The sequence below is a fragment of the Citrobacter sp. Cf088 genome, assembly GCF_030334295.1.
GTDB lineage: Bacteria > Pseudomonadota > Gammaproteobacteria > Enterobacterales > Enterobacteriaceae > Citrobacter > Citrobacter freundii.
Window position 1 is genome coordinate 223,584 of the sequence record NZ_JAOWEE010000052.1, and the last position, 57,671, is coordinate 281,254.

The following is a 57,671-nucleotide window of genomic DNA, read 5'->3' on the forward strand; positions in this document are numbered from 1 at the left end:
CGAGCGCCCAAAACGTTTAACTTCTTCATCAACCAGCCGCTGGTGCGAAACCTGGCTAAAAAGCACATTGGAATGGTTGATTTACCGCTGTTGTCTGCACCGTCGCTGCAACGCCAACTTGTGGGGCATCGTTCCGCCAATATGACGTTGGAACAGCTCGAATTACTCAGCCTTGAGCAAAAAGCGCGTACGGTGCTGGTGGTGCAGGACCCTTTCACCAGCTATTACGATGCGCAGGTGGTTGCTGACTTTATACGTCTGGTAGAGAAGCTGGGCATGCAGCCGGTACTGCTGCCGTTTTCACCAAACGGCAAGGCGCAGCACATTAAAGGCTTCTTAAACCGTTTTGCCAAAACGGCGAAAAAGACATCCGAGTTTCTTAACCGGGTAGCGAAGCTGAATATTCCGATGGTGGGTGTTGATCCGGCGCTGGTGCTTTGTTATCGCGATGAATACAAGCTGGCGCTGGGCGAACAACGGGGTGATTTCCATGTGTTGCTAGCCAACGAATGGTTATCGAAAGCTGTGGAAGCGCAGCAGCCAGTCGCTGTTGGCGGTGAACCGTGGTACTTCTTTGGCCACTGTACCGAAGTGACTGCTTTGCCAGGCGCGCCTGCGCAGTGGGCGGCTATTTTTGCCCGTTTTGGCGCAAAGCTGGAGAACGTCAGCGTGGGATGCTGTGGTATGGCTGGCACCTACGGCCACGAAGTAAAGAATCACCAAAACTCATTGGGGATCTATGAGCTATCATGGCACCAGGCAATGCAACGATTGCCGCGTAACCGTTGTCTGGCTACCGGATACTCCTGTCGCAGCCAGGTAAAACGCGTTGAAGGTACGGGCGTTCGCCACCCATTACAGGCACTGCTGGAGATTATAGGATGATCTGGAAACGTGAAGTCACACTCGAGGCGCTCAATGCCATGGGTGAAGGAAATATGGTTGGGTTGCTCGATATTCGTTTTGTGCACATTGGTGACGATACGCTGGAAGCTACAATGCCGGTGGACCATCGCACCAAACAACCCTTTGGGTTGCTGCACGGCGGCGCATCCGTGGTGCTGGCGGAAAGTATTGGTTCGGTAGCGGGATACCTGTGCACTCAGGGTGAGCAGAAAGTGGTGGGCCTGGAGATCAACGCCAACCATATCCGTTCTGCGCGGGAAGGGCACGTCAGGGGCGTATGTCGCGCGTTACATACCGGCTCTCGTCACCAGGTTTGGCAAATAGAGATCTTCGATGAGCAGGGACGATTGTGCTGTACGTCGCGTCTGACGACCGCAATTTTGTGATGCATATTGCTTTTGGTCATTATCTGCACAGGGAATGGTGTTATACTGTGCAGGTTTTGAACACAAGCGAGGATGATATGTCTACCCAATTAGACCCTGCCCAACTGGCAATAGAATTTTTACGTCGTGATAAAACCGATCTTTCACCGGCTCAGTACCTGAAAAGGCTGAAACAGCTCGAACTGGAGTTTGCTGATTTACTGGCGCTCTCCTCGATGGAACTGAAAGAAGAGATCTATTTTGCCTGGCGCATGGGCGTTCATTGATTCCGGTATGCTTATCGTAACGAAACCCCGACACGTGTTCGGGGTTATTTTTGCCTTAAATCTTCATTACCACTTCATCTCACCGCTGTTAACCTTCGCACTTAGTTCAAGCGAGCTTGCGTCCGCCAGACCTGGCCATGCTGCCGTCATGGTTTTAATCACATAATCCGATCCTTTCTTGGCCCCTAACGCCTGCTCAAACGACTGCAAATAGTCCTGGGTGAAGCGAATAGCTTTATCGCCGGTAGGGCGTTCGCCAATGTAATGACCCGGGACCACCTGAGTGGGCTGTAAGCTCTGCATTTCGCTCAGTACGTTACGCCATGCACTACGCTGTTCTTCAGATTGTGTATCCGCCGTCCAGACGTGAATACCTGAAGCCACGCCTGTGCCGCCAATAATGGCCCGATTCGCCGGGATCCAGATATACGCTGCATAATCGTTGGAGTGACGCAGTTCCAGCGGTTCGCTATCAACCGTGAACTGCGTTTGCGTCGTCGCCTGCGGAACGGTGAGCGATGTTGGCGCGCCGTCCTTCATTTGCGGGCCCCAGAACTGCAGCTTGGCCTCTTTGGTGGCGCGGATATGGTCTACCACCTGCGGTGTTGCCAGAACTTTTACCTGTGGAAAAGCGTTGACGATGGGTTGCAGACCGAAATAGAAATCCGGATCGCCGGAAGTGATCACGATAGCCTTCAGCGTTTTACCGCTGGCGCGAATCATCTGCACCAGCTGTTCGCCATCTTTGGTGCTGAACTGGGCGTCAAACAGAATCGCCTCTTTGGGACCAGACACCAGCGTCGAAGAGACCGGGAAAATACCCTTCTCCTGCGGATTATAGACGTCCAGCTGTAGCGGTGCGGCGAAAGCTGAAGACGCAAACAGAGGTAACAGCAGGGCCAGAGATTTAACTTTCATACCAGGTAACCTTATGCAGGGAATTGTCTTTTGATAGTTCCCGTATTTTAAGCATATTCGTATCTGTTAGAATTCCCTCATTAGGACATGCTGAGTTTCATAAAACGATCGGATGGGATGCAATGGACAGAGTGATGGCGGCAACGGTATTTAACCATATCTGTGATTTGGGCAGTCTGAGCGCCGCTGCACGTGCATTGGGGCTTTCCCGTCCGATGGTCAGTCGTTACCTCGACGAGATGGAAAAATGGGCAGGCGCAAGGCTTATCCATCGCTCATCGCGTCGCTTGACGATCACGCCAGCGGGTGAAGAGGCATTACTGAAAACGCGTTCTCTGGCGCAACTTTCGCTGGATATTGGTGCCGCCAGTGGCGCGCAAATTCCCTCCGGCACGCTACGTGTGGCCTGCGCCCATTTTACCGCCATGCATATTCTTGCTCCGGTTCTGCCGGCGTTTATGGAGCAATATCCGCAATTACGTATTGAGGTGGAGATCAATAATCAACCGGTAAGCCTTGTGGGGGAACGCATCGATGTGGCGATCCGCATAACGGATAATCCCGAGCCTGGGACCATCGCCCGCCGGTTGGGCGACTGTAAATCGGTACTTTGCGCGTCCGCAGATTATCTGCATCAACATGGCACGCCTGAGACAGTCGACGATCTCACTCGGCACAATTGCCTGTACTACAGCGGTTTTGCCGGACAATCCTGGCACTTTTTGGATGCCCAGGGGCAGTCTGTCTCGGTTGCAATCAAAGGGAATTTAAGTGCAGGGATCTCTTCGCTGCTCTGCGAGTCGGCGGTGGCAGGAATGGGGATCGCGTTGGTGCCAGAGCTGGAGGCGCAGGAAGGGCTGGCGCAGGGAGCGTTAATTCGATTACTGCCAGAACTTCAACCTAAATGCTTGCCAATTTATGGTTTATACCTTTCTCGGGAGCATCAGCCTGCGGGGCTACGTTTGCTGCTGGATGCGCTTAGTGGGGCGGCGCAATGCTAAAAAGGTAGCTAAACGTGCTCATAAAATAGTCAAACCGCAATTTGTGTTAAAAAAAACTTATCGGTGTATGAGATTCTTCTTATCGCCCCTTCAAGAGCTAAGCCATCGTGAGTGCCGGAGATAAGCGCCGGATGGGGCCGGAACCCTTAAGCCTGCCAGCAAGCAGACTTAAGGGTTTTTTGTTGTCTTTATATGTCGCCGCTGCGGGATTGTACGTACTTGTTGCGCGTCTGCAGAACGGAGTTGTCTAAAAATAGCGGTGGTGACATTTAAGTTTAATGAATCATAACCGCTTTATACCGCACAGAGAATGCAGAATAGATTCCTTGGTAACCGTTACTGTGTGAGCTGTTCTGGAAGCCCTGAAACGTTAACAGAGTTTAGCGAATGGTAGAGAATCTTGTTTTCAATTTTAAAAATCAGATCCCGATTCACTATCGGTTCAAACCTGCCTCAAGAGATTGTCGGCATTTGTTGATTGTCATGTCTGGATTTAATATCCCGGATGCTACTATCTATGACTTTATAATGCTTGATCACTGCCATTCTGCAATTCTATGGGTTAAAGATGATTTTGCCGGTCTGCCAGCCTATTACTTGTGTAATAATATGAATTTCGATATCGAGCAGGGTGTTAGTCTGCTCATTCAGGGGGTGATTGATTTTGTAAAACCTACGAACACGACGATTCTCGGTGCTTCCAAAGGTGGGTCGATGTCAATGTATTACGGTATTAAGCTTAATATTCGGAACATCATTACAGCAGTACCTCAGTTTTATATCGGTAGTTATGTTGCAAAAGGATATTGGACGCAGGTCGGACAACAGATGATGGGCACTATCTCACCGGAGAATATCTCCAGGCTGGATAATCTGCTTCGTGATATTATCTATAAGGATAAATGTAAAACTGCGAATATCTATCTTTTCACCTCACCAAATGATAAGCAGTTTCCTGTCGAGATCGTGCCAAATTTAGAACTTCTGCAAGAATATAATTATTTCAATCTTGTGGAAACTAATTCATCTTTTGCAACAGAACACAATCAAATAACACGATATAACTTGAATATTATTTTATCCATAATCTACCAACTTGAAAATAATATAACACCTGCCTATGGGCGAGTGAAAAATGGAAATGGGTGGTAAGTCAGCAGTTAGCTTTTTATCCTTTTACCTTTCACTGCTCTTCGAAACTCACCCCCTGATAACTCCCTGGTTGGGTTTCGCCTGGTAGAGGTAGTTACCTCTGCTATCACAGAAATAGTCATTTTCTATACATCTTTTGATGTTTGACCTGCCTGAACGATTAGATTTCTATAATCCATTATTAATCAATGTATTGAACAAATAATTCCATTCCTGTAAACCCTCGCTGCAGGGTCTATGCTTAGTAAAAGTAACCAAAAAGGGCGGTTAACCCGAATGCCCCTGCTGTTGAGGGGTTGAAGTGATAATCATTATCACTAACATGGTGTTATAGCTTAAAAGCTAGTGACTCGAGGTAACCCTATGGAATTGCATTCAGGAACATTTAATCCGGACGATTTTGCCTGGCGTGGACTGACGTTAACGCCAGCAGCGGCGGCGCATATCCGTGAACTGGTGGCACAGCAACCCGACATGTTGGGCGTACGCCTGGGCGTGAAGCAAACGGGATGCGCGGGATTCGGCTACGTGCTGGATACCGTCCGCGAGGCCCAAAAAGACGATCTGTTGTTTGAAACGGATGGCGCCAGACTGTATGTGCCTTTACAGGCGATGCCGTTCATCGACGGCACAGAAGTCGATTTTGTTCGCGAAGGATTAAATCAGTTATTTAAATTTCATAACCCGAAAGCCCAGAACGAATGCGGCTGTGGCGAAAGTTTTGGGGTATAGGCGGTACTATGTCTCGTAATACTGAAGCAACTGACGATGTCAACACCTGGGCTGGTGGGCACCTTAATTACAAAGAGGGCTTCTTCACCCAACTGCAAACCGATGAGCTGGCGAAAGGGATCAACGAAGAAGTCGTGCGTGCGATTTCGGCAAAACGTAATGAACCCGACTGGATGCTGGAATTCCGCCTGAATGCCTTTCAAGCGTGGCAAACCATGGAAGAGCCGCACTGGCTAAAAGCGCACTACGACAAGCTGAATTATCAGGAGTATAGCTATTATTCCGCACCGTCCTGCGGTAACTGCGATGAAACCTGCGCGTCTGAGCCGGGAGCGGTGCAGCAAACGGGGGCGAATGCGTTTTTAAGTAAAGAGGTCGAGGATGCCTTTGAACAGCTTGGCGTACCGGTCCGTGAAGGCAAAGAGGTGGCGGTTGATGCTATTTTTGACTCGGTATCGGTGGCGACCACCTATCGCGACAAACTGGCGGAACAGGGCATTATTTTCTGTTCGTTCGGTGAGGCGATTCACGATCATCCTGAGCTGGTAAAACAATATCTGGGCACAGTGGTTCCGGGTAATGACAACTTCTTTGCCGCGCTGAATGCAGCGGTGGCATCTGACGGCACGTTTATTTATGTACCGAAAGGCGTGCGTTGCCCCATGGAGCTGTCGACCTATTTCCGTATCAATGCGGAGAAAACCGGGCAGTTTGAACGCACTATTCTGGTCGCGGATGAGGGCAGCTACGTCAGCTATATCGAAGGCTGTTCGGCTCCGGTGCGCGACAGCTACCAGCTGCATGCGGCGGTGGTAGAAGTCATCATCCACAAAAATGCTGAAGTGAAATACTCGACGGTGCAAAACTGGTTCCCCGGGGATGGTAACACCGGCGGCATTTTGAACTTCGTCACCAAGCGCGCTCTGTGCGAAGGTGAAAACAGCAAAATGTCGTGGACGCAGTCGGAAACCGGCTCGGCCATTACCTGGAAATACCCAAGTTGCATTTTGCGTGGCGACAACTCTATCGGCGAATTCTACTCCGTGGCCCTGACCAGTGGTCATCAGCAGGCCGATACAGGCACCAAGATGATCCACATCGGTAAAAACACCAAATCGACCATTATCTCGAAAGGGATCTCCGCCGGACACAGCCAGAACAGCTATCGCGGTTTAGTGAAAATCATGCCGACCGCCACCAACGCCCGCAACTATACCCAATGTGACTCGATGCTGATCGGGGCGGATTGCGGAGCGCACACATTCCCATATGTGGAGTGTCGTAACAACAGCGCCCAGCTCGAGCACGAAGCCACGACGTCGCGCATTGGTGAAGATCAGCTGTTTTACTGCCTGCAGCGCGGTATCAGCGAAGAGGATGCCATTTCGATGATCGTGAATGGTTTCTGTAAAGACGTGTTCTCTGAACTGCCGCTGGAATTTGCCGTGGAAGCGCAAAAACTTCTCGCCATAAGTCTTGAACACAGCGTCGGTTAAAATTTAAGGAAAGCACATGTTAAGCATCAAAGATTTACAGGTCAGTGTGGAAGATAAGGCGATCCTGCGTGGGCTGAGTCTTGAAATTCGCCCCGGAGAAGTGCACGCCATTATGGGGCCAAATGGTTCCGGGAAAAGTACGCTTTCCGCCACCCTGGCCGGACGTGATGACTATGAAGTCACCGGCGGGACGGTAGAATTCAACGGTAAGGATTTACTGGAACTGTCACCGGAAGACCGGGCCGGTGAAGGGATCTTTATGGCATTCCAGTATCCGGTGGAAATCCCCGGCGTCAGTAATCAGTTTTTCCTGCAAACGGCACTGAATGCGGTGCGCACCTACCGTGGCGAAGAGTCACTGGACAGGTTTGACTTCCAGGATCTGATGGAAGAAAAAATTGCGTTGCTGAAGATGCCGGAAGATTTGCTCACGCGTTCGGTCAACGTTGGTTTCTCCGGCGGTGAGAAAAAGCGTAATGACATTTTGCAAATGGCGGTGCTGGAGCCTCAGTTGTGCATTCTGGATGAGTCGGACTCCGGGCTGGATATCGATGCACTGAAAATCGTCGCCGACGGCGTGAACTCGCTACGCAACGGGCAACGCTCATTCATTATCGTCACCCATTATCAACGCATCCTGGACTATATCAAACCCGATTATGTTCATGTTCTCTACCAGGGGCGAATAGTGAAGTCCGGTGATTTTACGCTGGTCAAACAACTGGAGGAGCAAGGTTATGGCTGGCTTAGCGAACAGCAGTAACGTGCTGCAACAGTGGCACCATCTGTTTGAAACGCAAGGTGAGACGCGCTCGCAACATGCCCAGCAGCATCTGCAGCAGATGCTGCGTCTGGGGCTACCAACGCGTAAGCATGAGGACTGGAAATACACGCCGCTGGAGGGGTTAACCAATAGCCAGTTTGTCAGTCATGTCTCTGAGATAACGTCTGCCCAGTGTGAAGCGTTAGCGCCGGCAATTGATGCCATTCGACTGGTATTTATCGACGGGCAATTCTCTCCAACGCTGAGCGACAGAGCGGAAGGTAGTGGTTTTGACATTACCATTGACGATGCGCGCCAGATGCTGCCAGCGGCTATCCAACCGGAAGTGTTTCTGCACCTGACCGAAAGCCTGTCGCGTAGCGTCACTCACATTCAGGTGAAGCGTAACCAGCGCCCAGCGAAACCGCTGCTGCTGCTGCACATTACCCAGGGGCTGGCGGGCGATGAGGTGAACACGGCGCACTATCGCCACCATCTGGAGCTGGCGGAAGGCGCAGAAGCCACCGTTATTGAACACTATGTCAGCCTCAGCGAGCTTCGCCATTTCACCGGCGCACGTTTAACCATGAATGTCGCGGCGAATGCGCACTTGCGCCACATCAAACTGGCGTTTGAGAACTCACAGAGCCACCATTTCGCGCATAATGACATTCAATTGGGGGCGGATGCCACGGCCGCCAGCCACAGTTTTTTACTCGGTGATGCGGTGCTGCGTCATAACACCAGCACCCAGCTTAACGGCGAAAACACCACGCTTCGGCTCAACAGCCTGGCAATGCCGGTGAAAAATGAAGTCTGCGACACCCGCACCTGGCTTGAGCATAACAAAGGATATTGCAACAGCCGCCAGCTGCATAAAACGATCGTCAGCGATAAGGGGCGGGCGGTATTCAATGGCCTGATCAACGTCGCTCAGCACGCTATTAAAACCGATGGCCAGATGACCAACAATAATTTGCTGCTTGGTAAACTGGCGGAAGTGGATACCAAGCCGCAGCTTGAAATCTATGCCGACGACGTGAAATGCAGTCACGGGGCGACGGTAGGGCGGATCGACGACGAGCAGATGTTCTATTTGCGTTCGCGCGGGATCGGCCAGCAAGATGCCCAACAAATGATTCTCTATGCGTTTGCCGCTGAGCTAACGGAAGCCCTGGGCGAGGAAACGCTGAAACAACAGGTACTGGCACGGATCGCCCAACGCTTGCCGGGAGGCGTAGCATGACATTTCCCATTGAAAAAGTGCGGGCCGATTTTCCGGTTCTGACGCGTGAAGTGAATGGTTTACCGTTGGCGTATCTGGACAGCGCCGCGAGCGCGCAAAAGCCGAACCAGGTGATTGATGCCGAAGCCGAGTTCTACCGTCACGGCTATGCGGCGGTCCACCGCGGTATCCATACGCTGAGCGCTCAGGCTACGGAAAAAATGGAGAATGTGCGCAAGCTCGCTTCGCTATTTATTAACGCCCGCACCGCCGAAGAGCTGGTGTTTGTTCGCGGTACGACGGAGGGCATCAACCTGGTGGCGAACAGCTGGGGCAGCAGCAATGTGCGGGCGGGCGATAACATTATCATCAGCGAAATGGAGCACCATGCCAATATTGTGCCCTGGCAGATGCTGTGTGCCCGCGTAGGTGCAGAACTGCGCGTTATCCCGCTCAATGACGATGGTACGTTGCAGCTGGAAACGCTGCCGACGCTGTTTGACGATCGCACGAAGCTGTTGGCGATTACCCACGTATCTAACGTGCTGGGCACGGAAAACCCGTTGGGTGAGATGATCGCGCTGGCGCATCAATACGGTGCGAAAGTGCTGGTGGATGGCGCGCAGGCGGTGATGCATCATCAGGTGGATGTGCAGGCGCTGGATTGCGATTTTTATGTTTTCTCCGGGCATAAACTTTACGGGCCAACCGGTATTGGCATTCTGTATGCCAGAGAGTCGCTGCTGCAGGAGATGCCGCCGTGGGAAGGCGGTGGTTCAATGATTGCGACGGTGAGTTTGAGTCAGGGAACAACGTGGGCCAAAGCGCCCTGGCGGTTTGAAGCCGGAACGCCAAACACCGGCGGCATTATCGGACTCGGCGCGGCTATTGAATATATTTCAGCGCTGGGGCTGACTGAAATCAGCGAATATGAACAGTTCATGATGCGCTATGCGTTGGAACAGCTGGCGGATGTGCCGGATTTAACAATCTACGGACCGGATAACCGTCTGGGTGTGATTGCGTTTAACCTCGGCAAGCATCACGCCTATGACGTCGGGAGTTTTCTTGATAACTATGGCATCGCCGTGCGGACGGGGCATCACTGCGCAATGCCGCTGATGGCCTATTATAACGTTCCCGCTATGTGCCGGGCGTCGATTGCAATGTATAACACCCATGAAGAAGTGGATCGCCTGGTAACGGGCCTCAAGCGTATTCACCATTTACTGGGCTAACAGGGAGGCGTTATGGCTGCGCTACCGGATAAAGAAAAGTTGTTGCGTAATTTTCTGCGTTGCGCTAATTGGGAAGAGAAATACCTGTACATTATTGAACTGGGTCAGCGTTTGCCGGAACTAAACGACGACTTACGCTGCCCGGAAAATAGCATTCAGGGATGCCAAAGCCAGGTATGGATTGTTATGCGTCAGAATGGCGAAGGGATTATTGAATTACAGGGCGACAGTGATGCGGCAATTGTGAAAGGGCTTATTGCCGTGGTATTCATTTTGTATGATCGCATGACGGCCCAGGATATTGTGAATTTTGATGTGCGCCCGTGGTTTGAAAAAATGGCGCTCGCACAGCATCTCACACCGTCTCGTTCACAAGGGCTGGAGGCGATGATTCGGGCTATTCGCGCCAAAGCCGCAACTCTTAGCTAAACTGATAAAACACGTCAACTTTCAGACCGACTTGAAAGCGTTCGTGTAAGGCAACGCAGTGACTCGTAGGCCGGATCGGGCGCTCGCCGCCGTCCGGCAAGAACGCCAGGGGGGTGAGTGAGTATGAAACGCGCGTCTGTTATTACGTTAATGCTAATCGGCGCCTACAGCGCTATTCAGGCCGCATGGGCGGTCGATTATCCTTTGCCCCAGGCGAACAGCCGCCTTGTTGGGCAAAACCAAACCTACACCGTGCAGGAAGGCGATAAAAACCTACAGGCGATAGCCCGTAAGTTTGATACCGCTGCAATGCTGATCCTTGAAGCCAACAATACTATTGCCCCCGTACCTAAACCCGGAACGCTGATCACTATTCCCTCACAATTACTGCTACCGGATGCACCACGCGAAGGCATTATTGTGAATCTGGCGGAATTGCGTCTGTATTACTTCCCGCCGGGAGAGAATATTGTTCAGGTATTCCCGATTGGTATCGGTTTGCAGGGGTTGGAAACGCCGGTAATGGAAACCCGGGTTGGGCAGAAAATCCCGAATCCAACCTGGACCCCTACACCAGGCATCCGTAAACGCTCTCTGGAGCGTGGCATCACATTACCGCCTGTTGTACCTGCTGGACCAAATAACCCGTTAGGACGCTTTGCACTGCGTCTGGCACATGGAAACGGTGAATATCTGATCCATGGCACCAGCGCACCGGACAGCGTGGGCCTGCGAGTGAGTTCTGGGTGTATTCGCATGAACGCGCCGGATATCAAAGCGTTGTTTGCTCAGGTCCGCACAGGCACGCCGGTCAGGGTAATTAATGAGCCGATAAAATATTCGATAGAGCCGAATGGCATGAGGTATGTCGAAGTGCATCGACCGCTGTCGCCGGAAGAGGAACAAAACGTCCAGACCATGCCGTATGTGCTACCAGCCGGCTTTACCCAGTTTAAAGACAATAAAGCGGTGGATAACAGTCTGGTGGAAAGGGCGTTGTATCGTCGTGCAGGTTATCCGGTCACCGTCACTGCCGGGCAAGCATCGGTCGCGAGCAATGGGCCAGAAGTGAAGTCTGCGCAAAATGGTGTGCCGGGAGAAGATGCTGAGGTGCGCGCTACGCAATAACAGGGAAGGGGAATTCAGAGCAAAAAAATGGCGCACAATGTGCGCCATTTTTATTACACAGATACTATTACTTGCGGTATTTAGTAGCTGCGTTGTCCAGACGCTGGTTAGCGCGAGCTGCGTCATCTTTAGCAGCCTGAACGTCGGAACGCATTGCGTTCACGTCGTTGCTCAGCTGGTCAACTTTAGCGTTCAGAGTCTGAACGTCAGAAGACAGCTGATCGATTTTAGCGTTGCTGGAGCAACCTGCCAGCAGAGTAGAACCCAGGATTACCGCGCCCAGTACCAGTTTAGTACGATTCATTATTAATACCCTCTAGATTGAGTTAATCTCCATGTAGCGTTACAAGTATTACACAAAGTTTTTTATGTTGAGAATATTTTTTTGATGGGAATGCACTTATTTTTGATCGTTCGCTCAAAGAAGCATCGAATTGTGCAAAAACGGCTAAAAAACCGAGTGAAAACAGAAAGCTTCCATCGGATTCATCTTAGATAATCACGGATTAGATAGTGAAATCCGATTTGATTTTTTATTAATTGTGGCTATCGATTAAATAAAAAAAGCGCCACCAGGGCGCTTTTTTAAGCAAATTAATTCGCGATGGAATTATTACAGCACGTGAACGGATGCGGTGTTGGTGGTGCCGCTCGGAACCAGTGCACCAGAAACCATAACCACAACGTCACCTTTCTGAGCCAGACCGCTTTCCAGAGCGACTTCTTTACCCAGGCGATAGAAATCATCGGTAGAGCTGATTTCTTTAACCACCTGTGCAACAACGCCTTTGCTCAGCACCAGCTGACGCGCGGTAGTTTCGTTGGTGGTCAGCGCCAGGATGGTAGCATCCGGGAAGTATTTACGTACTGCACGAGCAGATTTACCACCCTGGGTTGCGACGACGATCAGCGGCGCGTCCAGTTTTTCAGCAGTTTCAACCGCGCCACGGCAAACGGCTTCGGTGATGCGCAGTTTGCGGCTGTCGTTGTTGAAGTCCAGACGGCTGGTCATCACACGGTCAGTACGCTCACAGATGGTCGCCATGATGGTAACGGCTTCCAGCGGGTATTTACCTTTTGCTGACTCGCCAGACAGCATTACTGCGTCGGTACCGTCGAGGATGGCGTTCGCTACGTCACCGGCTTCTGCACGGGTCGGACGCGGGTTTTTGATCATGGAATCCAGCATCTGGGTCGCAGTGATAACGACTTTACGTGCGCGGATACATTTTTCGATGATCATTTTCTGCGCGAAAATAACTTCTTCAACCGGGATCTCAACGCCCATATCGCCACGCGCAACCATGATGCCGTCAGACGCTTCGAGGATTTCGTCGAAGTTGTTCAGGCCTTCCTGGTTTTCGATTTTGGAGATGATCTGGATGTTTTCGCCGCCGTGCGCTTTCAGGTGCTCACGGATTTCAACGACGTCAGAACGTTTACGGATAAAGGACGCTGCAACGAAGTCAACGCCTTGCTCGCAACCGAAGATCAGGTCTTGTTTGTCTTTTTCAGCCAGTGCTGGCAGTGCGATGGAAACGCCCGGCAGGTTAACACCTTTGTTTTCGCCCAGGTCGCCGTTGTTCAGCACTTTACAGATAACTTTGTTACCTTCGATGGCGGTAACTTCCATGCCGATCAGACCATCGTCAACCAGAACGGTGTTGCCGACGGACAGATCTTTCGTGAAGCCTTCATAAGTAACAGCAACGATTTCGTTGTTGCCTACGACAGATTTGTCGGTGGTGAAGGTGAAGGTCTGGCCTGCTTTCAGGGAAACGTCGTTACCGCCTTCCAGTTTGATGGTACGGATTTCCGGACCTTTGGTGTCGAGCAGGATTGCTGCTTTCTTGCCGGTTTTGCTCATGACGTTGCGCAAATTCTTGATGCGCTGACCGTGTTCTGCATAGTCGCCGTGAGAGAAGTTCAGACGCATGACGTTCATGCCCGCGTCCAGCATTTTGGTTAACATCTCTTCGGATTCGGTTTTCGGACCGATGGTGCAAACAATTTTCGTCTTTTTCATGACAGTCTTAGTCTTTAAGTTGAGAAGGATATGGAAATCTGGCTCCCGCCGCGCACGGACGGGAAGCTAAACCTGAGTTACGAAAGTTGTGATGCCTCGCTCTAAGGATAGGTGACATCGAAAGAGCGTGCAGAGGAATGTGTGCTTGTGTTTCAGCCCAACGGGATGGTGATTTTTGTAGTCGTTGAGTTTTACAGGTCAATGTGCTGAAACCATTCAAGAGACAATTGGCGCGCATTATACGCTGAAAATTATCAAAAAGGAAAATGGAAACAGCGTTTCAAAACACTTCTGTGCACTTTTACAAAGAATCAGCATTAAATTGTTTCGGGTTGGTTAACAAAACACCGCCCAACTTCAGACGGTGTTGCGCAACAAGAAAAAAATAACGTGTTGCAAACTCAGCATTCAGCCTTAGTCGAGCAGCTTTCGCCCCTCAAGATCGATATGGATGTCCTGCTTATGCGCTTTCCGATACCACAGAACCGCCAGACCGATTACAGACCAGATAACCCCGAGCGTCAGCGCGTGAATGTTCATATTCATACAGACATAACCAATGACGACCATCCCCAGCACAGGAGAAATCACATGAGGGACAAAACGACGATGCTCTTTCATCTTTACGTTGTAGAGCACGAAGACACTCAGGTTCACCATAAAGAATGCGAAAAGCGCACCGAAGTTGACAAGGGTGGATATGGATTCAATTTTCCCGGAAAACAAGTAACTAAGGAATAGTGTCACAGCCCCGGTGAACAGAATTGCATAGTCAGGTGTTTTTCTTTTACTGTGCACATGCGCCAGAAATGTGGGTAACATTTTATCTCGCCCCATAGAGAACAGGACGCGCGATACGGCGGTTTGCGCCGTAATGATATTCCCGACTGCGCAAACGAACGCTACGATGATAGAAAATGCAACTTTAAGCCAGATGCCGCCAACATCGCCTGCAATCGTGAAAAAGGCCTCGTTAGTTTCTGTACCTTCCGCAAAACTGTCGATTTTACCCGTAGCGAATGCGGCAAAGGTCACCACAATAATAAACAGCACGGTGGCCAGGATAAGGGCGAGAAGGGTTGCCTTACTGACTGCTTTCCCGCCGCCTTCGCTTTCTTCACTTAGGGTACTAATGGCATCAAATCCGAGGAAGTTGAGCGCCGCAACAGAGATCGCGGTAGCAATTAAGCCAGGCGTAAACCACTGAGAATCAAAAAAAGGTTTGAAAGAAAATGACACGTGGCTGCTATCAAGCATCAGCAGTCGCAAAATCAGCACCACAAAAATGGCCAGAATACCGAGTTGAATAAAGACTAGCAGTTTGTCGAATTTAGCCGTTTGTTGTATTCCCAAATAATTTATGCCCGTTCCGATAGCCACATAAATTAACGGCCATACCCAAATCGGTATTTGCGGAAGTATTGCATGAACAGCAACACCGCCCAGGACGGCAACCAGCGTAGGGAATAACAGATAATCCAGCAACAAAATCCATCCGGTGAGAAAACCCACAGCGGGGTTGATGCACACGCCTGCATAGGTATAAGCCGACCCGGAGGATGAGATGTGCTTTGATAATGTTGAATAGCTGTGGGCGGTAAAAAACATCGCGATAGCGCCAATAATATACACGAGCGCGACCATGCCATGAGATAAATTATATACGACGCCATAGAGAGAAACCGGCGCGATCGGCACCATAAATACCAGCCCGTACAGCACCAAATCTGTGAGAGATAACTTTTTTATTTTACTCATAGTAAACACCTCAATTCGTGTTAATCAAGGCCTCGTAAAAACTCACGGACAGCAGTGAGGCAAGGCTCGGTATTTTCTTCATGTGGGTTATGGCTGCTGTCAGGAATCGTGACACCCCGACAGTGGGTTATATGGGTAATAAGCGGTTGAACGACCTGTGATGTCGCCTGATCATACTCACCATGAAGGACTAATCCTGGGCATCGAATCTTGTGCAATGAACGGGTGATGTCCCACTGCGCCAGCAAGCCATTCACCGCAAGTTCATTCGCGCCCCATAGCACATGGTAGGCGGTGGGATCGGCGGCAAATTGCGCATCAGAACGCTGAATATGCAGCGGTTCTTTCGCCAGGGAATAAACATGTTTTTTGTAGTAGGCAATAAGTTGTTCAGGCGGATGCTGATAGATTTTTGCCTGCATAATGGCATCGTCTGACATTGCATCAGCGCCAGTCGTGAGTTCTTTAAACAATCGCAGTACTTCGCTTTGCCAAAGTGGGATGCTGGCGGGAGCGCTGGCATATATCACACCACTTAACCCTTCCGGTTGCGTGCAGGCGTGCTCTGCTGCCAGCATACCTCCCCAGGAATGTCCGAGTAATGAATATCGCTGACCAATATTCAGATGACTGATTAATTGGCGAAGTTGCTGAAGATAACGTTCTATTGTCCAGAATGAGGCATCCGCCAGCGGAAAATGCGTCGAACGACCACAGCCATATTGATCGTAAAATATCACCATGCGTCCATCATCAGACAGCTCATGATAATTTAATAGATAATCAAAACCGCCTGATGGACCGCCGTGTAAGATAATTAATGGCATTAATTGAGATGCCGGGTCGCCATAAATACGATAGCTGGTTAATATGCTATCGCAAAACATTTCACCATATTTGTAGTGACTTTGCATATTTTTAACCGATACGGAAGAAAAAGGGCAGGTGATTCAATAATCACCTGCAGATTGGCATTTATTTTTTAATTGCTTGCAGAACGTTACACCAGAATGACTTGTAATGTTCCCATTGCATAAATTGCGGACTTCCCCAGTGCGGTGCGCAATCACTGGCAAAACAGCCGACTTTGCCTTTATTGTACTCACCGAGAACTAATAGTGGGTCGTCATTTATTTTGACCAACGTGATGCTGTTTACCTTGGCACGCAATTTGTTATAACCGAGCAAGGGGGGCCACTGTGTCAGGTCTTGCGTAATGACATGCTGTTCCTCCGTGTTGATTGGGCAGCATCCTTCCGGAATTTCAACGCGATCATCATGCTCCAGCATTTCGACAGGCAAAACTTCGGCCAGCAGGGTGTTTTTATAATTTGCTTTCGCTTCAATGCCGGTGAAGGAAAGGTATCCACCAATCATTAACAGACCGCCGCCATTTGAGACATATTCTTTAATCAGCGCTAACGCATTCGGGATGATATTCATCTGATAAAAAGTTTTGTTTTGCAACAAAAAGGTATTGCTGCCTATATCGCTAATCACGATAGCATCGTATATATCAAGTTCCTCTACCGTCTGCGGGAAGCGGGTTTGTACAATATGCGCTGGCATGTAGTCGATAGTGATATTTTGCTGGCGCAGACAGGATAATAGATAGTCAGCGCCTTCTTCGTATTTACTGGATGTGAAGCTGTCATATCCCTTAGAATGAATCATATGAATATGCCATGACTCACCGATAAATAAAATTTTCATACTGAGATCCTATTATTTGATATTAATAATATCATGCGATTGAGTGCGCATCCGGTGTAGTACCAGCTCATGCTGCGGCATGCTCGATGCGCCTTCTTGTTCAACTGCCAGTGAAGCAAAGGCAGAGGCATACTGAATGGCTGATACAAGGTCTGATTTACGGGCAAGTGAGGCGGCCAGTGCGCCATTAAATGCATCACCCGCGCCCGCAGCATCTTTGACGACGGCACTCCAGGCTGGGATAAACAAAGTACGGTGGCGTTCGCACAGTAATGATCCTTGTGCGCCGAGAGTGATAATGACCTTCTCAACGCCTGATTGCAGAATGATATTTCCTGCTTTTTGGGCATCATCAATATTTAAGATTGTAATACCCGATAAAAATGATGCTTCTGTTTCATTAGGTGTTAAAATATCTATTGATGGTAATAAACGGCTAACATTTTTGGTGTAAGGTGCCGGATTCAAAATAATTGTCTTGTTTGCTAATTTACCCAAGCGAACAAATTCTTCAATAGCATCGATATTAGTCTCCAGTTGCATTAGCAAAACGTTAGCTTCAGATATATGACCCTGCTGTTCATTAATTTCGTGCCTGGTTAGCATCATATTGGCACCAGGATAGATAGCAATGATATTATCACCATCCTGCTCTGAAACATAAATTAATGCACTTCCGGTGGGTGCATCATCAGTCTGATAAGCACAATATGAATTTATACCAGATTGGATAATATGATTGAGGGCAAAAGAGCTAAACTGATCTTTACCTACTTTAAAAATAAAGTGGACGTCGGTGCCAGCATTATTTGCGGCCAATGCCTGATTAGCACCTTTACCTCCTGGATAAAAACCGAACTGGCTTGCGAGGATTGATTCACCGCTTTGCGGAAGCCAGGGGACGGTAGCCGATACATCAATATTAAATGAACCTAAAATACAAACTTTTCCCGACATTTTCGTGCCTTCTCTATGTAATCGAAAATCTTTGTTTGCCGGAGTTGAAATTGTGCCGGAGATATCAATTTTATTTTCTGTTATCAACTTGCTTAATGCCTGGCGGTTAACAATACCACCACCGTAACAACGCAAAAGCATACCTGTTTTCTGAAAATAACAAAGGTCTGAACGAATAGTCTCCTGGCTAACATTAAAAAGAACGGCGAGTTTGCTCACGCTGACACTATGATCTTTGATGAGCAAGTTAAGAATAGATGTACGCCTTTCTTCTTTAAACATTAAAGCCTCCGTGTATTTTGCTGAATTGTATTTATAGTAATGTTGCCATGTGGTGAAATGAATCACAGATCATGCTGTAAACCGGAAGCAAAACCAAATTATTGAGAATAATAAAAAGTGGATTACACGTTCTTTATTTTTATATGTTTACAATTAATGGACGATATCTTGTGAGCGCAGTCATATATTAGTTTTGCAACTTCCTATATCTCATTTAAAAGATGCAGGCTTGCTCGATTCAGTTATAAATTGATATGGGTTGAGACAAAAAAAACAGTGAACAAAAATGTCAGGAGTTTTTCCATCATCGTGGCTGGGATAGAACGGATATTTGTTCAGTGTTCGCGACATATATATCTAAATGTTATATCAAATACTTTTTAATTCATTTTAAAAGGCAATTCCGCTGATTACACTCGTTTGGACATCCATACTGCTAAACAGCCAAAAGCGATAGCAGAAGAACAATAAGCAGCAGCGGATACCCAAACGACATGATTGTCCTGAAAAATATTTCGAAAGTGTTTACGCCAGGCAGGCTTGCCATCACCGCTGTCGATAACGTCAACCTGACGGTTGAACAGGGACAGATTTACGGCATTATTGGTTACAGCGGGGCAGGTAAAAGCACCTTAATTCGTTTGCTCAATGGGCTGGAAAAACCGACTTCCGGCAGCGTGATGATTAACGGCCACGATATCTCTGCCGCCCGTGGGGAATCGTTACGCCAGGCACGACTGAAAATCAGCATGGTGTTTCAACACTTCAATTTGCTGTGGTCACGGACCGTTAGCGAAAATATTGCTTTCTCTATGCAAATCGCTGGCGCGTCCAAAACGTCCATCAAACAGCGGGTTGCTGAACTGATTACGCTGGTTGGGCTGAGCGGTCGTGAAAATGCGTATCCGTCCCAGCTCAGCGGCGGGCAAAAACAGCGTGTAGGAATTGCCCGCGCGCTGGCGAACAATCCGGATGTCCTGCTGTGTGACGAAGCCACCTCGGCGCTGGATCCGCAAACTACCGATCAGATCCTCGATTTACTCCTCGATATTAACCGTCGCTTCAAATTGACCATTGTGCTGATCACTCATGAAATGCACGTGGTACGCAAAATCTGCGATCGCGTGGCGGTAATGGAAAATGGCAAAGTTGTTGAGGAAGGCGACGTACTCAGCGTCTTTACCCATCCACAGCAGCCGATCACCCAACAGTTCGTTCGTCAGGTGAGCCAGTACACCGAGGAAGACGAGTTTAATCCGCAGCTGGCAAGTGAGCTTGGCGGCGTAGTTATCAAGCTTACGTTTACCGGGCAACGCACGCACCGGCCTGTGGTTGGCGAGTTGACCCTGCGCTATGGCCTGCCATTCAATATCTTGCACGGCAAAATGACGCAAACTGCACACGGTGTGTTTGGTCAACTTTGGGTGCACGTGGTGGCCTCTGAGGAACAATTGAACAATATTTTGGCCGACCTGCGCCAGAGCGACATTGAAGGCGAGGTGATTCAACATGGCTGAAGAACTGTTTCCCCATCTGAAGTGGGAGCAACTGTTAGCGGCAACCCAGGAAACGCTGTATATGACAGCCCTTTCGGGTGCTGCGACCTTTATTCTGGGCATCGCGCTTGGTCTGGCATTGTTCCTGACCGCGCGCGGCGGATTGTTCCCCAACCGAGCGGTATATAGCGCTATTTCGCTGGTGGTGAATATCTTTCGTTCAATCCCATTCATCATTTTGATCGTGCTGCTGATCCCGTTTACCAAAGCGATGGTAGGCACCATTCTCGGCGCCAATGCCGCGTTGCCTGCGCTGATCGTCGGTGCTGCGCCGTTTTATGCTCGTCTGGTCGAAATCGCTCTGCGTGAAGTGGATAAAGGCGTTATTGAAGCGACACGTTCGATGGGCGCACGGCTGAGCACGCTTATTTTTCGGGTTTTACTGCCGGAATCCTCTCCTGCTCTGGTGTCCGGGATCACCGTGACGCTAATTGCGCTGGTTAGCTACAGCGCGATGGCAGGGGTAATTGGTGCCGGTGGTTTAGGGAATCTGGCCTATCTGGAAGGATTTCAGCGCAACCACAGCGACGTCACGCTGGTGGCGACGGTGACGATTTTGCTCATTGTCTTCATCATCCAGCTTTGCGGCGATGTGATTACCTCTCTGTTAGATAAACGCTAATAAAATACGGAAACCATTATCATGAAAAAATCACTGACGTTACTCGCCGCAGCAACCTTAAGCGCCCTGAGCTTTGCCTCCTGGGCAGACACTCTGACCGTTGGTGCGTCTAACGTGCCGCACGCGGAGATCCTTGAACAGGCCAAACCGATTCTGGCGAAAAAGGGGATCGATCTGGAGATTAAACCGTTCCAGGATTACATTCTGCCGAACACCGCGCTGGCTGGTCGTGAGATTGACGCTAACTACTTCCAGCATATTCCGTACCTGAACAGTGTGATTAAAGATCATGCGGGCGATAAAACGTATGACTTCGTCAGCGCCGGAGCAATTCACATTGAGCCAATTGGTATCTATTCGAAAAAAGTGAAATCGCTGAAAGATCTACCGGAAGGCGGCAAAGTCATCATGCGCGATGCGGTATCTGAGGAAGGCCGTATTCTGTCGATCTTCGAAAAAGAGGGTGTTATTAAGCTTAAGCCGGGCGTGGATAAAGTAACCGCGCGCATTAGCGATATCGTCGAAAATCCGAAAAAACTGAAGTTCCTGCCAAACGTGGAAGCCGCGCTGTTACCGCAGATGTATAACAACGACGAAGGCGATGCGGTGGTGATTAACGCCAACTACGCCATCGACGCCGGGCTGGATCCGGTGAAAGATCCGATTGCCGTTGAAAGCGGTGAAAACAACCCGTACGCCAACATCATTACCGTGCATCGTGGCGACGAGAAGAAGAAGGATATCGTCGCATTGGTCGATGTCCTGCACTCCAAAGAAATCCAGGACTGGATCCGTACTAAATATAAAGGCGCGGTGATCCCGGTTAATAACTGATCCGCTTTTTGCTGAGTGGCGGCAGTGCCTTATCCGGCCTACGACGTCTTGTAGGCCGGGTAAAACGCGTTCACGCAGAACTACACTCGCTCAATTCTCGCTGGCAACCCCTGACGCACCGACGCACCCGACACCCAGTCAAGCCAGGTATTGGCAACCTGCCGGGTAGGATCCGCAAAGCCCAAATCATTGAGATTAATCCCTGACTTTATCTGTGCATCAAATGCCATTGGCTTGCCGTCGAGCGTATGCTGAGCTGCGCCCATCTCTTTATGCCCGTAACCGTGTTCAATGGCGATGACACCCGGCATGACGCCATGCAGCAGACTTATCTGCGCTTGCGCCTGACCGCCAGGGGTGGTGATACGCACGATATCGCCGTGTGCTAAACCATACCGCTGACCATCCTGCGGATTGAGCGCCACCAGATTAACCGGTTTCAGATGATGAAGGCGCGGGATAACCGCCGTGGCGCTGGACATGGTATTGGATTTAAAGGAAATCAGTTTCAACGGCCACTCTTGATCCGGGAACAACTCCTCGACCGCACGTCCATCTGACAGACGTGAAGGATACCAGGCCGGGCAGCCGCTGTAGCGCTCGCCGGTAATTGCATGACGGTGCGCGGCGACGTTCGCATTCCAGATTTGGAGCGGTTTTTCCCAGGCATTGCCGACGCGGTTATCAACTCGCCCGCTGATGTCCGGCGCAAAGCGCCCGCCGCGGGAGTAGATAAACGCAACTCGGCTGATTTCATCGGGTTTCAGCGTTTGGGTCATCACAGGCATGATCCGCTGTACTCCGGTCAGCGCTATGTCTTCCGGCTGTGCCTCTGCAACCGGGGCTTTGCCCATAAACGCAATATTGGCGGCGAGGCGCAGGTAGTAATCTTCCGCACGATTCAACGGATAGTGATTACCTTGCGGATCGGTAATCGCATTGTCGCCGAATCCGGGTAGCCCAATGCGCTTTGCCACTGCGATACAGAAAGATTCCATCGAGGCCGGTTGACCGTCAGCCGTGAGGCTGGTCGCAGGTCTGACGACAGGCCAACGCGCGGTGGTGGCTTTGCTGGCCACGCCTGCCCACGGAGCGCTAAATCCCCAGCTTTCGAAGTTGTGGGTATCCGGCACGATGTAATCTGCCAGCGCCGTGGTTTCGTTCATAAAGGCGTCAATCGCGATAAACAGCGGCAAACGAGCAGGATCCTTGAGCTTTTCTTCCGCCACGGCGCGCAACCCTGCAATGCCGTAGAACGGATTGGTCATGTTTGAGATCCAGGCTTTCAGCGGATAAGGGTAACCTTCAAGCGCCGAGACGAGGAGTTCGGTAAGCTGACCTGCGACAAACGGATACCACGGGGCCTTAGCCGGGAAGGGGGATTGTCCGGCAGCTACCTTATTGCGGTACTCTTCGGAAGACTCATAAGCGGTTTTACTGCGCGCGATGCTTAACCCTTTCGGTTTTACCTTCCCGGCGAAGCTGTCCATGTTGTAGCGCGGACCGTCGGTGGCACCATTGAATTTGCCGCCACCAACAAACACACCGCCTTCAAGACTGAGGTTGCCAATCAGCGCATTGAGCATCATTACCGACCAGGCGTTATAAAATCCATTGCCTGCCATCATTCCGCCGTGCGTAATTACTGCCGCTTTACGTCCGTGGCGGGTGAATGCGTCGGCCAGAGCGCCAATGTCTGCTTCTGACACCCCACACTGCTGGCTGTACTGCGTTAGCGACAGTTTCTCTGCGGACTCTCGCAGACACTGGAAGCTGCTTTTTACCGTTACCGTCTGCCCGTCAGCCAGCGTCACCTCGCGGGTAACAAACAGTTGCGCACGCGGGCAACTGTTGGCGGCGACAATCTCACCGGCCTCGTTGACGACCACCGGCTCCTGGGCGGCGTTTGTGCTCAGATGGGCGAGGGTCAGGTGTTGTCCGGCAAGTGTTGGAATTTCATCGGTAATCACAAGATGAGTGGCGTTAGTCCAGCTTTTTTCTCCTGCCTGCTGCATGGCCTGCATGCCGGGAATGGCGAGATAATCAGCGTTATAGCGTTGTTTATCGATAATCCAGCTTATCATCCCCATCGCCAGCGCGGAGTCGCTTCCCGGTCGTACGGGCTGCCAGTGGCCGCGATCGTCAGCCAGCACCGTGGTTAATGGCAGGGCGGGCGCTACCACAACATAGCGGAAGTCGTCACGTAAACGGGCGCTGGCCAACTGGCGGGCCTGGCGCTTAAACGGGTTGCCGGATTGCGCCGGAGAGGTGCCCATAAACAGCGCGAATTCGACGTTATCCCAGTCTGGTTTCACGTGGGTATTTTTATCCAGATCGCCCATTAACGCACCGGAACCGGCCCGATAGGCCAGACCGCAGTAAGCGCCATGAGCACCGAAATTTTTACTGCCGAAACTGTTCAGTGCGAAGCGACGTAGAAAGGTATCACGTCCTTCATCGCTGGTATTAGTGACCAGCAGTTGATTGGATTTTGGGCCAAAGCCGGGATGTTTCGCATCAAGCGGTGTAGCGGGATCGTGGATGGCTCTCAGACCATCAACGTGGCCTTCACCAAACAGATCTCCGCCTTCCACCACCTCTTTGATCAGCTGTTCGAAGCTGATGCGCTGCCATTTTCCCTCACCGCGCTTACCGACGCGCTTCATGGGCTCCAGAATACGTAACGGGCTGTACAGACCTTCGAGTAAAGTTGCACCACGGGCGCAGGCGGTGGAACGTGCGTCAAGACCTGACTCCCCGGCCAACTGTTCCATTGCCGTGGTAAAGGGGACGGAGGCGTCTATATGGTGCTCGTGCGACAACGGATGATAAGGGTTGCCCGCAATGCGCAGCACCTTGCCTTGCTCAGTGTCAACGCGAACCCGCACGCCACACTGCGTCCAGCAACCAAAACACTGTGTCATGGAGATCACCTGCTGCGGGTTTTGCTGCCAGTGCGGCCGGGTGTTGGCTTCAGGGATGAGCGCGTTTGCAAAGATGCGGTCACGGGTAATTTTGCCCGAGGTTCCATCCAGCAAACCGTCTATCGCGCGCTTTGCCACATCCCGATAACTCAGGCCAAAAGTCACCATGCCACCTACGGCAAGGCCCACTTTAAGCCACTGACGACGGGTTAAATTAGCCATGTTGCATTCTCCTTGCGATCGCGTTCAGGGCTTCACGAACAATAATAATCAGTGCTATCCACAGGCCGAAGGTACCCACAATGGCCAGCCAGCCATCGGTGCCGCTGGGCAGGGTGTAGGGATTAAACTGCGCGTTAAATTTCGGTACGGTCTGCACCTGGATGAGTAACGTCCAGCGCATTAGCCAGCACAGCGCCATGGCGCTAAAAGCGAGTAATATGCGCAGCGGCAGCGACAAGGGGTAACGTACAACCAACCCACAAAGAACAAGTGAAACAAGCCATAACGCAACCCAACCGATAGCGTAGTGTTGTGCTGAAGAAGCCACATCCAGCCATTGGCGGATAGCCGAACCGGAAAGCGTATTACCGCTCGCCCAGATCAACACCACGATAGCCAGTGTGATCAACGTGACCATTTGCCCCCACGCTAGCTTACGCGGCAGTACGCCTTTGCTATTTGTCGTGGCAATAAGCAGGGCAAGAAACGTTTGCAGCGCGCTGAGGAACATCGCAACCGGAAAGGCGTAACTGAACCAGATGGGCCGCGCCTGCACCACCGACACTTCACGGCCGGTGTAAACCAGCAATCCGATGGCGGACAATGCGCTACCAAGTGCTAACCATTTTGTGACGTTGTAACTTTTTAGCGTTAGCCGTTTAACGTGCTGCGCCAGAAACCACAGACCTAAAAAACCGGTAAACAGCGGTAAGAACAGTGCGCCCCACGGCATCCAGGACCAGGGCGTCGGATACGCATAGAAATGCCAGACGCGGGCGGTTTGGTGTAGATCAGCGGTCAGCGCCAGCGGTGCGGTAATCGCGCAGGTCAGGGCGATTAACAGCGTCAGATTCTCCAGATCTGCCGTTTCTTTTTTGCGCCAGTGGAGAACGCAGGCAAACAGTGCGGCGCAGGCGGCAATGCCGATGAAAAAGAAATATTGTACGGCCCAGGGTAACCAGCTTACGTCCTGGGGATGGGCCAGAACCTCGTCGATAATTAGTGAATGGTTCATTTAAACCTCCTGCCAGAGAGCGGGTTGAGCACGTCCAATCAATGGGGTGACAAATGCCTCATCCAGTCCCAGATAGAACACGTGAGGAGACGTACCGCTTTCCGGCTTCAGGACTTTGATGGTGTCATGGTGTTCATGCAGCATTTGTGAAATGCGGCTGTGTGGATCTTTAATATCACCAATGATGCGCGCGCCGCCGACGCAGGATTCTACACAGGCCGGAAGCAGCCCCGCTTCGAGGCGGTGAACGCAGAAGGTACATTTATCGGCGGTTTGCGTTTCATGGTTGATGAATCGCGCATCATAAGGGCAGGCCTGCACGCAATAGGCGCAGCCAACGCAGCGTGTGTTGTCGACCACTACGATGCCGTCTTCGCGTTGGAAAGTGGCCTGTACCGGGCAAACGGGCACGCAAGGGGGATTATCACAATGGTTGCACAGTCGTGGCAGCAGGACGTTGGTGACGCTTTGCTGACCTTCAATCTGTACTTGATACTGGTTGACGAGGGTACGAAATTCGCCCTGTGGCGTCTGATTTTCAATGGCGCAACTGACGGTACAGGCCTGGCAGCCAATACAGCGTCGCAGGTCAACCAGCATGGCGTAGCGATGCTGTTGTGAGCCTTCATGGCGTTCAGGCGAAAAGGGAAATTTCGCCTGAGCCAGCGGAACCAGTGATGCGCCAGCGGTCAGGACGCCAAGTTGCTGGAGAAACTGCCGTTTACTGCTGTCCATATTTTCTCCCGTCACGATGCAACAACGAAACATTGGTCACGCCGTTGATTTGCGTGTGATGAATAAAGAATCTCAATGATTTACAGTGTAAAAATCGTGACGGGGTATACTCTATTGTGGTTAACCACATACCCGGCTTGTTGTTGATCTAAAACAACATAATTGACAGGGATAATTGAGTGGGACGTAACGTAATAAGATGTCTGACAGTGCTGGCGTCGCTGTGGATGCTAAGCGGCGCGGTCAGGGCGCAGACATGGAACATTGGCGTTTTGGCGATGCGCGGGGAAGTCTCCACACGTAATCATTGGCAGCCGCTGGAAACCTTGTTGAATCAGCAAATCCCCGGCGAACAGTTTCATATTCAACCTCTGGATCTGCACCAGATGCAGGAGGCGGTGAATCGTGGAACGGTGCAGTTTGTTGTCACTAATCCGGCGCAGTTTGTTCAGCTAAACAGCCGTTCTGCGCTGCGCTGGCTGGCGTCGCTACGCTCCACCCGTGGTGGGAAAGCCACCAGTAACGTGATCGGCAGCGCGATCCTCGTCAGACGCGACAGCGGGATAACCTCCCCACACGATCTGATCGGCAAAACGGTTGGCGCCATTGATGCTCAGGCGTTTGGCGGCTATTTGCTGGGATATAAAGCGCTCAGTGATGCCGGTCTGCGCCCTGAACGCGATTTACGTCTGACGTTTACCGGATTTCCCGCCGATGCCTTACTCTATTTATTACGTGAAAAAGCCGTGCAGGCGGTGATCGTGCCGGTGTGCCTGCTGGAAAAAATGGATGAAGAAGGCCTCATTCGTAAAACCGATTTTATGACCGTGTTGAACCATCCGACCTCAATTCCCTGTCTGACCAGTACACCGCTCTATCCTGACTGGTCATTTGCCGCACTACCTGCAGTGAGTGACGAGCTGGCCGATCGCGTCACGCGGGTGTTGTTCAATGCACCGCAAAACGCGACATTTCGCTGGGGAGCGCCCGCCTCGACCCGCGAGGTGGAAGCGTTGTTGCGCGATGTCCGCCAGCATCCGCAGCAGCGTCAGCTGTGGCTGGATGTCAAAAGCTGGTTTATTCAACATCGGCTGGCGATGGGAGCGGCGACCATCGTGCTGTTGTTGCTGACGCTCAACTACATCTGGGTAATGCTGTTGGTTCGCCGACGCGGCAGGCAGCTAGAGCGGAACAACGTGTTGTTGCACAAACAGGAACAGGCGCTGGAGACTGCCCGACAAATGAGCGTGCTGGGGGAGATGACCTCCGGTTTTGCCCATGAGCTCAATCAGCCGTTGTCAGCTATCCGCCATTATGCCCAAGGCTGTCTGATTCGCCTGCGCGGTCAGGATGAACAGCATCCGTTGCTGCCCGCGCTTGAGCACATCGACACCCAGGCACAAAGGGGGGCCGATACGCTGCGCAATCTCCGGCAGTGGGTCAGCCAGGCACAGGGCAATCCGGTACTTCCCGATGACTGGCAAGCCATCAACGTTCACGATGCTATCCATCACGTCTGGCAATTACTGCGCATGCCCCAGCAATTCCCGGCGGTAACGCTGCACACACAGGTCAGCAAGGCGTTAACATTGACGCTGCCAAGCGTTCTTCTTGAGCAGGTGCTGGCCAATCTGGTACTCAATGCCGCCCAGGCAGGGGCTACCACAGTTTGGTTTAGCGCCCTGCATAAGGATGGTGGTGTGAGTATTCAGGTGCAGGATAATGCCGGAGGCATTGACGAGACTCAGTTGTATCAGGCGTTTCAGCCGTTTATGACCACTCGCAAAGAAGGCATGGGACTAGGACTGGTCATTTGTCAGCGACTGGTGCGCTACGCAAACGGAGATATTGAGATCAACAATCAGCAGGCCCCGGACGGAAAAGCGGGGGCGAGAGTGACATTATATTTTAAACCAAATCGGGAAGGAGGCCTTAGTGGCGATAATTCATCTGCTGGATGACGACATTGCCGTCACCCAGGCCTGCGCGTTTTTATTGGAAAGTCTGGGATATGACGTGTCTTGCTGGGAGCAAGGTGAGAAATTCCTCGCCGAGGCAAATCTGCACCAGGTGGGTGTACTGCTGCTGGATATGCGTATGCCGGTACTGGATGGGCACGCTGTGCATGAAATCATGCGTCAGAAAGCAAGCACGCTGGCGGTGGTCTTTCTCACCGGGCATGGCGATGTGCCGATGGCGGTTGAGCAAATGAAACGTGGCGCGGTCGATTTTTTGCAAAAACCGGTGTCAGCCGTGCCGCTTCAGGCAGCATTAGAACATGCCTTGCAGGTCTCGGCAGCGGCGTTCTCGCGACAAGAGATCATCTGCTGCTATCAACAACTTACGCCAAAAGAACGGGAACTGGCGCATCTGGTAGCAAAAGGATTAATGAATCGGGAAATTGCTGATGCCATGAATATTGCCGTGCGTACGGTTGAAGTGCACCGGGCGCGGGTGATGGAAAAAATGCAGGCGGGAAGTCTTGCTGAGCTTGTAAATCGACTTCAGAGAGTTCAGTAGAATGATGACATTTCTTTGATTTTCATTGAATTTTGTCTAAATCCTCAGAGTGATATATGCTGTTGGTTTGAGTTAATGACGAGCGGGCAAAAATGGGAAATCAGACGAAAGACGACGAGTTGTACCGTGAAATGTGCAGAGTAGTCGGTAAAGTAGTGCTGGAAATGCGCGATCTGGGACAAGAGCCTAAGCATATCGTCATTGCGGGAGTACTGAGAACCACCCTTGCTAACCAGCGTGTGAAGCGCAGTGAGTTAGAAAAACAGGCTATTGAGACCGTAATTAAAGCATTGGCCGGATAATCCGCAAAAAGAGGGCGGTAGTTTCTCTCGCCGTCCTCTTATTCTCATTACGTTAATCTATCAATAATTATAATTTAGTGTTGCAATTAACGCTATCCAACTCGCTATATATTTAATTGTATATCGGATAATATATAAAATATATATGAGAGTGGAGTCACAAATATTTGCAATACATATGAAGTGCTATTTCAATTTATCTTAATGATAATAAATCTCACTCCGCATTAATTATATCCCTTCCGTTTTTTAATTGATGACGATCAAGACTATGTATGCTGAATAACCACATTATTTCTGTGCCTAACCCTAAAGGATTAGATTCATTCAGTTTAACCACCGTCATTTATGCGATCAGGTTAGGGCAAAAATTTACGTGTTGTTGGCAACATTAACCGCCCGATATGGCTTGAGCTGCGTTGGTTTAAATTAGCCTGAAGGTGTTGCTACCACAGCATTTGCGAAGAGGATGCGAAATAAATGAACCAGGTTGATCGTCCATTTTTAGATTGTGGTTTAACGCGACTAGAATTTCTGCGGATATCAGGAAAAGGACTGGCGGGATTAACGATTGCTCCCGCGCTGTTATCCCTTTTTGGTTGTAAGCAGGAAGATGTCGATAGTGGGACTGTTGGGCTTATCAATACGCCTAAAGGGGTTCTGGTGACCCAGCGAGCTCGCTGTACGGGCTGTCACCGCTGTGAAATTTCCTGTACCAATTATAACGATGGTGCGGTGGGTACCTTCTTTTCCCGGATAAAAATCCATCGCAATTTCTTCTTTGGCGATGATGGTGTCGGGTCCGGTGGTGGGCTGTATGGCGATTTAAACTATACCGCTGATACCTGCCGGCAATGCAAAGATCCGCAGTGTATGAAGGTCTGCCCAATAGGTGCAATTACCTGGAAACAGGAAGACGGTTGTATTGCGGTGGACCACAAACGCTGTATTGGCTGTAGCGCGTGTACCACAGCCTGCCCGTGGATGATGGCGACCGTAAATACCGAAACGAAAAAGTCCTCAAAATGTGTGTTATGCGGGGAATGCGCCAATGCTTGTCCGACTGGGGCATTAAAAATTATCGAGTGGAAAGATATTACTGTTTGATAGATAGCAGGCATACCTGATTCGCGCCATTAATTGCCAAAAATACCGCAGTTTTGGATAAAAAAGCTGCCTGAAGAATGGCGGGTATATCTATTAAACCTTCTTGCAAAGGAAAACATGATGGCTAATGGTTGGACAGGTACTATTTTACGGGTCAATCTCACCACGGGTAATATCACCCTTGAAGATTCCAGTAAATTTAAAAAATTTGTCGGTGGGATGGGCTTTGGTTATAAAATTATGTACGACGAAGTCCCGCCAGGCACCATGCCTTTTGATGAAGGGAATAAGCTGGTTTTTGCCACCGGACCATTAACGGGTTCTGGCGCTCCCTGTAGCTCCCGCGTCAATATCACCTCCTTATCGACATTTACCAAAGGCAATTTAGTCGTGGATGCCCATATGGGGGGATTCTTTGCCGCGCAAATGAAATTCGCCGGTTACGACGCCATTATTATTGAAGGCAAGTCCGCATCACCGGTCTGGATCAACATTAAAGACGATAAGGTTAGCATCGAAAAAGCCGATTTCCTGTGGGGTAAGGGGACGCGCGCCACAACTGAAGAAATTTGTCGCATCACCAGCCCGGAAACCTGCGTCGCCGCGATAGGCCAGGCAGGGGAAAATCTGGTGCCGCTCTCCTGCATGATCAACAGTCGCAACCACAGCGGCGGAGCTGGTACCGGCGCAGTAATGGGCTCGAAAAACCTGAAGGCTATTGCGGTAGAAGGGACCAAAGGCGTCAATATTGCCGATCGCAAAGAGATGAAACGGCTCAATGACTACATGATGACCGAGCTCATCGGCGCTAACAACAACCACGTTGTGCCAAGCACCCCGCAGGCCTGGGCAGAATACTCTTCGCCAAACTCGCGCTGGACAGCCCGTAAGGGACTGTTCTGGGGCGCAGCAGAAGGCGGACCAATCGAAACCGGGGAAATCCCGCCGGGCAACCAAAATACGGTAGGTTTCCGTACCTATAAATCGGTGTTCGATCTGGGGCCAGCCGCAGAAAAATACACGGTCAAAATGAGCGGCTGTCATTCATGCCCTATTCGTTGTATGTCACAGCTCAATGTTCCGCGGGTGAAAGATTTTGGCGTGCCGAGTACCGGCGGCAACACTTGTGTGGCGAACTTTGTGCACACCACCATTTTCCCCAATGGCCCGAAAGATTTTGACGATAAAGACGATGGGCGCGTGGTGGGAAACCTGATTGGTCTGAACCTGTTTGACGATTACGGTATCTGGTGTAACTACGGCCAGTTGCACCGTGATTTTACTTATTGCTATTCGAAAGGCGTCTTTAAGCGCGTACTGCCGGCTGAAGAGTATGCGGAGATCCGCTGGGATCAGTTGGAAGCGGGTGATCCTAATTTTATTAAAGACTTCTACTATCGGTTGGCGCATCGCGTGGGGGAACTCAGTCACCTTGCGGACGGCTCGTATGCCATTGCTGAACGCTGGGATTTGGGCGAAGAGTACTGGGGTTATGCCAAAAATAAACTGTGGTCGCCGTTCGGTTTTCCTGTTCACCATGCGAACGAGGCTTCAGCGCAGGTGGGGGCGATCACTAACTGTATGTTTAACCGTGACTGCATGGCGCACACCCATATCAACTTCATCGGTTCCGGTTTGCCGTTGAAATTGCAGCGCGAAGTGGCGGGCGAGCTGTTTGGTTCACAGGATGCCTACGATGAAACCAAAAACTACACCCCGATCAATGCAGCCAAGATCAAATATGCCAAATGGACGCTGCTGAAAGTCTGTCTGCATAACGCGGTTACGTTGTGTAACTGGGTTTGGCCGATGACGGTTTCACCACTCAAGAGCCGTAACTATCGCGGAGACTTGGATCTGGAAGCGAAGTTCTTCCAGGCAGTCACCGGTGATGAAACCACGCAGGCGAGTCTGGATCTGGCCGCTGAACGCATCTTTACTTTGCATCGTGCTTATACGGTCAAACTGATGCAAACCCAGGATATGCGCAATGAGCACGATCTCATCTGCTCCTGGGTATTCGATAAAGATCCGAAGATCCCGGTCTTCACTGAAGGAACCGACAAGATGGACAGGGAGGATATGCGTCAGTCATTGACGATGTTCTATCAGGAAATGGGCTGGGATCCAGAGCTGGGTTGCCCAACGCGTGAAACCCTGAACCGACTCGGACTTGAAGACGTGGCAGCTGATTTGGCGGCGCAAGATCTGTTGCCAGCGTAAGGAACGTGAGATGACTAACGTGAGCAACGTTCTGGCACCCGTAGAGGCGCTTCCTGACGAGGTTGATAGTCAAAAGAGACACTGGCTACAGGCCTTTCACTCGCCGGTAGAACAGGTGACTGCGCCGCAGGTTCAGGATCCTGCCAGCCCGGAGTCGATTGTGGCAGATTTTATCCGCCAGCATTCGGCATCCGGGCAATTGGTGGGGCGCAGCGTATTTCTGCAGCCACCTTATTCGGTCCCTGAAACCGATCTATCCGCGCTGCTGGATGCGCTGTGTCAGGACGCAATTAACGCGGATATCACCCGCGTGCAGGGCGCGGAAGATGTCTATTTCTACTCAACGCAAACCATGACGGCAAACTACGCCGACATGTGTGTGCAGGTGGTGGAAAACGACATCTGCCGTGCGATTGCCGAGGCGGTACGCTTCGACGGCCGCACGTATCCTCGCCCCTATAAGGTCGCCATGTTGACGCAACCGCCGTATAGCTTTGAATCTCAGCAGATTACAGCGGCGCTAACGGCTATGGAAACGCATCCCGATTACGCAGATATACGTACTGTGGAATCGTCAAATGCGGAACCTTATCTGTTTAGCGAACGTTTTATGAGTTATGGCAAAGCGTACGGCCTGTGTGAATGGCTTGAGGTTGAGCAGTATCAGAACCCCTGAATTATTCAGGTTGATGTCATGGAACGTGTGGACGACCACTGTCACAGTTTAGAGGATAACCCGATGTCCTTCACCCGACGAAAATTTGTCATTGGCATGGGGACGGTGATTTTTTTCACCGGCCCAGGTCAAAATCTGTTAGCGAGTACCAGGAGCCCTAAAGCCGTTCGTTACGTCATGATTCACGACGAATCACTGTGTAACGGATGTAATATCTGCGCGCGGGCCTGCAGGAAAACCAACCATGTTCCTGCCCAGGGCAGCCGTTTGTCGATAGCGCATATTCCAGTCTCAGACAACGACAACGAAACGCTGTATCACTACTTCCGTCAATCCTGCCAGCATTGTGATGATGCGCCTTGTATTGAGGTGTGTCCGACCGGTGCCTCCTGGCGGGATGAGAACGGTATTGTGCGAGTAGATACGTCTTCCTGTATCGGCTGCAGTTACTGTATTGGTGCGTGTCCTTATCAGGTTCGTTATCTCAACCCGCATACCAAAGTGGCGGATAAATGCGACTTTTGCGCTGAATCACGCCTGGCGAAAGGTTTTCCACCGATCTGTGTTAACGCTTGCCCGGAACATGCGCTGATTTTTGGGCGTGAAGATAGCCCGGAAATTCAAACCTGGTTGCGAGAAAACAAGTATTACGAATATCAACTTGCAGGCGCCGGGAAACCCCATCTGTATCGTCGGTTCGGTCAACATTTGATTAAAAAGGAAAATGTATGAACGCGTCGCAAAATGCCGAACAGTTTCACGCCCAGCTTGCGCAGTTTGTTCCCCTGTTTTCACCGGACTACTGGCCCGTGTGGTTAGTCGTTGCCGGGTTAATGCTGGTGGGAATGTGGCTGGTGCTGGCGCTTCACGCCATGCTGCGCTTTCGGGCGGCACATAAAACGTCGGCAGGGCACGGTGAGAAGGTCTATTTATATTCGAAGGCTGTTCGTTTGTGGCACTGGTCAAATGCGCTGCTGTTTTTGCTACTTCTGGTCAGTGGCCTGGTCAATCACTTCTCTGCCGTCAGCGCACCGGTAATGAAAAGCCTGCTTACCGTTCATGAGGTTTGCGGCTTTTTGCTACTTGCCTGCTGGGTTGGTTTTGTGCTGATCAACCTGATTGGCGGCAACGGACATCACTATATTATTCAACGTCAGGGCTGGATCGCTCGCGCGCAAAGACAAACACGTTTTTACCTGTTTGGCATTATGCAGGGCGAGTCACATCCATTCCCGGCATCGCCGCGTTCTAAATTCAATCCGCTACAGCAGGCGGCCTACGTTGGTGTGATGTATGGGTTGCTGCCACTACTGCTGATTTCTGGGTTGTTATCGCTTTACCCGACGGTCGTCGGAGATCTGTTTCCTGGTGTGCGTTACTGGCTGCTTCAGGCGCACTTTGCGCTGGCAATTGTCAGTCTGTTTTTCATTTTTGGGCATCTTTATCTTTGCACTACGGGCCGCACGCCGGGCGAAACCTTCAAGTGTATGGTGGATGGCTACCACCGGCATTAAGCGATGATGATTACACGAAGTGACTTACGGGCCTGGCGTGTTGGGCCCGTCATGTATCGCTGGTTTCTACGTGCGTTTCCCGCAGGAGGAAGCTATGCCGATGTTCATCGCGCGCTCCAGCGGGAAGGGTATACCGATTGGGCAAATAGCCTGGTGGAATATGGCTGGTCGAAATGGCGGGAAGAGGCGAGTTTTGCTCAGCAGGATATTGACGCAATGGGGAATATTTCCTGTGAGCAAGCCGCGGAGGAAACCAGTCGTCCGTTGGCGAGTGCGGAAGATTATGCCCGATTTAGCAGTGCGGGTGACAACGTTAAAATTGCCAGCGCCGGGTATGCCGCACAGATCGCCAGTGCCGGTTACAGCGCACGGATTGGCAGTGTAGGCTATAACACGCATATCGGCAGTTCAGGCGATCGTGGGCGAATAGCGATTGCGGGAAATTCGGCGCGTATCAGCAGCGTGGGCGACGGAACGCGTATCGCCAGTACCGGCATGCGCGTACGCATCAGTTCGCTTGGCGACCGAAACCGGGTTGCCAGTAGCGGTGATTTAACCCAGGTAGCCTGTTTTGGCGCAGAGGCAAAAATCGCTAACTGCGCGGACAATATCCACATTATTGCCAGCGGAGAGAACGCCGTTGTTGCCAGTACCGGTACTGTAGATTCGATAACGCTCGGTCCCGGCGGATGTGCGGCGCTGGCTTATCACGATGGCGAGAGAATGCGCTTTGCGCTTGCCGTTGAAGGGGAAAAAAACATTCGGGCGGGCGTGAAATATCGGCTCAACGAAGACCATCAGTTTGTGGAATGTTGAGCCGAGAGGTCATTTTAGTGCGAAGCGGCGCTGGGTGATTTTCTCCAGGCTAAAGCACAGCAAGTAATAGACCAGTCCGGTAAAGATAAAAATGGCTGCCGGGTAGATTTGCACCCGGCTGTTAACCTGACCGGCAACCGTTGTGAGTTCCGGTACGTTAACGATAAATGCCAGTGACGTGTCCTTCAGTAGCCCAATGAAAATCCCCGTCAACGACGGCAGTACGTTACGCAGCACCTGCGGCAGCAAGATAAGCCACAGGGCCTGATCCGGGCGAAACCCCTGAACGACTGCCGCTTCATATTGCCCACCAGGCAGTGCGCTAATTCCAGCATACACCGAGTGCATCACCGAAGCGGCGGTGAACCATGCCAGCGCCAGCGTCACGGTGACGGCACCGGGCAGAACGCTTCCGGTCAGCATGGGTAGCAAATACCACATCCAGAAAATCACAAAGATGAGCGGAATGCCGCGAATAAATTCCGCCCAGATAAACAACCCGTTGCGAACCGCGCCTGGAAATCGCCAGGCGCAGCAGGCAAGAACGATCCCGCCAGGCAGCGCCAGCAAAGCCGCACCGATAGCCATCAGCAAAGTGAGCAGTACACCGCCGGGTTGCCCCTCAGCTACACGTCCCCACAGGAGATAGTCAAGATTGTCGGTAATGACCGAAATGTTAGCGATCATGCAGTATGCTCCTGACGCTGAAGATGCGCATTCTTACCTTTGACGATTTACCCGCCGCCGGCCGCGGCCCAAGACGCGTAAGCAACATACCCAGCACGATGCCGGTAAACAGATAGAGTGCGGTGCCAACGGCAAAGGCTTCCAGCGCGTGCGCGTTGTAGCTCTCAATTTGCCGTACCTGGTAGGTGAGCTCAGCAAATCCAATACCGCTGGCAAGCGAGGAAAGCTTCATCAGGTTGAGATATTGCCCAACAATGGGTTGCCAGGCGTTAGCCAGTCCCTGAGGCAGTAGAATGTGACGAAATATCGCCCAGGATGAAAACCCCTGCGCCACGGCAGCCTCGCGTTGTCCGGCAGAAACTGCCTGTAAACCTGAGGCGATCTCTTCGACCAAAAATGCTGAGGTAAATACGCCCAGTCCCCATGCTGAACAGATAAACTCCGGCGTTAACCACCAGACATCACCCGGCAGAATTGACCATGGATGATCAGCATTGATGAAGCTAATGACGTCACGGGGAAGCCAGTTCCATGCGGCAAAATACCAGAACATCAGTTGCACCAGTAAAGGGGTATTGCGAAACACCGAGATCCACACCCCGACCATCGTTTTAGCGAGACGATTGCCCGTCAGTCGCAGGCCGAGCAGTGAGATGGCAATGAGCGTGGCGAGCACGATACCTGCCAGCGTCACCCAAAGCGTGGTAAGAAAACCAGAAATTATCCATTGCAGGGGTTGCCCGCTCAGCACTCCCTGCCAGTCCATTGCATGCATTATGATGATGACTCCTGGTGTAACGGGTCGAGCACTTTTTTCAGGAAACGCTGGGTTCTCGGGTGCTGTGGTTGGACGAAAAAATCCTCCGGCGGGGCCACTTCAAGAATATCGCCACCATCGATGAAAACCACACGATCGGCAATCTCGCGGGCGAAATGCATTTCGTGGGTCACGACGATCATGGTGATACCGCTGTGGGCGAGATTTTTCATCACCTGCAATACCTCGCCGATCATTTCCGGATCCAGCGCGGAGGTGGGCTCATCAAACAGAATAATTTGCGGTGATGAAGCCAGTGCGCGGGCGATTGCCACGCGCTGCTGTTGTCCACCGGACAACTGTGCGGCATAGGCATTGGCTTTTTCCGCGAGTCCCACCTTTTCCAGCAACTCAAGTGCCCGACGATCCGCTTCCGTCTTATTCCAGCCGTGAACATATTCCAGCGCCAGCGCGATGTTTTGCAGTGCAGTCAGATGCGAATAGAGATTGAATTGCTGAAATACGAAACCGATACGGCTGCGTAGCTGGCGTAATGCCGCCCCGCGCAACTGGCTAATCGGTTTACCATCAATGAAGATTTCGCCATCGCTGAGCGACTCCAACTGGTTGATAAGACGTATAAGAGTGGACTTTCCAGAACCGGAAGGTCCCAGAATGGTCACCACTTCACCGGGCTCAACTGCCAGGTTGACGCCGTTAAGTACAGTTTGAGCGCCATACTCTTTAACCACATTGCGTAGTTCGACGCTCGCCTGACGCAAATGGGTAAAATCCGCAGCCGATGCTGCGGATCGATGAAAAAGGGCTGAGAGCATATTATTTGGCTTCTATTTTAAAGGCGCGGGCTTGTGGATTTTTGGTTTCAGGACCAAACCAGACATCATAAATTTTGGCCGCCTGCCCGGTAGATTCCAGCTTCAAAAGTTCATCGTTGACGGCTTTTAACAACGCTGGCTCACCTTTTTTCACCCCCACGCCAATCTCTTCTTTGCTCAACAGGTCCGGTAGAATTTTGAAATCTGCTTTATCCGGCGCACCGCCTAATAAACCGGCCAGAATCGTACTGTCCTGGGTGATGGCCTGAACATTGCCGTTGCGCAGTGCGGTTAACGCCAGCGGGATATCGTCATAGGCCAGTACGCGCGACTGCGGGAAGCGCTGATGCAGTGCCTGTTCACCAGTAGTGCCTTTTACCGCGCCGATGCGTGCTTTGCTGTATTGATCGAGCTTATCCGGAGATTTTGCTGGCACAAGGAACTGCTGGCCGGTAACAAAATAGGGGACGGAGAAATCTATTACCTGCGACCGCTCAGGCGTGATCGTGATATCCGCAACGATTAAATCGGCTTTACCAGATTGTAATAACGGAATTCGGTTTGCCGGATTGGTCGCCACCAGTTCCAGTTTTACACCAAGAGATTTAGCCAGCGCTTCGGCAAAATCGACGTCGTAGCCGACAATCTTATGCGTTTTGGCATCGATGGAGCCAAACGGTGGGTTCGCGTCAAATGTTGCGACTTTTACTACGCCTGCGGCTTTGATATCGGCCAGTTGGTCAGCCTGAGCCTGCGAGACGGTAAGTCCAGAGGCCAACAGCACGCCGAATGCCAGCAGTGTTTTTTTAGCGCGGTAAGTTTTCGTAGCCATCATTGTATGAAATCCCTGTAGTTTTTGGTTTGTGCTTTTTACGCTCCCATAACTTACGGTTGGGACAAAATAAGAAAAAATTCTTATCTATATACAAAATGTTATTAGTGAAGGATGTGTTAATAGCGGGTGAAAATAATGCATGAGTGAAAGGTAAAATAGTGCATAAGCCTGATAATAATTTGCATTTTGTTTATGTGTGAGGGCACGCTTGAATAAGATTGAGCTGTGCTAATGTACAGAAGGTTTACTGGAATACCCTCCAGACCTGTACCATATGTCACAACAGGTTTGGATTGGGGATAAGCATGCTGCGTAATAATTTTAACGATCTCTATTATCTCATTATCGTAGCGCGCGAGCGTAGTTTTACCCGGGCAGCGGCAAAACTTGGGGTTTCGCAATCCGCGCTAAGCCATGCGATTCGCGGGCTTGAAGAACGGCTGGATGTACGGCTTCTCACCCGCACCACGCGCAGCGTTGCGCCGACCGAAGCCGGAGAACGGCTTATCCCAGCCGAAAACAGCATACTGCTGCCTTTGCGCAACTGATTGAGGCCTTACGGTATACGGGCTGAAGTGGGGGGTTAACAGGCAATAAAAAACCGGCATTGCACCGGTTTGTAAATCAAATTTTGCAGGCGTCGCCGCAGTCATTATCAGCAATAATTTCCTGCGCTTTCTTGTCTGCATCTTCCAGACGTTCAGCGTTACGCTCTTGCGCTTCTTCCAGTCCATCAAAGACCAGATTATCGAGATCAATTTCCATCATTCACCTGCTCAGGTTCAGCGTTTAACATCACGTTATTATATTGCAAAAATGTTGCTTAACAGCAGCGATTCTTGCTACTTAGCATCGTCCCTAAATCAGTTGCGTATATTTTTCCGGCAGCGTGGCCCACAAATGGCGGTTTGCCGCGCTAAGTATAATATCGCGCATGCATTCACGCGCCGTAACGCCCTGGCGTAGGCGTATTGCTTCCAGTAACAGGCGATGCTGCTCAACAGCGTGTTCTGTTTCCCGCACTGATGACTCCTGCGTCTGTTTAAACGACAGCATCATGGCAGCTGAAAGTGCGTTGCCAATCGACATCAAAAATGCGTTATGACAGGACTTGAGTAGTGCGGTGTGAAAGGCTAGATCGCCTTCCTCAAATAGCGCAATCTGATCCTGCTGCTGTCCGCGTAACATCAGGGTCCAGGCTTCTTCAATGGCAGCTAAATCGCGGGCTGTCGCGTTGGCGGCGGCCAGAAAGGCGGCGTTAGGTTCAAACATCAGGCGCGTGACCACCAGTTGCTCGGCGACATCAGGTGAAATACCCACTTCCTCCATCCAGCCCAGCACGTCCGTATCCAAAAAACTCCAGAGTTCGCGCGGATTGACCGTACTGCGCCGCTTAGCCTGGATAGACAGCAAACCTTTTGCTGACAGAACATGCAGCGCGTTTCGTACAGAGGTCCGAGATGCCGAATATTGCACGGCAAGCTCATTTTCGCCGGGGAGCATCTCCCCATCGCTCAGGGTTCCGCGGATGATTTTCATCGCCAGATCGCGGGTGATCGTTTCAGAGATGCTGGCCAGGGAGGTCGTCATAGTCTGCCTTGAAAATTTGAGAGTTCCTCATTGTACGCACAAAACAAAGCGTTACGAATACAAAACAACAATTCTTGTCCTTTCAGATAGCGAAATAAAACGTTTTGTTTCACTTCACGATCGCGCTCACAGATCGCCCGGGTAAAATTAACTACATTCTTGTCATACAAGATTTGATAATTGAGGTTACAAGATGAAAGGGGAGTGGATCGCAATCGACTGGGGAACGTCGAATTTCCGCGCATGGTTAATGGCAGGAGATGATGTGCTGGACAAACGCAATGCCAGCTACGGCCTTCTCCATGTCGAGCCGGGGCAGTTTGATGCGACGTTAAAAATGTTACTTGGTGAGTGGATTGCTGAGGGAACGCCAATGGTTGCAATGGCTGGGATGGTGGGTTCGCAGCAGGGCTGGTATCAAGTTGACTATTGTTCGGTACCCGCCAGTGCCGATAGCCTGCTTGCGCACAGTAAAAGTTTCACGACTTCTTGGGGCAGCAAAGCATGGATTATTCCTGGATTGCGTAAATCCCCCCGTGGTGGCATGCCTGATGTAATGCGCGGTGAAGAGGTTCAGCTACTGGGACTGTCTTTACTCGAAGGCATCGATAATTTCCAGGCGATTCTACCCGGCACACACAGTAAACACGCCCGGATGCAGCAGAGACAGATCGTTGATTTTTCGACTTATATGACCGGCGAGCTTTTTCAGGTGATGATTTCGCACTCGCTGCTTGGCCGTGGCCTTCCTGATGCGGCGGCTGATGACAGCGCATTTTTACTCGGGGTGGAAGCATCCCGACGCCACGCGGCGCTAAGCCAACTCCTTTTTTCTACCCGAACGTTGCGTCTATCGGGTGAATTATCTGCTGAATCAGTCAGTGACTATCTCTCCGGTTTGCTGATCGGATTGGAGTTTTCCACTGACAACATCAGTCCTGTCTGGCTGGTGGGTAGTGCGGCATTAACTCGCCGCTATCAGATGGCTGCCAACGCATTTGGTATTCAGACACGCTGCGTCGAGGGCGATCGCTGTTTTATCGCCGGAATGCAGTTTCTTCAACAACGTCTAACAGAGAAACGCTATGGATAGTTTTGACTTTGCCACGATGTGGCAGAAAACGCCGCTTCCGATGATCGCGATTTTACGCGGTCTGAGGCCAGGGGAAGCAGCGGAAATTGGTGATGTATTGCTGGAGGCGGGCTTTACCTGGCTGGAAGTACCGCTAAATTCACCGCGCGCGTTGGATTCAATCTCGCTGCTACGCGAACGCGTCGGCATGCGTGCTATCGTCGGAGCGGGTACGGTACTGACGACAGAGCAGGTTGATAGCGTCGTCGATGCGGGCGGGCAGGTAATTATCTCGCCAAATATGAATCCCTCAGTGATCCGGCGCAGCAGAGATCGAGGGGCTATCAGTTTACCGGGCGTCGCCACGCCGAGCGAAGCGTTTACTGCCCTGGAAGCTGGGGCCAGCGGTCTGAAATTTTATCCTGCGGAAATGATCTCCCCGGACATACTGCAGGCTATGTGCGTGGTATTGCCGCCTCACGTAGTTTGCATGCCGGTCGGTGGTGTTTCTGCCGAGGCACAACAACTACAAAGATGGTGCGAGGCGGGAGCGAAAGGTTTTGGTTGTGGCGGCGGTTTATACCGCGCGGGCACAGAGTGCGAACAGGTTCGGCATAACGCGTTGGCCTATGCTCAGGCATGGCAACAGGTTAATAGCAGAGCGCAGCGCCAATAACAACTTAAGAGGCTGAAAGATGAATACGCGTACCCTCGATATTGAAAATAAAAATGCGGTTTATCGTAAAGTGACCCGACGGCTGATCCCGTTTTTAATCCTGTGTTATTTTTTCGCATATCTCGATCGTGTAAACGTAGGCTTCGCCAAACTCCACATGCAGGATGCGCTTAATCTTAGCGATACAGTGTATGGAATTGGCGCAGGTATCTTTTTTATCGGTTACTTTATTTTTGAAGTACCAAGCAACTTGTTGATGCAGCGTTTTGGTCCCCGTTTCTGGATTGCGCGCATCATGGCCAGTTGGGCAGTGTTGTCGGCACTGACGATGTTCGTTACCACGCCAACACAGTTCTACGTTGTGCGTTTTTTACTTGGTGTAGCAGAGGCCGGTTTCTTCCCTGGTATTGTTTACTATTTAACCCTGTGGTTTCCCTCATGGCGTTCGGCGCGCACGCTCGGGCTGTTTATTCTGGTGACGCCGCTATCCACAATTATCGGTAGTCCGCTCTCAGGCCTGATCCTGAAAATGTTTGAAGGTGTCGGCCATCTGCATAACTGGCAGTGGTTATTCCTGGTAGAGGCAATCCCTTCATTCCTGTTGGCCTTCGTGGTGCTGCGTTATCTTGATAACGACGTGAAATCGGCGAAGTGGTTATCTGATGATGAAAAAGCGTTGATTGAGCAAGATCTGCAAAAAGATCAGCTTGATAAAGTCGCCGCTAACGCGGGAATGCCGCAGCATAGTTTGTCCGCCATGTTCCGTAATCGCTTCGTCTGGCTGCTGGCGCTGATTTTCTTCAGTTTCAACATTGGCTATTACGGTATTAATTTCTGGCTTCCGTCGATTATCAAAAGCTCTGGCGTACAGGATGATTTTGCTATCGGTCTGCTGGCAGCGGTGCCCTATATCTTCGGTGCGGTCTGCATGTTGTGGAATAGCCGTCACTCCGATCTGAAACAAGAACGCCGCTGGCACATTGCGATTCCGGCGATAGTCGGGGCCATTGGTCTGACGTTCAGCGCGCTAAATGAAGGCTCCACGTTCTGGATGATGGCATGGATTTGCGTAGCCATGTCCGGCACGTTATCGCTGATTCCCACCTATATTAGCCTGCCAGGTACATTGCTTTCCGGCACGGCAGCGGCGGCAGGTATCGCGTTAGTGAACTCTATTGGCAATCTGGCTGGCTTCTTTGGCCCAACCGTTCTTGGCTGGCTGAAAGACACTACCGGCAGCACCAGCAGCGGACTGTATATTCTGGCGGGATTTCTGGTGCTTTGCGCACCGCTTATTTTCCTCATTCCGGCACGATTGATTAACCCTCGCGATCGTCAAGCCACGAAACCGGCAGAAAACAACGTATTAACGAAAAGAGGTCATATATGAGCAGTTGTGGCAGCGGGTGTGCAGGTTGCGGTGGCGAACACTTCAATCCGATCCTCAGTGGTGATGACGGTGCTTTAAAGCGCGCCTTGTATAAATCGATGGGTCATACGGACGAGCAGTTGCGTCGTCCCGTAATTGCTGTAGTGAATAGCTATACCAATGCGACGGCAGGACACGCCAATTTGAATGAACTGACCGCACATGTGTTAAAAGGCATTGATGAAGCAGGCGGAGTGGGGATGGTGTTTGGCACCATTGCCCCTTGCGATGGCATTGCCGAAGGACACCTGGGTATGCGCTATATTCTGGCGGCGCGCGAAATCATCGCCAGTTCGATCGAAGTAATGATGCGGGCCCACCGCTTCGATGGCATGGTGTTGCTGGGATCGTGCGACAAAATTGTCCCCGCTATGCTGATGGCTGCTGCGCGCCTTGATATTCCTGCTATTTTGGTGAACGGTGGGCCAATGTATCCCGCCGAATACAAAGGTAAACACTGGGACGGCAATATCGTCACCGAAGCAATTGGCTGGAAACGTCGCGGTGAAATTGATGAGGCCGAGTTCCGTCATATTGAAGATATTGCCGAACCGGGGCACGGCTCCTGCACCATGTACGGTACCGCCAATACGATGTGCTGTATTGCGGAAGTGCTGGGTATGAGCTTGCCTGGTAGTAGTATGCTGCCCGCAATTTCACGCGAACGCCGCGAGTGCGCCTTTGCGACAGGAATGACCGCGGTGGATCTGGTAAAGCGCGGTGTGAATGCGCGACAAATTATTACACGCGAATCAATCCGCAATGCGATGGCCTATCTGTTGGCGACAGGCGGCTCCACCAACGCCATTCTCCATCTGCAGGCTATTTATTATGAAGCCGAGCTGGGTCATCTGCCGCTGGCTGAATTTGATGAGCTAAGTCATCAGGTGCCACTGGTTGCTTCGCTCTATCCGGCATCTGAATACGATATGATCGATTTTTGGGAGGCCGGGGGTGTTGCGGCAGTTGAAAAAGAGATCGCTAATTTACTGGATCTCAATTGCCTGACGGTTAACGGACAGAAAAAAGGGGAATGGCTAATGAATGTTCCCTCTACTCGGCGCCCGGAAGTTATCCATACTCTGGCCATTCCGGTACGTAATGAGTCGGGGGTTGCTGTGCTACACGGCAACCTGTCACCGATGGGATGTGTAGTGAAACCCGCTGCTGTTCCGGACCATTTAATGGTCTTTACCGGGCCTGCGGTGGTGTTCAACAGCGAAGATGAGGCCGTTGAGTCCATTCTCTCCGGTGATATTCAGTCGGGTAGTGTATTGGTTCTGCGCTATGAAGGACCAAAGGGCGGACCGGGTATGCCGGAGATGTACAAACCGATGAAATTCCTTGAAGGAATGAATCTCTCTGACTCCTGTGCGTTGATCACCGATGGGCGTTTTTCCGGTTCGAACCGCGGGTTGTTCGTGGGACATATTTCTCCAGAAGCCAGCGACGGCGGGGTACTGGCATTGGTGGAAACGGGTGACTCAATCAGTATTGATATTCCGCAGCGTACATTAACGTTGAATGTAGCGGATGCTGTGCTGGATGAGCGTCAAAAAAGCTGTCATCTGGTGCATAAAGAGGTACCTCGTGGATTCTTGCGACTTTATCGTCGTTGGGCGCTACCGGCGGCGCAAGGCGCGGTACTGGCGGACAGAGAGGATTTGTCATGACAACGGTTACAAAAATTCAGGGCGTTAATCCCATTGTAGCAATGCCGTTTACGCCACAGGGTGAAGTCGATTTTACGAGTTTTCGCCGTCTGCTGGCCCACCTTTCGGACGTGGGTGTTAACGGACTGACGCTGTTTGGTATTGCCAGTGAGTTTCCAAAGCTTGACGACAGCGAACGGTTGCAGTTGGCGGAAATTTTTATTGCTGAATTAGCGAATAAAAGAGTATTTCGTACGCTGTCGGTCACCGACCACAGCACCGATCTGGCTGTTCGCCGTGCGCGGCGGTATCAGAGTATGGGGGCCGACGCACTGATGCTGCTTCCGCCGTTCTTCCTTCAGCCGTCTCTTGCCAGCGTACAGGCGCATATCGCGGCAGTGCTGGAGGCCGTGACCATTCCTGTAATGGTGCAGTATGCGCCGGGAGAAACCGGATTTCCGGTCACCGCAGCTCAACTTGCTGAGATGGCTAAACGCTATCCACATGCAGTGTTTAAGATTGAATGCAATCCACCAGTGGATTACACCCGTGAGTTTCTGCAGCAGGCACCAGAGGCCCATGTGCTAAACGGTTATGCCGGTTTGTATATGCTTCAGATGCTTGAGGTAGGGGGCAAAGGTGTAATGCCTGGCTGCTCATTTAGCGAAATTTATGTGCGAATTTATCGTTACTGGCTGGCAGGGGAGCATCAACAGGCGGCGCAATTACATGAGGCACTATTACCGTACATTCAGCGCTGGATGCAGCACTGTGAGTATATTATCCAGGTTGAAAAGACAATATTACAACGACGCGGGATTATCGCTGATGATTATTGCCGAAAGCCGGGTTGGTCATTAACGAATGACGATGTAAGCCACATCGATAATTTCATTTCGCAGTTCAATTTATCGGCATGAGTAATACGAAATAGAGGTATGAGCAAAACGTTTTAACCGTATGCTATGCACCGGATCGAAAATCTTGATCCGGTGCAACTGTACTATGCCTAAAAGCATCATTTCTGTGTCTTCACCACCTCTCACATTAAATCTAATTGTTAATTATATGTTTCCATTTTATCGCAAGCCCCCGATTTTGTAGCAATGTGACGCGCGATCATTTTTAACAAATCTGCGACAAAATCACTATACATATAACTTAATATCTTTTATACATTAATTGTTCAACCCTGCGACTATTCCACAAAAGAGAAAGCTATATGGAACAGATACCTGATAAGAAAAACGATAATTTTCAAAAAGATGGCAAAGAACAGTTCAATAGATCGATCGGTTTAATTTCAAACTTCGCGTTGGGTTTTACCTACCTGTCGCCGCTTACCGCCGTCTATTCGCTGTTTGCGCTGGCCGTAACGCTGGCGGGGCCGCCTGCAGTATGGTGGATTTTAATCGTCGCATGCGGGCAACTTTTGGTGGCGCTGGTGTTTGGTGAGGTCGCTTCCCAGTATCCGATAACCGGCGGACTTTACCCTTGGGCCAGAAGGTTGTGGGGCAAGAAATATGCGTGGATCGCCGCCTGGATCTACCTGTGGGCACTGGTGGTCACCATTACGTCGATCGCGGAATATACATCAACGTTTGTTGAATCACTCTTCCACTATGGTCAGACTCCAGCCACGATGTTGGTGACTTCCGTTCTGCTGCTGCTGTTGATGATGGCGGTTAATATGTCCGGGACTAAAAATCTGGCCCGGGTGGCGAAAATTGGTTTCTGGTGTGAAATTGTCAGCGTGATCGCGCTGGGGATTTATCTGCTGATTTTCCACCGTTCGCAGCCGTTCTCTGTAATTTTTGACTCGATGGGTGTGCTGGCTCATGACGGCAGCTATTCCACCGCATTTATGTCTGCTGCGCTGATGGGACTGTTTATGTTCTTTGGCTTTGAGGCCTGCGGTAACGTTGCGGAAGAGGTGCAGAATCCCAGTAAAAAGATCCCAGTGGCGATGATTTTAAGCATCGTATTCGGCGCGATTTCCGCCATTATTTCTGTTATGGGTTATCTGCTGGCTTCACCGAATCTGGTCAGCATCGTGAATGGCAAAACGTCCGATCCGATCCCGGCAATCCTTAATGAAGCGCTGGGCGAAACCGGCGCGACTGTCTTTATCGTCGTCGCGATTATCGCCATGTTGTCGTGCATTTTGTCTCTCCAGGCTGCGTTAAGCCGTCTTATCTTTTCTTTCTCCCGCGACAGAATGCTGCCGGGAAGTGAATGGATGGCCAAAATCTCTAAAAATGGTGTTCCGGATAATGCCATGGTCGTCAGTTGCCTTCTGCCAGTGATCATCTGTGTTTGGGTTTATTTCCAGCCAGATAACCTGTCACGTATCACCGCGTTTGCTGTTATCGGGATTTACATCTCGTTCCAGATGGTTGTGCTTGCCGCGCTGCGTCAGCGCCTGAAAGGCTGGAAACCGGCGGGGGAGTGGACCATTGGCGGTTGGGGGGTAATCGTGAATGTGCTGGCGTTAGCTTACGGATTGTGCGGGATCTGGTTACTGGCGCAACCGGCAGACAGCAGCGACTTCATTGACCGTTGGACGGTCCTGTTCGGCCTGGCGATTGTCGTTGGCTCGGGACTTATTTATATGTTCCTGACCCGTCCGTTTGGTCGTTCAGCGGCGCCGGAAAACGACGCCATTGCGTACGCCAGTAAGCTCAATATGGGGCAGGATAACTAAAAACTAAGGGCCTTCGGGCCCTTAGTTTTGATAGTGATAAAGGATAAAGTAGTCGCTCTGATACACCACGGTACTATTTGCAGGTGACAGCAATTCACCCACGCGAAAACGTGGCCAACTGGAGAAAATGATCCTGTTTTCCAGATTGGTCAGAATCACATAATCAGGATGAGCGCAGGAGAGCAGTTCGGCTTCTATCTGACTGACCAGCAAATCGACCGCGGCAACACCGAGAAACTGGTCGTTGTAGTAGACCGGGACGGCTGACGTTAGGGTATAGGAGATATTGCAAATATAGTCGACGTAGGGACCGTGGATATAGGCTTTGCCAGCCGGAGGAGAATGCTTAAACCACTCAAAGGTTCTGAAATCCAGTCGTTGTTGTGTGGCCTGATCCAAATCCAGATGCGCCTGGCTCAAACCATTATCTTTCTTATACCACCACTCCAGCAACCAGTACTCTTTTGTGTTTGCGGTGCTCTCAATATGGCTGGCGAATCCCGCCCCTGAACAGTAATGGTTGTCACTGAGCGTGCGCTTGATGTGCTGTTGAACGGTGGATCTTACTGATGGGTCGAGAACGACCTCGGCTGAGGCCTTTTGTACCCCTGAAATCGCCTCATGGATGCTCCTCGCTAGCGCAACGGTAGAATCTACGGTAGAAACAGTAATGTCATCAATTTTACGGATTAATGCGCTTAGGGATGTCGAAGAGCTCATTGTCTGTCCTGCCTTCACTGATTGTCAGTTCGAGTTATATTTCAGCTTTTTTTCAATAAGGTAGTAGGTAAACGTGTCGATGATCCGTGTGGCAAACTGTACTGACTCTGCCTCGTTGTGAGCAGCCAGTGCATCGGCCAGCGCTGAATAAAGCGCGATAATTTCCGCATGAATACTGTCTGTGCGATAAAGTATCGCCACAAGTGATGCCCATTCAGCCTGAACTTGCAGCTCCTGATTGGCCAGTCGCGCTGAATGCGAACTGGCAGCAATCGCCAGCAGACAACGCATATCGGCCTGGGTCATCAGCTCAGGTGAGTTTGCCTTTCTGAGTACCTCGACAAACTCGCGAAATTTGGCGATATCCGCACCGGTCATCCGTCGGGAAGCCAGCCTCGCGCTATGGCTAATAATGGCGCAATGCATTTCACCCAGATCAGACAGATAATCCGTACTGATCGCTTTGAACGGGTGTAGGGCGCTATTTTTTCCATCGATATTTTCGCAGACGAAGCTCCCGCCATTACGACCGCGAACCGTATGGATAAGATTATTAGCCCGAAGCGTGTTTAGCGCTTCTCTGATAGTGATATGTGAGACACCCATCATTTTTGCCAAATCAGTTTCGTTGGGAAGCTGTTCTTTTGGCTCCAGCAACCCCGTGATAATGGCATTTGAAAGGCGCTGGACTATCTGGTCTGAACGACTGACCTGCCCGATAGGCGCAAATATGACCGCGTGAGTAATCATAATCTTTTCTGTACTCAATTCCCTGAAACAACGACCATTTTTAACACATGCCCGTCGGGCAAGGAAGGTAAGAATGGCCGAGTTATTTTACATGCCTGGGCGCAACGTCACTGCACAAGCGGATGTGTGTCCCGATAACCTCATGATGAGCTGAGCATAACGCGTCAGCTGGCAATGAAAAGCCTTACCTTACAAATGTGAAAATTAAGTTAAAAATGCGAGGCTTATCATAGTGTCAATGTTGCGCATTTGAAAAAATTTTACAATATATATATTACATAAGATTCTTTATGTATTAATTGGCAGGAGACAAGCATGAAAACCCTGAAGCATTTTATTAATGGGCACTATGTAGCAGGCAGCAGCGAAGATAGCTTCGAACTGGTGAGTCCGGTTGACGGTGAAACATACGCAATTTCTCCTAACGCTAACGAGGCGGAGGTAGAGCAAGCCTACTCAGCAGCGGAAGCGGCGTTTAGCATCTGGAGAAAATCGACGCCAGTACAGCGGCAAAAGGCGTTATTGCTGCTGGCCGATGAGATTGAACGCAACGTTGAGTGGCTGGTAACCGCGCAAAGTCAGGAAACCGGTCAGCTTCGCCATTTTATTGAGAAAGAGGAGATTGCGGCATCCTGCGATGCCATCCGCTTTTTTGCTGGCGCGGCGCGCTGTCTTGAAGGGAAGGCGGCCGGAGAATATTCCGCCGGGTTTACATCGACCATCCGTCGTGAACCGCTGGGTATCGTTGGGCAAGTTACGCCGTGGAACTACCCGTTCATGATGGCGGTGTGGAAGATTGCACCAGCGCTGGCGGCAGGCAACACGGTCGTGTTAAAGCCAAGCGACACCACACCAGTTAGTACGCTGCTGTTGGCTGAACTGGCAGCACCATTGTTCCCGAGAGGGGCGTTTAACGTCGTGTTGGGCAAAGCCAGCACCGGTTCGCTGGTGGTTTCAAACCCGAAGGCTTCACTGGTTTCGATTACCGGTTCGGTTCGCGCGGGTTTGCAGGTTGCGGCTTCGGCGGCGGCAAACCTGACCAGAGCACATCTGGAATTGGGTGGAAAAGCGCCTGCAGTCGTGTTCGCCGATGCGGATATGGACAAGGCGATAGCGACAATCACTACGGCAGGCTTTTTTAATGCCGGGCAGGATTGCACAGCGGCTACGCGGATCCTGGTAGAGCAATCCATCTATGCTGAGTTTCTGGAAAAACTGATCCAGAAAACAAAAAGTATCAAATTTGGGCCGCCAGAAGATCAGAATGCGCTGTACGGCGCATTGAATAGCCGGAATCAACTGGAGCAGGTGAAAGGTTTTATTGAGCGTTTACCGGCACATGCAAAAATTGAAACCGGTGGGCGCGCCGGGCCAGGTCCGGGCTTCTATTTTGAGCCGACGATTGTCTCCGGATTGCATCAAAATGATGAAGCTATTCAGCATGAAGTATTTGGTCCGGTAATGACCATTCAGTCGTTTTCTACTGACGAAGAGGCACTACACAAAGCGAATGATGTGGAGTATGGTCTTGCCGCCAGCGTCTGGACCCGTAACCATGGTCGCGCGCAGCGCTTCAGCATTGACCTCGATTTTGGCACGGTGTGGATTAACAATCACATTCCTCTGTGTGCCGAAATGCCGCACGGCGGGTTCAAAAAATCGGGTTATGGCAAAGATCTCTCATCCTATTCGCTCGAAGAATACACTCGGGTGAAACATATCATGTGTGACATTTCTGAATAGAGAGGATTACGATGAAAACAGTAAAAATTGCGGTGCTTTCATTAGTGATGCTCTCGGGCTATAGCTTTGCAGAAAGTACATCGCTGAGTACCGTAAAAGAATATATGGCGGCGTGGAATGCGCATGATGCTTCGCGAGCCGCTCAATATCTTGCGGATGATGCGGTTTATTATGATGCCGCCGCGGGAGAACCGATAAACGGCAGAGAAAAAGCGGAAAAAGAGGTTATCGGCGCTTTTATTAAGGCGGTGCCAGATCTTAGCTGGAAAATGGTTGGAAAACCCGTCTACGACGAAGACACCGTGGCATTTCGTTGGGAGTTTTCAGGCAAAAATAGTGGTGAATGGGCAGGGAGTCCGCCGACAAATAATCCGATCAAATTTGAAGGCGTCAGCTATATTCATGTTAAAGCAGGAAAAATCACCTGGCAGGGTGATTATTATGATTCTAAAAAACTGGATGAAGAGTTAAAGCCAGTGAAGTAGTCGGTTGTGCCCCTTTATAACTAAGAAGGGGTATTTCTCTTATTTTTGTCGTATTAAAGGCAGTGTGTAGCAATAAGGAAAAAAGTTAATGGCAATTACCAGACGTGATTTTCTCAACGGCGTCGCGGTGACTATTGCGGCGGGACTTACCCCGCTGGAGTGGGTCAGGGCGACAGGAAAGGGAAACGCATTTATAGATGGAAATTATTATCCTCCTGCGCTGACAGGGCTGCGGGGTAATCATCCTGGATCATTTGAAATGGCGCATGCGCTAGGCCGCGAGCAGAAGCATTTTGAATTAAACGCTCTGCCCGTCGAGGAAGAGTACGATCTGGTGATTGTTGGGGGCGGGATTAGCGGGTTAGCTGCCGGTTGTTTTTGGCGTCAAGTTGCCGGGCAAAATAGCCGGATCCTGATCCTCGATAACCATGACGATTTTGGCGGACACGCCAAACGTAATGAATTTACCAGCTCGGGCAAGAAATTACTCGGTTATGGCGGCAGCGAAGCATTCCAGTCACCCGCGCATAATTTCAGCCCTGAAGTACAAAAACTGATGGAAACCGTGGGCGTCAGCGTCACGCGGTTAAAAGAGAGTTTTGACGTAAACTTCTACCCCGACTGGCAGCTCAGTCGCGGGGTTTTTTTCGACAAGAAGAATTTTGGCGTAACAAAAATCGTCAGCGGCGATCCGGGCCGCGCGGTATCTGATGATATTCCGCCGGACAGGCTCAATGGCCGTAAAATTGAAGACTTTATCAATGATTTTCCGCTAGGTGAGAACGACAGAAAAGCGCTGATCGATCTGCACGTGCGCCCTGGCGATTACCTTCCGGGTATGACGGTCGATGAGAAAATGGAATGGCTTGATACCCACAGCTACAGTGAATTTTTAGCAACAAAAGTGGGTTTGAGCAAAATGGCGCTGCTCTATTTTCAGCAGCGTTCCAATGACTTCTTTGCCATCGGCATTGAAGGCATCTCCTGCAGCGATGCCAGGGCGTGCGCCTTACCCGGCATGGAAGGGATGGGGTTACCGCCGTTGGACGGAGAGTCGCTGGCCGACCTCGAAGAGCCGTATGTTTACCATTTCCCGGACGGTAACGCCGGTCTGGCCCGACTGTTAGTCAGGTATATGCTGCCGGATGCGCTACCGGGTAACACGATGGAAGACTCTGTTCTCGCCAGATTGCATTATGAAAAGCTGGATCTACCAGAAAACACCACGCGCCTGCGCCTGAACAGTACAGTGATTAATGCGGCCAACGTGCAGGATGGCGTTGTGGTGACCTATCTGCGTGACGGTAAAATGCACCGTGTGCGCGGTAAGAACACCATCATGGCAGGCTATAACATGATGATCCCGTATCTGGTGCCTGAGATGCCGGAACAGCAGCAGGCGGATCTTAAACTGAACGTCAAGGCTCCGCTGGTGTACACCAACGTGGTGGTCAAAAACTGGCAGGCGTTCAAACAGCTTGGCGTACATGAATTTTATTCTCCAGCGGCACCTTACAGCCGGGTTAAGCTCGACTATCCGGTCAGTATTGGTGGGTATCAGCATCCGGCCTCCCCGGACGATCCGATGGTCATTCACATGGTCTATGTGCCGACCTATCCGGGCAGTAACCTATCGGCCAGAGAGCAGTTTCGCCTGGGACGAGCCTATTTGCTGGGGACCACTTTTGCGGCGCATGAGGAGATGATTCGCTCCCAGTTGCAGGAGATGTTTGGCTCAACAGGCTTTGATAATCAACGCGATATCTCCGCCATTACCGTTAACCGCTGGGCGCATGGCTATGCGTACTACGCCAATTCACTGTTCGATGATATGGATAAAATGCCAGAAATTATCGAGCGGGCGCGTCAGCCAGTCGGTCGCATTGCCATCGCTAACTCCGATTCTGACTGGAGTGCTTATGCTCACACGGCAATCGATCAGGCATGGCGTGCGGTTAATGAACTCAAGAATATGGGGTGATCTATGCGTAACGTAACCATTCTCGCCGCCTGTTTATTTACCGCTTCGGTAAGCGCTGCTGAATCTAACGGTGAATACATCGCGCGAATTTCAGACTGCGTCGCCTGTCATACCGCTGAAGGTGGTGCGGCGATGGCGGGGGGCAAAAAGTTTCCTACTCCGGTGGGGGATATTTATTCGACCAACATTACCCCGGACAAGGCACAGGGTATTGGTAATTACTCATACGAGGATTTTGAAAAGGCGGTACGCCAGGGAATTGCCAAAGACGGTCATCCGCTCTATCCGGCCATGCCTTATCCCTCTTATGCAAAACTTTCTGACGAGGATGTTCAGGCGCTGTATCGCTATTTTATGCATGATGTCACACCGTCTGCGCAACCCAATAAAGAGAATGCCATTCCGTGGCTGCTCTCCGCCCGCTGGCCGCTGCATATCTGGAACTGGCTGTTTACCGACGCGCCAGCAACGACAGTAGATAGCGCGAAACCAGATGACAACGCAGCCCTGGTAAAACGGGGCGCTTATCTGGTGGAAGGTCCCGGACACTGCGGTTCATGCCATACACCGAGAGGTATGGCGATGAATGAAAAAGCCTATACTAATGCTGATGCCGAGTACTTGAGTGGCGCGATGATTGACGGCTGGTATGCGCCTTCGCTGCGGGGCAGCGGAATGTCTGAGCAGGCGTTAAAATCGCTGTTGCTGACCGGTAAGAGTAAGCATGCCGCGGTTTCAGGTTCGATGGCTGAAGTCGTCACGCAGAGTACACAGTATCTGACTGACGAAGATGCCACGGCGATCGCCCAATATCTGCTGAGTCTGAAAAGCGCGAAGCCTGAAACGGTGCGTGCTGCTGCGACTACAGCATCCTGGTCGAATTCACCTGAGGTGGGCAAAGTGACCTATAACCGTTACTGTTCAACTTGTCACGGTCTGGAAGGGAAAGGTACGGATGATAACGCACCTTCTTTGGTCAACAATCCGCTGGTCATGGTTGATGATCCGACGCCGCTGTTCAGAGTGATTGCCCACGGCGCAGAAACACCGACAACGCGTGGCAGCGTATCCTTTAAGATGCCCGCCTACGGAGGCATGTTAAGTGACAACGAAATGCGCGACGTGATTAATTACGTGCGTAAGACCTGGGGTGAAGGGAATGGCGAAGTAAGCCATGAAGATCTGGCTGGGATTAAAAAAGCATCACATTAAACAGTATGCCGGATAAGGTGCTTGCACCACCATCCGGCAGCGCTTACACGGTGTTTGCCCTGATAATATCCGCGAGTCGGGTAAACGCCGCCGCCATTTCATGCTCTTCAATACTTGCAAACCCCAGCAACAGGCCGCTGCGTTTCTCTTCATTCACGTAGTAGCGTGACAGCGGGCGCACCAACAACCCTTGCGCATTCGCCTGTTGGGCAATGACCGCGTCATCGCTCCCTGCGGGTAACTGTAAGATCATATGCAGCCCGGCATTGCTGCTGAAGGAACCAAGATAATGCTCACCAAGCTGGCGGCTGATAAGCTCTACCAGCATCTGGCGACGACGACTGTATAGTTGGCGCATTTTCCGAATGTGTGCTGCGTAATAACCCTCGCGAATAAACTCCGCCAGCGCGGCCTGAATCAACAGATGTCCACCACGATAGAGGTCGTTATGAACCTTTTTCAGCGGAGCGGCTAACGATTTAGGTAGCACGACATACCCGAGTCGCAGTGCGGGATAGAGTGTCTTACTGAATGTCCCGATGTAGATGACAGGTGTCTCTTCTTCCAGCCCCTGCAAAGAGGGGATCGGCTGGCCGGAAAAGCGGAACTCACTGTCGTAATCATCTTCCACTATCCAACTTCGCGTTTCACGTGCGCGAAAGATAAGTTGCCGGCGGCGACTGAGGCTCATCACCGAACCGAGAGGGTATTGATGTGACGGTGTCACAAAAATCAGTTTTGGCGGTGTTTCGCCTGAATCTGGTGGGATCATACCTTGTTCATCAACCGGGATAGCCGAAAAATTTACCGCATTGATCCGCAGAATATTTTTGATTCCCCAGTAGCCCGGCTCCTCAATCCAGGCGTGATCGCCCGGGTTGCATAACGTTCGGGTCACCAGATCCAGCGCCTGGTGAATACCTTCTGTAATCAGAATTTGCTCCGGCGAACACCGCACGCCGCGAGCGGTGCGCAGATAGTCCGCCAGCGCTTCTTTAAGCTCATTCACACCGCCTGCGGCATCGTAAGTGAGAAACTCCGGGCGCAATCGTCTTGCCAGCCTGTCCTGAATTTTTTTGAGCACCCGGTGCGGGAAATGCTCTACATCAGGTACGCCTGGAATAAACGCGCCCCACTGACGGGGACTGGCGCTGGCATTACCTAACAGCTCAAGGCAGCGGGCAGATAAGCGGGTGTGATCCTCCAGAGCCGCAGCAACAGGTTCTTTATTGGGACGCAGGTTGAGATTGTCCAGCACGCTGTCAGTGACAAATGTGCCGCTACTGGTACGCGCAGAAATATAACCTTCGGCCTGCAACTGCTCGTAAACCCGCAGGACGGTATTGCGCGATAGCGCCAGCTCTCCTGCCAGGTCACGCGACGGAGGCATTCGGGTAGCCGGTTTCAGGCTACCTTCGAGGATGCAACTACAAATGGCGGCATACAGGCGGCGATGTAGTTTTTCGTCAGTCTGCTGACTAAATGCCTGCTTAATCACATCTCCGGCAAGTGAACGCATTTGGATCCTTAAAATAAAACGATTTGGCTCTCGATTAAAGTACCAGACGGCGTCTAAATTTAAAGGGTAATTCAACCGAAATGTATTAATGGACAAGGTGTAGAGAATGAACAATAAAAACCTGCAACAACGTCGTCTGGATGCCACTCCGCGTGGCGTGGGTGTAATGTGTGATTTTTATGCCCAGTCGGCAGAAAACAGCACGATTACCGATATCGAAGGCAATCAGTACATTGATTTTGCCGCCGGGATTGCCGTGCTGAACACCGGACACCGCCATCCTCGCCTGGTGCAGGCAGTCGAAGCGCAACTTCAGGCTTTTACCCATACGGCTTATCAGATTGTCCCGTACGAAAGCTATGTGTCTTTGGCTGAGAAAATCAACGCCGTCGCGCCAATCGATGGCAAGCGTAAAACCACATTCTTCACCACCGGGGCTGAAGCGGTAGAAAACGCGGTGAAAATTGCACGCGCACATACCGGGCGTCCTGGCGTTATCGCATTTGGCGGTGGTTTTCATGGTCGTACTTACATGACGATGGCGTTAACCGGCAAGGTGTCACCCTATAAAAAAGGTTTCGGTCCGTTCCCTGGCTCTGTTTACCATGCTCCGTATCCTTCTGAATTACAGGGTATTTCCACGGCGGATTCCCTAAAAGCGATTGAGCGTCTGTTTAAAGCCGATATCGACCCAACCCAGGTTGCGGCGATTATCTTCGAACCCGTCCAGGGCGAAGGGGGCTTCGTGGTGGCACCGCCGGAATTTGTGGCTGCCATCCGCCGTATTTGCGACGAGCATGGCATCGTGATGATTGCCGATGAAGTACAAAGCGGGTTTGCCCGTACGGGCCAGCTGTTTGCGATGGATCATTACGCCGATAAAGCGGACCTGATGACCATGGCGAAAAGCCTCGCGGGCGGCATGCCACTGTCTGGCGTTGTGGGCAAAGCCGAAATCATGGATGCACCTGCGCCGGGTGGTCTGGGTGGAACCTACGCCGGGAACCCGCTGTCGATCGCGGCGGCCCATGCAGTACTGGACATTATTCATGATGAACAGCTGTGCCAGCGTGCGTCGGCCCTCGGCGAACAGCTGCGCGCCGCTTTGACAGATGCGCAAGCAGGGTGTCCTGAACTGGCCGAAGTGCGTGGTTTAGGTTCTATGATTGCTGCTGAATTCTGTGATCCAGCGACAGGGGAACCCAACGCTTCCGCCGCACAACGCGTGCAGAAGAAAGCCCTTGAGCAAGGACTGCTGCTGCTGACCTGCGGTCAGTATGGCAACGTTATTCGTTTCCTTTACCCGCTGACGATTCCGCAGGATCAGTTCGCCAAAGCGCTTCAGATCATCAAAGCGGCAACCAAATAATTCGTTAGTTGTCCTTTACCTAAAGCCGACGGTCGTCATTACCGTCGGCTTTTTTGTTGCAGTAAATTTACCAATCACATCTCGTTATATATTTACATATATATCGATTAGATCTATCCTATTCATCATACAAATATAATAACTGTACTCTTCAAGAGAAGGTGCTTGCGTTAGCAGCCTCCAGTCTTTCTATCTAACGAATTGAATTAACG

55 protein-coding genes and 1 pseudogene (1 of these 56 only partly in view) are annotated in these 57,671 nt (G+C 51.1%); 36 read left to right on the forward strand and 20 right to left on the reverse strand.

Annotation, left to right across the window (positions count from 1 at the left end):
• The 3 genes from ydiJ to OGV71_RS12420 form a co-directional block, all read left to right on the forward strand.
• On the forward strand, positions 1 to 885 hold the 3' portion of the coding sequence (ydiJ, locus tag OGV71_RS12410) for a D-2-hydroxyglutarate dehydrogenase YdiJ (protein WP_048219015.1). Its footprint begins 2,172 nt before the window's first position; only the last 885 of its 3,057 coding nucleotides appear in the window; the start codon falls outside the window, past its left edge; its stop codon occupies positions 883 to 885.
• Positions 882 to 1,292: a 1,4-dihydroxy-2-naphthoyl-CoA hydrolase gene (gene menI, locus OGV71_RS12415; RefSeq protein ID WP_003030541.1), complete on the forward strand. Its 411-nt coding sequence runs from the start codon at positions 882 to 884 to the stop codon at positions 1,290 to 1,292. Before ydiJ ends, menI begins: the two co-directional genes overlap by 4 nt.
• Positions 1,293 to 1,369: 77 nt before the next feature.
• Entirely contained in the window at positions 1,370 to 1,558 is a 189-nt protein-coding gene (locus OGV71_RS12420; RefSeq protein WP_003836591.1) for a YdiH family protein, read from the forward strand.
• A 66-nt stretch (positions 1,559 to 1,624) separates the two neighbouring features.
• Here OGV71_RS12420 and OGV71_RS12425 read toward each other — a convergent pair whose 3' ends face one another.
• Entirely contained in the window at positions 1,625 to 2,476 is an 852-nt protein-coding gene (locus OGV71_RS12425; protein WP_086551146.1) for a Vmh family MBL fold metallo-hydrolase, read from the reverse strand.
• Positions 2,477 to 2,598: 122 nt separating this feature from the next.
• On the opposite strand from OGV71_RS12425, the gene OGV71_RS12430 reads away from it, so the two are divergent.
• From OGV71_RS12430 to ldtE, 9 genes are all read left to right on the forward strand, one after another.
• Positions 2,599 to 3,477, forward strand: coding sequence for a LysR family transcriptional regulator (locus tag OGV71_RS12430; protein ID WP_008323864.1), 879 nt, complete (start codon positions 2,599 to 2,601; stop codon positions 3,475 to 3,477).
• Between the two features lie 387 nt (positions 3,478 to 3,864).
• Positions 3,865 to 4,629 (forward strand): hypothetical protein, encoded by a 765-nt coding sequence (locus OGV71_RS12435; protein ID WP_286533384.1) that lies wholly within the window; start codon positions 3,865 to 3,867, stop codon positions 4,627 to 4,629.
• Between the two features lie 363 nt (positions 4,630 to 4,992).
• Positions 4,993 to 5,361: a Fe-S cluster assembly scaffold SufA gene (sufA, locus tag OGV71_RS12440; protein ID WP_071697211.1), complete on the forward strand. Its 369-nt coding sequence runs from the start codon at positions 4,993 to 4,995 to the stop codon at positions 5,359 to 5,361.
• 8 nt (positions 5,362 to 5,369) lie between these two features.
• Positions 5,370 to 6,857, forward strand: a complete 1,488-nt coding sequence (gene sufB, locus OGV71_RS12445; protein WP_204583636.1) for a Fe-S cluster assembly protein SufB — start codon at positions 5,370 to 5,372, stop codon at positions 6,855 to 6,857.
• A gap of 16 nt (positions 6,858 to 6,873) precedes the next feature.
• Positions 6,874 to 7,620 carry a Fe-S cluster assembly ATPase SufC gene (sufC, locus tag OGV71_RS12450; protein ID WP_032949160.1) on the forward strand — a complete coding sequence of 249 codons (747 nt, stop codon included), beginning with the start codon at positions 6,874 to 6,876 and terminating at the stop codon, positions 7,618 to 7,620.
• On the forward strand, positions 7,595 to 8,866 hold the full coding sequence (gene sufD, locus OGV71_RS12455; RefSeq protein WP_204583634.1) for a Fe-S cluster assembly protein SufD: 1,272 nt from the start codon (positions 7,595 to 7,597) through the stop codon (positions 8,864 to 8,866). The genes sufC and sufD overlap by 26 nt, the downstream gene beginning before the upstream one ends.
• A complete protein-coding gene (gene sufS / locus OGV71_RS12460; protein WP_057064628.1) occupies positions 8,863 to 10,083 on the forward strand; it encodes a cysteine desulfurase SufS in 1,221 nt (406 codons plus the stop codon). Before sufD ends, sufS begins: the two co-directional genes overlap by 4 nt.
• A 12-nt stretch (positions 10,084 to 10,095) precedes the next feature.
• The gene (gene sufE / locus OGV71_RS12465) at positions 10,096 to 10,512 is read left to right on the forward strand and encodes a cysteine desulfuration protein SufE (protein WP_003029378.1); all 417 of its coding nucleotides are present in this window, start codon (positions 10,096 to 10,098) and stop codon (positions 10,510 to 10,512) included.
• A 123-nt stretch (positions 10,513 to 10,635) separates the two neighbouring features.
• The gene (gene ldtE / locus OGV71_RS12470) at positions 10,636 to 11,640 is read left to right on the forward strand and encodes a L,D-transpeptidase LdtE (RefSeq protein WP_003029376.1); all 1,005 of its coding nucleotides are present in this window, start codon (positions 10,636 to 10,638) and stop codon (positions 11,638 to 11,640) included.
• Between the two features lie 67 nt (positions 11,641 to 11,707).
• On the opposite strand, the gene lpp is transcribed toward ldtE, so the two are convergent.
• The 7 genes from lpp to OGV71_RS12500 form a co-directional block, all read right to left on the reverse strand.
• On the reverse strand, positions 11,708 to 11,944 hold the full coding sequence (lpp, locus tag OGV71_RS12475) for a murein lipoprotein Lpp (protein ID WP_003029373.1): 237 nt from the start codon (positions 11,942 to 11,944) through the stop codon (positions 11,708 to 11,710).
• Between the two features lie 309 nt (positions 11,945 to 12,253).
• Positions 12,254 to 13,666, reverse strand: a complete 1,413-nt coding sequence (pykF, locus tag OGV71_RS12480; RefSeq protein WP_003029366.1) for a pyruvate kinase PykF — start codon at positions 13,664 to 13,666, stop codon at positions 12,254 to 12,256.
• 7 nt (positions 13,667 to 13,673) lie between these two features.
• On the reverse strand, positions 13,674 to 13,904 hold the full coding sequence (gene ynhH / locus OGV71_RS25575) for a protein YnhH (protein WP_418219450.1): 231 nt from the start codon (positions 13,902 to 13,904) through the stop codon (positions 13,674 to 13,676).
• A gap of 176 nt (positions 13,905 to 14,080) precedes the next feature.
• Positions 14,081 to 15,424, reverse strand: a complete 1,344-nt coding sequence (locus OGV71_RS12485; protein ID WP_003836577.1) for an APC family permease — start codon at positions 15,422 to 15,424, stop codon at positions 14,081 to 14,083.
• Between the two features lie 20 nt (positions 15,425 to 15,444).
• A complete protein-coding gene (locus OGV71_RS12490) occupies positions 15,445 to 16,338 on the reverse strand; it encodes a proline iminopeptidase-family hydrolase (protein ID WP_204583632.1) in 894 nt (297 codons plus the stop codon).
• A gap of 61 nt (positions 16,339 to 16,399) precedes the next feature.
• Positions 16,400 to 17,137 carry a glutamine amidotransferase gene (locus tag OGV71_RS12495; RefSeq protein ID WP_003836572.1) on the reverse strand — a complete coding sequence of 246 codons (738 nt, stop codon included), beginning with the start codon at positions 17,135 to 17,137 and terminating at the stop codon, positions 16,400 to 16,402.
• Positions 17,138 to 17,149: 12 nt separating this feature from the next.
• A complete protein-coding gene (locus tag OGV71_RS12500; RefSeq protein WP_003843484.1) occupies positions 17,150 to 18,376 on the reverse strand; it encodes a PfkB family carbohydrate kinase in 1,227 nt (408 codons plus the stop codon).
• 494 nt (positions 18,377 to 18,870) lie between these two features.
• Between OGV71_RS12500 and OGV71_RS12505 the strand changes: the two genes are divergently transcribed.
• The 3 genes from OGV71_RS12505 to OGV71_RS12515 are packed head-to-tail and all read left to right on the forward strand — an operon-like array spanning position 18,871 to position 21,388.
• Positions 18,871 to 19,893 carry a methionine ABC transporter ATP-binding protein gene (locus tag OGV71_RS12505; RefSeq protein ID WP_032949163.1) on the forward strand — a complete coding sequence of 341 codons (1,023 nt, stop codon included), beginning with the start codon at positions 18,871 to 18,873 and terminating at the stop codon, positions 19,891 to 19,893.
• On the forward strand, positions 19,886 to 20,554 hold the full coding sequence (locus OGV71_RS12510; protein WP_003029361.1) for a methionine ABC transporter permease: 669 nt from the start codon (positions 19,886 to 19,888) through the stop codon (positions 20,552 to 20,554). Before OGV71_RS12505 ends, OGV71_RS12510 begins: the two co-directional genes overlap by 8 nt.
• Before the next feature lie 21 nt (positions 20,555 to 20,575).
• Positions 20,576 to 21,388, forward strand: a complete 813-nt coding sequence (locus OGV71_RS12515) for a MetQ/NlpA family ABC transporter substrate-binding protein (protein ID WP_071697207.1) — start codon at positions 20,576 to 20,578, stop codon at positions 21,386 to 21,388.
• 80 nt (positions 21,389 to 21,468) lie between these two features.
• Here OGV71_RS12515 and ttrA read toward each other — a convergent pair whose 3' ends face one another.
• The 3 genes from ttrA to ttrB are packed head-to-tail and all read right to left on the reverse strand — an operon-like array spanning position 21,469 to position 26,284.
• The gene (gene ttrA / locus OGV71_RS12520; RefSeq protein WP_204583631.1) at positions 21,469 to 24,534 is read right to left on the reverse strand and encodes a tetrathionate reductase subunit TtrA; all 3,066 of its coding nucleotides are present in this window, start codon (positions 24,532 to 24,534) and stop codon (positions 21,469 to 21,471) included.
• Complete coding sequence (ttrC, locus tag OGV71_RS12525) at positions 24,527 to 25,549, reverse strand: tetrathionate reductase subunit TtrC (RefSeq protein WP_086504227.1); 1,023 nt, start codon at positions 25,547 to 25,549, stop codon at positions 24,527 to 24,529. Before ttrC ends, ttrA begins: the two co-directional genes overlap by 8 nt.
• Positions 25,550 to 26,284, reverse strand: a complete 735-nt coding sequence (gene ttrB, locus OGV71_RS12530) for a tetrathionate reductase subunit TtrB (RefSeq protein WP_016150151.1) — start codon at positions 26,282 to 26,284, stop codon at positions 25,550 to 25,552.
• A 227-nt stretch (positions 26,285 to 26,511) separates the two neighbouring features.
• Between ttrB and ttrS the strand changes: the two genes are divergently transcribed.
• From ttrS to ydhT, 9 genes are all read left to right on the forward strand, one after another.
• Entirely contained in the window at positions 26,512 to 28,245 is a 1,734-nt protein-coding gene (gene ttrS / locus OGV71_RS12535) for a tetrathionate respiration histidine kinase TtrS (RefSeq protein WP_204584313.1), read from the forward strand.
• On the forward strand, positions 28,220 to 28,804 hold the full coding sequence (gene ttrR, locus OGV71_RS12540; RefSeq protein WP_016150153.1) for a tetrathionate respiration response regulator TtrR: 585 nt from the start codon (positions 28,220 to 28,222) through the stop codon (positions 28,802 to 28,804). The genes ttrS and ttrR overlap by 26 nt, the downstream gene beginning before the upstream one ends.
• Before the next feature lie 92 nt (positions 28,805 to 28,896).
• Positions 28,897 to 29,106 (forward strand): fumarate hydratase FumD, encoded by a 210-nt coding sequence (fumD, locus tag OGV71_RS12545; RefSeq protein ID WP_003029345.1) that lies wholly within the window; start codon positions 28,897 to 28,899, stop codon positions 29,104 to 29,106.
• Positions 29,107 to 29,586: 480 nt separating this feature from the next.
• Positions 29,587 to 30,213, forward strand: coding sequence for a ferredoxin-like protein (locus OGV71_RS12550; protein ID WP_003029338.1), 627 nt, complete (start codon positions 29,587 to 29,589; stop codon positions 30,211 to 30,213).
• Positions 30,214 to 30,333: 120 nt separating this feature from the next.
• Positions 30,334 to 32,436, forward strand: a complete 2,103-nt coding sequence (locus OGV71_RS12555; RefSeq protein ID WP_177712983.1) for an aldehyde ferredoxin oxidoreductase — start codon at positions 30,334 to 30,336, stop codon at positions 32,434 to 32,436.
• 10 nt (positions 32,437 to 32,446) lie between these two features.
• Complete coding sequence (locus tag OGV71_RS12560; RefSeq protein ID WP_086504224.1) at positions 32,447 to 33,112, forward strand: YdhW family putative oxidoreductase system protein; 666 nt, start codon at positions 32,447 to 32,449, stop codon at positions 33,110 to 33,112.
• Positions 33,113 to 33,175: 63 nt separating this feature from the next.
• Positions 33,176 to 33,844, forward strand: coding sequence for a 4Fe-4S dicluster domain-containing protein (locus OGV71_RS12565; RefSeq protein ID WP_003029332.1), 669 nt, complete (start codon positions 33,176 to 33,178; stop codon positions 33,842 to 33,844).
• Positions 33,841 to 34,626: a thiosulfate reductase cytochrome B subunit gene (phsC, locus tag OGV71_RS12570; RefSeq protein ID WP_204583629.1), complete on the forward strand. Its 786-nt coding sequence runs from the start codon at positions 33,841 to 33,843 to the stop codon at positions 34,624 to 34,626. Before OGV71_RS12565 ends, phsC begins: the two co-directional genes overlap by 4 nt.
• A 51-nt stretch (positions 34,627 to 34,677) precedes the next feature.
• Entirely contained in the window at positions 34,678 to 35,442 is a 765-nt protein-coding gene (gene ydhT / locus OGV71_RS12575; RefSeq protein ID WP_369700982.1) for a protein YdhT, read from the forward strand.
• A 9-nt stretch (positions 35,443 to 35,451) separates the two neighbouring features.
• On the opposite strand, the gene OGV71_RS12580 is transcribed toward ydhT, so the two are convergent.
• The 4 genes from OGV71_RS12580 to OGV71_RS12595 are packed head-to-tail and all read right to left on the reverse strand — an operon-like array spanning position 35,452 to position 38,557.
• Entirely contained in the window at positions 35,452 to 36,129 is a 678-nt protein-coding gene (locus OGV71_RS12580) for an amino acid ABC transporter permease (RefSeq protein ID WP_204583627.1), read from the reverse strand.
• Positions 36,119 to 36,904, reverse strand: a complete 786-nt coding sequence (locus OGV71_RS12585) for an amino acid ABC transporter permease (RefSeq protein ID WP_204583625.1) — start codon at positions 36,902 to 36,904, stop codon at positions 36,119 to 36,121. Before OGV71_RS12585 ends, OGV71_RS12580 begins: the two co-directional genes overlap by 11 nt.
• Positions 36,904 to 37,722 (reverse strand): amino acid ABC transporter ATP-binding protein, encoded by an 819-nt coding sequence (locus tag OGV71_RS12590; RefSeq protein ID WP_003029322.1) that lies wholly within the window; start codon positions 37,720 to 37,722, stop codon positions 36,904 to 36,906. Before OGV71_RS12590 ends, OGV71_RS12585 begins: the two co-directional genes overlap by 1 nt.
• Position 37,723: 1 nt before the next feature.
• Positions 37,724 to 38,557: an ABC transporter substrate-binding protein gene (locus OGV71_RS12595; RefSeq protein WP_003029319.1), complete on the reverse strand. Its 834-nt coding sequence runs from the start codon at positions 38,555 to 38,557 to the stop codon at positions 37,724 to 37,726.
• 305 nt (positions 38,558 to 38,862) lie between these two features.
• On the opposite strand from OGV71_RS12595, the pseudogene OGV71_RS12600 reads away from it, so the two are divergent.
• Positions 38,863 to 39,066, forward strand: a pseudogene (locus OGV71_RS12600) (LysR family transcriptional regulator); the annotation flags it as partial.
• Positions 39,067 to 39,181: 115 nt separating this feature from the next.
• Here OGV71_RS12600 and OGV71_RS12605 read toward each other — a convergent pair.
• Together OGV71_RS12605 and OGV71_RS12610 are read right to left on the reverse strand one after the other, a co-directional pair.
• A complete protein-coding gene (locus OGV71_RS12605) occupies positions 39,182 to 39,322 on the reverse strand; it encodes a hypothetical protein (protein WP_003832695.1) in 141 nt (46 codons plus the stop codon).
• A gap of 93 nt (positions 39,323 to 39,415) precedes the next feature.
• A complete protein-coding gene (locus tag OGV71_RS12610; RefSeq protein ID WP_071697197.1) occupies positions 39,416 to 40,147 on the reverse strand; it encodes a FadR/GntR family transcriptional regulator in 732 nt (243 codons plus the stop codon).
• A 193-nt stretch (positions 40,148 to 40,340) separates the two neighbouring features.
• On the opposite strand from OGV71_RS12610, the gene OGV71_RS12615 reads away from it, so the two are divergent.
• The 6 genes from OGV71_RS12615 to OGV71_RS12640 all read left to right on the forward strand — a co-directional run bounded on the left by OGV71_RS12615 (position 40,341) and on the right by OGV71_RS12640 (position 47,680).
• Positions 40,341 to 41,240 carry a 2-dehydro-3-deoxygalactonokinase gene (locus OGV71_RS12615; RefSeq protein WP_071697196.1) on the forward strand — a complete coding sequence of 300 codons (900 nt, stop codon included), beginning with the start codon at positions 40,341 to 40,343 and terminating at the stop codon, positions 41,238 to 41,240.
• Complete coding sequence (locus tag OGV71_RS12620; RefSeq protein ID WP_194857758.1) at positions 41,233 to 41,895, forward strand: 2-dehydro-3-deoxy-6-phosphogalactonate aldolase; 663 nt, start codon at positions 41,233 to 41,235, stop codon at positions 41,893 to 41,895. The genes OGV71_RS12615 and OGV71_RS12620 overlap by 8 nt, the downstream gene beginning before the upstream one ends.
• 19 nt (positions 41,896 to 41,914) lie before the next feature.
• Entirely contained in the window at positions 41,915 to 43,285 is a 1,371-nt protein-coding gene (locus tag OGV71_RS12625) for an MFS transporter (RefSeq protein ID WP_130714695.1), read from the forward strand.
• The gene (ilvD, locus tag OGV71_RS12630; RefSeq protein WP_086504217.1) at positions 43,282 to 44,997 is read left to right on the forward strand and encodes a dihydroxy-acid dehydratase; all 1,716 of its coding nucleotides are present in this window, start codon (positions 43,282 to 43,284) and stop codon (positions 44,995 to 44,997) included. Before OGV71_RS12625 ends, ilvD begins: the two co-directional genes overlap by 4 nt.
• Entirely contained in the window at positions 44,994 to 45,896 is a 903-nt protein-coding gene (locus OGV71_RS12635) for a dihydrodipicolinate synthase family protein (RefSeq protein WP_286533391.1), read from the forward strand. The genes ilvD and OGV71_RS12635 overlap by 4 nt, the downstream gene beginning before the upstream one ends.
• A 302-nt stretch (positions 45,897 to 46,198) precedes the next feature.
• Positions 46,199 to 47,680 (forward strand): APC family permease, encoded by a 1,482-nt coding sequence (locus OGV71_RS12640; RefSeq protein ID WP_121571709.1) that lies wholly within the window; start codon positions 46,199 to 46,201, stop codon positions 47,678 to 47,680.
• A 21-nt stretch (positions 47,681 to 47,701) separates the two neighbouring features.
• Here the strand turns inward: OGV71_RS12640 and OGV71_RS12645 are convergent, their stop codons facing one another.
• Positions 47,702 to 48,400, reverse strand: a complete 699-nt coding sequence (locus OGV71_RS12645; protein WP_003029308.1) for a cache domain-containing protein — start codon at positions 48,398 to 48,400, stop codon at positions 47,702 to 47,704.
• A gap of 24 nt (positions 48,401 to 48,424) precedes the next feature.
• Positions 48,425 to 49,150 (reverse strand): FadR/GntR family transcriptional regulator, encoded by a 726-nt coding sequence (locus OGV71_RS12650; protein WP_003029304.1) that lies wholly within the window; start codon positions 49,148 to 49,150, stop codon positions 48,425 to 48,427.
• A gap of 315 nt (positions 49,151 to 49,465) precedes the next feature.
• Here OGV71_RS12650 and OGV71_RS12655 point away from each other — a divergent pair, with 315 nt between their 5' ends.
• From OGV71_RS12655 to OGV71_RS12670, 4 genes are all read left to right on the forward strand, one after another.
• Positions 49,466 to 50,893, forward strand: coding sequence for a gamma-aminobutyraldehyde dehydrogenase (locus OGV71_RS12655; protein WP_204583623.1), 1,428 nt, complete (start codon positions 49,466 to 49,468; stop codon positions 50,891 to 50,893).
• Between the two features lie 11 nt (positions 50,894 to 50,904).
• A complete protein-coding gene (locus tag OGV71_RS12660; protein ID WP_204583621.1) occupies positions 50,905 to 51,378 on the forward strand; it encodes an ester cyclase in 474 nt (157 codons plus the stop codon).
• An 88-nt stretch (positions 51,379 to 51,466) separates the two neighbouring features.
• A complete protein-coding gene (locus OGV71_RS12665) occupies positions 51,467 to 53,359 on the forward strand; it encodes an NAD(P)-binding protein (RefSeq protein ID WP_204583619.1) in 1,893 nt (630 codons plus the stop codon).
• Positions 53,360 to 53,362: 3 nt separating this feature from the next.
• Positions 53,363 to 54,571 (forward strand): c-type cytochrome, encoded by a 1,209-nt coding sequence (locus OGV71_RS12670; RefSeq protein ID WP_204583617.1) that lies wholly within the window; start codon positions 53,363 to 53,365, stop codon positions 54,569 to 54,571.
• 43 nt (positions 54,572 to 54,614) lie between these two features.
• Here the strand turns inward: OGV71_RS12670 and pdxR are convergent, their stop codons facing one another.
• The gene (gene pdxR / locus OGV71_RS12675) at positions 54,615 to 56,090 is read right to left on the reverse strand and encodes a MocR-like pyridoxine biosynthesis transcription factor PdxR (protein ID WP_171858265.1); all 1,476 of its coding nucleotides are present in this window, start codon (positions 56,088 to 56,090) and stop codon (positions 54,615 to 54,617) included.
• 106 nt (positions 56,091 to 56,196) lie between these two features.
• Between pdxR and puuE the strand changes: the two genes are divergently transcribed.
• The gene (gene puuE, locus OGV71_RS12680) at positions 56,197 to 57,459 is read left to right on the forward strand and encodes a 4-aminobutyrate transaminase (protein WP_204583615.1); all 1,263 of its coding nucleotides are present in this window, start codon (positions 56,197 to 56,199) and stop codon (positions 57,457 to 57,459) included.
• Positions 57,460 to 57,671 lie beyond the last annotated feature (212 nt).

Coding starts and splice junctions, on each gene's coding strand:
- menI (WP_003030541.1), top strand. CDS start 882: ATGATCTGGAAACGTGAAGTCACACTCGAGGCGCTCAATGCCATGGGT.
- OGV71_RS12420 (WP_003836591.1), top strand. CDS start 1,370: ATGTCTACCCAATTAGACCCTGCCCAACTGGCAATAGAATTTTTACGT.
- OGV71_RS12425 (WP_086551146.1), bottom strand. CDS start 2,476: ATGAAAGTTAAATCTCTGGCCCTGCTGTTACCTCTGTTTGCGTCTTCA.
- OGV71_RS12430 (WP_008323864.1), top strand. CDS start 2,599: ATGGACAGAGTGATGGCGGCAACGGTATTTAACCATATCTGTGATTTG.
- OGV71_RS12435 (WP_286533384.1), top strand. CDS start 3,865: ATGGTAGAGAATCTTGTTTTCAATTTTAAAAATCAGATCCCGATTCAC.
- sufA (WP_071697211.1), top strand. CDS start 4,993: ATGGAATTGCATTCAGGAACATTTAATCCGGACGATTTTGCCTGGCGT.
- sufB (WP_204583636.1), top strand. CDS start 5,370: ATGTCTCGTAATACTGAAGCAACTGACGATGTCAACACCTGGGCTGGT.
- sufC (WP_032949160.1), top strand. CDS start 6,874: ATGTTAAGCATCAAAGATTTACAGGTCAGTGTGGAAGATAAGGCGATC.
- sufD (WP_204583634.1), top strand. CDS start 7,595: ATGGCTGGCTTAGCGAACAGCAGTAACGTGCTGCAACAGTGGCACCAT.
- sufS (WP_057064628.1), top strand. CDS start 8,863: ATGACATTTCCCATTGAAAAAGTGCGGGCCGATTTTCCGGTTCTGACG.
- sufE (WP_003029378.1), top strand. CDS start 10,096: ATGGCTGCGCTACCGGATAAAGAAAAGTTGTTGCGTAATTTTCTGCGT.
- ldtE (WP_003029376.1), top strand. CDS start 10,636: ATGAAACGCGCGTCTGTTATTACGTTAATGCTAATCGGCGCCTACAGC.
- lpp (WP_003029373.1), bottom strand. CDS start 11,944: ATGAATCGTACTAAACTGGTACTGGGCGCGGTAATCCTGGGTTCTACT.
- pykF (WP_003029366.1), bottom strand. CDS start 13,666: ATGAAAAAGACGAAAATTGTTTGCACCATCGGTCCGAAAACCGAATCC.
- ynhH (WP_418219450.1), bottom strand. CDS start 13,904: ATGCGCGCCAATTGTCTCTTGAATGGTTTCAGCACATTGACCTGTAAA.
- OGV71_RS12485 (WP_003836577.1), bottom strand. CDS start 15,424: ATGAGTAAAATAAAAAAGTTATCTCTCACAGATTTGGTGCTGTACGGG.
- OGV71_RS12490 (WP_204583632.1), bottom strand. CDS start 16,338: ATGCAAAGTCACTACAAATATGGTGAAATGTTTTGCGATAGCATATTA.
- OGV71_RS12495 (WP_003836572.1), bottom strand. CDS start 17,137: ATGAAAATTTTATTTATCGGTGAGTCATGGCATATTCATATGATTCAT.
- OGV71_RS12500 (WP_003843484.1), bottom strand. CDS start 18,376: ATGTTTAAAGAAGAAAGGCGTACATCTATTCTTAACTTGCTCATCAAA.
- OGV71_RS12505 (WP_032949163.1), top strand. CDS start 18,871: ATGATTGTCCTGAAAAATATTTCGAAAGTGTTTACGCCAGGCAGGCTT.
- OGV71_RS12510 (WP_003029361.1), top strand. CDS start 19,886: ATGGCTGAAGAACTGTTTCCCCATCTGAAGTGGGAGCAACTGTTAGCG.
- OGV71_RS12515 (WP_071697207.1), top strand. CDS start 20,576: ATGAAAAAATCACTGACGTTACTCGCCGCAGCAACCTTAAGCGCCCTG.
- ttrA (WP_204583631.1), bottom strand. CDS start 24,534: ATGGCTAATTTAACCCGTCGTCAGTGGCTTAAAGTGGGCCTTGCCGTA.
- ttrC (WP_086504227.1), bottom strand. CDS start 25,549: ATGAACCATTCACTAATTATCGACGAGGTTCTGGCCCATCCCCAGGAC.
- ttrB (WP_016150151.1), bottom strand. CDS start 26,284: ATGGACAGCAGTAAACGGCAGTTTCTCCAGCAACTTGGCGTCCTGACC.
- ttrS (WP_204584313.1), top strand. CDS start 26,512: ATGCTAAGCGGCGCGGTCAGGGCGCAGACATGGAACATTGGCGTTTTG.
- fumD (WP_003029345.1), top strand. CDS start 28,897: ATGGGAAATCAGACGAAAGACGACGAGTTGTACCGTGAAATGTGCAGA.
- OGV71_RS12550 (WP_003029338.1), top strand. CDS start 29,587: ATGAACCAGGTTGATCGTCCATTTTTAGATTGTGGTTTAACGCGACTA.
- OGV71_RS12555 (WP_177712983.1), top strand. CDS start 30,334: ATGGCTAATGGTTGGACAGGTACTATTTTACGGGTCAATCTCACCACG.
- OGV71_RS12560 (WP_086504224.1), top strand. CDS start 32,447: ATGACTAACGTGAGCAACGTTCTGGCACCCGTAGAGGCGCTTCCTGAC.
- OGV71_RS12565 (WP_003029332.1), top strand. CDS start 33,176: ATGTCCTTCACCCGACGAAAATTTGTCATTGGCATGGGGACGGTGATT.
- phsC (WP_204583629.1), top strand. CDS start 33,841: ATGAACGCGTCGCAAAATGCCGAACAGTTTCACGCCCAGCTTGCGCAG.
- ydhT (WP_369700982.1), top strand. CDS start 34,678: ATGTATCGCTGGTTTCTACGTGCGTTTCCCGCAGGAGGAAGCTATGCC.
- OGV71_RS12580 (WP_204583627.1), bottom strand. CDS start 36,129: ATGATCGCTAACATTTCGGTCATTACCGACAATCTTGACTATCTCCTG.
- OGV71_RS12585 (WP_204583625.1), bottom strand. CDS start 36,904: ATGCATGCAATGGACTGGCAGGGAGTGCTGAGCGGGCAACCCCTGCAA.
- OGV71_RS12590 (WP_003029322.1), bottom strand. CDS start 37,722: ATGCTCTCAGCCCTTTTTCATCGATCCGCAGCATCGGCTGCGGATTTT.
- OGV71_RS12595 (WP_003029319.1), bottom strand. CDS start 38,557: ATGATGGCTACGAAAACTTACCGCGCTAAAAAAACACTGCTGGCATTC.
- OGV71_RS12605 (WP_003832695.1), bottom strand. CDS start 39,322: ATGGAAATTGATCTCGATAATCTGGTCTTTGATGGACTGGAAGAAGCG.
- OGV71_RS12610 (WP_071697197.1), bottom strand. CDS start 40,147: ATGACGACCTCCCTGGCCAGCATCTCTGAAACGATCACCCGCGATCTG.
- OGV71_RS12615 (WP_071697196.1), top strand. CDS start 40,341: ATGAAAGGGGAGTGGATCGCAATCGACTGGGGAACGTCGAATTTCCGC.
- OGV71_RS12620 (WP_194857758.1), top strand. CDS start 41,233: ATGGATAGTTTTGACTTTGCCACGATGTGGCAGAAAACGCCGCTTCCG.
- OGV71_RS12625 (WP_130714695.1), top strand. CDS start 41,915: ATGAATACGCGTACCCTCGATATTGAAAATAAAAATGCGGTTTATCGT.
- ilvD (WP_086504217.1), top strand. CDS start 43,282: ATGAGCAGTTGTGGCAGCGGGTGTGCAGGTTGCGGTGGCGAACACTTC.
- OGV71_RS12635 (WP_286533391.1), top strand. CDS start 44,994: ATGACAACGGTTACAAAAATTCAGGGCGTTAATCCCATTGTAGCAATG.
- OGV71_RS12640 (WP_121571709.1), top strand. CDS start 46,199: ATGGAACAGATACCTGATAAGAAAAACGATAATTTTCAAAAAGATGGC.
- OGV71_RS12645 (WP_003029308.1), bottom strand. CDS start 48,400: ATGAGCTCTTCGACATCCCTAAGCGCATTAATCCGTAAAATTGATGAC.
- OGV71_RS12650 (WP_003029304.1), bottom strand. CDS start 49,150: ATGATTACTCACGCGGTCATATTTGCGCCTATCGGGCAGGTCAGTCGT.
- OGV71_RS12655 (WP_204583623.1), top strand. CDS start 49,466: ATGAAAACCCTGAAGCATTTTATTAATGGGCACTATGTAGCAGGCAGC.
- OGV71_RS12660 (WP_204583621.1), top strand. CDS start 50,905: ATGAAAACAGTAAAAATTGCGGTGCTTTCATTAGTGATGCTCTCGGGC.
- OGV71_RS12665 (WP_204583619.1), top strand. CDS start 51,467: ATGGCAATTACCAGACGTGATTTTCTCAACGGCGTCGCGGTGACTATT.
- OGV71_RS12670 (WP_204583617.1), top strand. CDS start 53,363: ATGCGTAACGTAACCATTCTCGCCGCCTGTTTATTTACCGCTTCGGTA.
- pdxR (WP_171858265.1), bottom strand. CDS start 56,090: ATGCGTTCACTTGCCGGAGATGTGATTAAGCAGGCATTTAGTCAGCAG.
- puuE (WP_204583615.1), top strand. CDS start 56,197: ATGAACAATAAAAACCTGCAACAACGTCGTCTGGATGCCACTCCGCGT.